This is a genomic window from Sulfurospirillum diekertiae, from assembly GCF_002162315.1.
Classification (GTDB): domain Bacteria; phylum Campylobacterota; class Campylobacteria; order Campylobacterales; family Sulfurospirillaceae; genus Sulfurospirillum.
Window position 1 is genome coordinate 1 of record NZ_CP021416.1, and the last position, 56889, is coordinate 56889.

Genomic DNA, 56889 nt, shown 5'->3' on the forward strand with positions numbered 1-56889 from the left:
TTTTGTCCTTTATTCACAGCTTTGTTCACAGGGTGAATAACTTTTTTCACATTATACCCATACCCGCTTTAACATATAACTAATAATAGTTTAGATAAAATAAATCAAACTTATTCACATGATATTCACAGGGTGAAGACTTTTTTAAGGAGCGTTTTTGTTAGCAGATACTGTCATAGAACTTTTAAAAGGAGAAATCGCTTCTTTAGAATATGATCGCTATATTAAACAGCTAAAATTCCATGAAAAGGCCTCTAATTCAGATCAAATGGTCTTTCTTGCTCCTAATATTTTGATTGCTAATTGGGTGAGAACTAAATACGCCGATAAAATTGCCCATCTCTTTGAACTCAAAACAGGTAAAAAACCTGAAATCAAAATTGTCCTTAAAGAACATCTTAAAACGACAAAAGTGAAAACAACCCCTATTGAAATCATCGATGCTATTAAAAACACTAAAAACACTATTTTAAATCCGTCTTATACCTTTGATAGTTTTGTGGTAGGAAGCTCAAACCAATATGCCTACACAGCTGCTAAATCCATTGCTGAAAAACCAGGTGTTATGTACAATCCTGTTTTTATTTATGGACCTACGGGGCTTGGTAAAACACACCTTATTCATGCCGTTGGTAATTATGCCCAAGCAAAAGGTAAAATTGTCATTTACGCAACCATTGAGCAATTTATGAATGACTTTACTTACAATCTTCGAAACCAATCCATGGACAGATTTCGCGAAAAATACCGTAATTGCGATGTTTTACTGATTGATGATACACAATTTTTATCCAATAAAATTCAAACGCAAGAAGAGTTTTTTCATACGTTCAATGAACTTCACTCTGCAGGTAAACAGATTGTTTTAACATCCGATAAACCACCTAAAATGATTAATGGACTTGAAGATCGTTTAAAAAGCCGTTTTGAATGGGGTTTGATTGCCGATATTGGTTTACCAGAATTAGAGACCAAAATTGCCATTATCAAAAAGAAATGTGAACTCGATGGCATTAATCTTAACAGTGATATTGTCAATTACATTGCTGCCAATATGGGCGATAACATCCGTGAAATTGAAAGCGCTATTATTAACCTCAATGCCTATGCATCGCTTATGCGTCAAGAAATTACCCTTGATTTTGCAAAAAATGTAATGAGAGAACAAATCAAAGAGCGTCGTGAAAATATTAGCCTTGAAGATATTATTCAAATTATTGCTAAAGATCTCAATATTAAACCTAGTGAAATTAAATCAACAAAACGCAGCAAAAATATAGTAGAAGCTAGACGTATCGGAATTTACTTGGCACGAACACTCACACCAAATTCTATGCCGTCCTTAGCAACCTATTTTGGAATGAAAGATCATACTGCGGTTTCACACAATATTAAAAAAATTAATGAACTAATTGAAACGAATGAGTCCTTCAAACTCAAAGTTGAAGATCTTAAAAATAAAATTTTAACAAAGCAGATATAAAAAGTTTTGATGGTAGACGTGACGAGATGTGAAAAACTCACACCAAATCTTTCACGTGAATAATCCCTATTTTGAGGTATAATGTGGATGTTTTCACAAATTCATCCCAATCTACTACTTCAGCTATTTTAAATTAAATAATAAAAGGAGAGTCTATGAAAGTTTCGATCAAAAAAAGTATTTTAGAAAACATGTTGCTTAACATACAACCCTATTTAGAAAAAAAAGATTTAAGTCAAATCACATCACATGTTTTACTTATGACTGAAGAAACTCAATTTACACTAAAAGCAACTGATTACGAAATCGGTCTTAGTTACCATACTCCTGAAATAAAAATTAGTGTTGCCGGTAATGCAACAGCTAATGGCAAAAAACTTCTGGATATTATAAAAGGTTTAAAAGATGATGAAGTTGTTTTAGAAACAATCAATGATTACCTCTATATCAAACAGAATAGCTCCAAATTTAAACTTCCAATGCTAAGCCCTAGTGATTTTCCTCCTTTTCCTGAAATCGATTCTAAGCCTAAATTCGACATCGATAGCAATATCCTTGTTCGATCTATTAAAAAAATAGCACCTGCCATTGACAGCAATAATCCAAAGTTTGAACTCAATGGTTCTCTCATTGATATTAAAGACAATAGCATCAGTTTAGTTGCAACCGATACAAAGCGTTTAGCCATTATGAAAATTGAACAACCAACTGAACATGATTTTTCACTGATTATTCCTAAAAAAGCCATTAGTGAAATTCAAAAACTCTTTTTTGATAATATTGAAATTTTTTATGATGAAAATACACTGATTGCTTTATCGTCTCATTTTACATTTTTTACAAAACTTATCAATGGAAAATTTCCTGATTATCAACGTATTATCCCAAAAAATAAAAACTATAGAATTTTACTTAACCGTGAATCCATGGTGGAATCCATTAAACAAATTTCTATTATTTCTCCTGAAATCAAAATCACTTTTAAACCTGATAAAATAGTTTTTGAAAGTTTAAACGATGACAATATTGAAGCAAAAACAGAAATTGAATTTAAAACGGGATTAGACAATGATATTTACCTTGCAGTGAACAGTCGTTATATTTTAGATTTTTTATCTAACATCGAAAATAATAACTTTACGTTAGGTTTTAATGACAGTGGACTTCCTTTCACTTTAGAAAATGATAATTTTATGACCATTGTTATGCCAATTATGATTTAAAAAATTAAGCACATAGTACGTAGTTTTACGTCTATGTGAGCGTAGCTTTTAGAGTTTTGCTTTAAAAGTATATAAAAGAATTACAATAAGAAGTGGAGAAAATATGAGTACTTACGGTGCAGACAATATTAAAGTTTTAAAAGGCCTTGAAGCAGTAAGAAAGCGTCCAGGTATGTATATCGGTGATACCAACATTAATGGTCTTCATCATCTTATTTATGAAGTCGTTGATAACTCTATTGATGAAGCAATGGCAGGCTATTGTGATCTAATTAAAGTAGAACTTACACGTGAAGGTTCATGTATCGTTATTGATAATGGTCGTGGTATTCCCGTTGGTTGGCATGAGGGTGAAAATATGTCAGCAGCAACCGTTGTTTTAACGGTACTTCATGCAGGTGGAAAGTTTGATAAAGATACCTATAAAGTCAGTGGAGGTTTACACGGTGTTGGTGTTTCCGTTGTTAATGCACTTTCATCTAAACTGATTGCTACGATTAAACGTGAAGGAAATGAACATCGTCAAGAGTTTGCGTGTGGTATTCCTCAAACACCATTAGGCGTGGTTAAAACGACTAATCGTACGGGTACAATGATTGAGTTTTGGCCAGATAATACTATTTTTGAAACAACAGAATTTCAATTTGAAATTTTGGCAACACGTTTCCGAGAGCTTGCTTATCTTAACCCAAAAATTCGAATTGAACTTAAAGATCAAAGAGATGGACGTGCTGAAGTGTACCACTTTGAAGGCGGTATTAAACAGTTTGTTTTAGATCTCAATAAAAAAGAAAAAGTAGCAGAAGCTGTTCATTATACTGCTAGTATTGATGATGTAGAAGTTGATGTTGCGATGATGTATAACTCAACCTACAGTGAAATTTTCTACTCTTTTGTTAATAATATTAAAACCATTGATGGTGGAACCCATGAAAGTGGTTTTAGGGCTGGACTTACACGTGCTATTACTAACTATATTTCTTTAAATGCAGGAGCACGTGAAAAAGATGCCAAAATAACAGGTGATGATGTTCGCGAGGGTTTGATTGCTATAGTCAGTGTTAAAGTACCTGAACCTCAATTTGAGGGTCAAACCAAAGGAAAATTGGGAAGCTCTTACGTTAAACCGATTGTCCAAAAATTAGTCTATGAACAACTTGTTAAATATTTTGAAGAAAACCCTATTGAAGCTAAAGCCATAATGAACAAAGCTTTGGCTGCAGCACGTGGTAGAGAAGCGGCTAAAAATGCACGTGATCTAACGCGTCGTAAAGATGCCATGAGCATTGGAACACTCCCTGGAAAATTGGCAGATTGTCAAAGTAAAGATCCTTCTATTTGTGAACTTTACCTTGTAGAGGGTGATAGTGCGGGTGGTTCTGCAAAACAAGGACGCGATCGTGTTTTTCAAGCTATTTTGCCACTCAAAGGTAAAATTCTTAACGTTGAAAAAAGCCGTTTAGATAAGATTTTAAAATCTGATGAGATCAAAAATATGATTACTGCACTTGGTTGTGGTATTGGCGATGAATTTAACGAAGAAAAACTTCGTTATCACAAACTGATTATTATGACCGATGCGGACGTTGATGGTAGCCATATTCAAACTCTACTTTTAACCTTTTTATTCCGCTTTTTACGCCCTATTGTAGATAATGGTTATGTTTATTTAGCTCAGCCGCCACTCTACCGTTATAAAAAAGGTAAAAAAGAGATCTATCTCAAAGATGATCATGAAATGAATGCCTTTTTAATTGAATCAGGTATGGACAGCATTGCGATTGAAGGTGTTGGAACTCCTGATTTAGTAGATTATTTTAAAATCATTTCTGCTTACAGAGGAATTTTAAAAGAGCTTGAAAAACGTTTTGCTATGATCGAAGTGATTCGTTATTTGATTGAAAATCCAGATTTGATTGTCCTTCCTACTGAAGGATTATTTGTTGAAATTCAAAAATTCATTACAAACCTTGGTTACAATATTTTAAATCATTACATCAATGATGAAGGAATTCATCTTTTTATTCAAACCAAAGATGGTTTGGAAGAGCTTCTTTTAGATGAAACATTCTATACCAATCCACTCTATGAAGAAGCACGTTACATTTACACTAAAATACAAGAACGTGACTTTGATGTGTTTGACGGACGTGATCCTGTCGAAGTGTTAGATGAAATTGAAAAAAGTGCTAAAAAAGGTGCTTATATCCAACGCTACAAAGGTCTTGGTGAAATGAATCCTGAACAACTTTGGGAAACAACTATGAATCCTGAAAACAGACGTCTTTTACAAGTTAAGGTTGAAGATGTAGAAGCAGCCAGTGACACCTTTACCCTCTTTATGGGTGATGAAGTTGAACCTCGCCGACAGTACATTCAAGATCATGCCAAAGATGTAAAACACTTGGACGTTTAATGCTCTATTCTGAGATTAAGGAGAGAGAAAATCGATTTATTACAGCTCTTAAAATCGCTTTTCCTTTTCTTCTTCTCATAGGTATTTTTTTTCACGCATTTCAACTTTTTCCCTATACTTCAGTCAATTTTATTCTTCTTATTTTGCTGATTCCCATTTATGTTTATTACACGGTCTATTTGATTTATCACGGATTTCAAACAACGTTGATTGATCCTACGACTAAAACATTTACTAGAATGGAAATAATGACTAAAATCGAAAATATAAAAGATCGAGAAAACACTACCATTATCTTTTTACATGTAAATAATTTTAGTGATATCAATGAGCGTTATGGTATTCATAATGGAGATATTCTGCTCTTTCATTTTATACAAAAATTAGAGTTTTTTTTTACGAGAGCATCATTTTTAAAAAATGTTTCAATTGGACGTTATAGCAATGATAGTTTTTTGTTTTACATTAAAAATCCAAGTAAAGAACTTCGTCATCTTTTAACTATTTTTACGAAGAGTGTTCAAAATGTAGGAATTTCAAATATTGAAATAAAAGTTGATTTTTCACTTTTAAGCGCTGCTTATGACAGTGATACAAAAAATATTATAGAACATCTTTTAATGCTCATAGAAGAACAAAAAAAGAGTGAAGAAATAATGCCAAATATCAAACTAAACCAATTTCAAATGATTATAGATGAAGCAATTAAATACCATCAACTCTTTTTTAAATATCAACCCGCGTTAAGCCTTAAAACTGAAAAAATCGAGATTGTGGAAGTTTTAACCCGTATGGAATCTCAAACCTATGGATTGCTTTCCAAACAACAGATTCAGCGTATTGTTAACCACACAGGGTATGAAAAAATATTTGATGAAAAAGTTTTTGAACTTCTCGTGGAAGAAATTTTGCCTTTAATGGAAAAAGAAATTTTCTTTAGTATTGAAATTTCCCCTGTAACTCTACGAAATCTTAGTTTTAAGCACTATCTTACAACACTTTTTGAAAAAAAGAATCTTGCTCCAAATCGTTTTATTCTTGAAATTACAGAAAAAAAAAGTTATGAAAATATGCACCGCTTTAAAGAAATTATAGAAAGTTATCAAGAGGTTGGATTCAAAATTGCCTTAGGAAATTTTGGTGGTAATAATTGTAGTTTTGAATACTTAAAATATTTACCCATTGATTTAGTAAAGTTTGACATTGAATTCACTAAAAAAATGGATGATTCCAAATACCAACAGCTTCTTTTACATTATGTAGAACTCATCCAAACACTTCATATACAAAGTATGGTAAAATTTGTCGATAAAGAGGCTCTTTTGGAGAAGATGAAAGAGATTAAACCTGATTATATACAAGGGTTTTGTATCTCAAAACCTAAAAATTTAGAACAAATAATAGGAGATATTTTATGAAATACGGCGAACAAATTATTAAAGAATTTGATGTTGAAAAAGATTTAGAAATTTGGCCCAATCAACATAAAAAAAATTATGTGATTAAACTTACATTGCCAGAGTTTTGTTGTTTGTGCCCACGCAGTGGTTATCCTGATTTTGCAACAATTTATATTGATTATACACCTGATGAACTTGTTGTTGAGCTCAAAGCCATCAAACTTTACATTAACAGTTTTATGAACCGCAACATCAGCCACGAAAACAGTGCGAATGAAATTTATGATCTACTGGATCGTAAACTCAAACCAAAATGGCTTAAAGTGGTAGCGGACTTTAATCCTAGAGGCAATGTTCATACGGTCATTGAAATCGATTCAAAACAAGTACGCAACGAGAGTTTATGTTAAGTCCAAAACTCATTGAACAATTTTTTGGAGCAGCTTCCATTCAGCGTTGGAATGATTATCCGCGCATGGTTGAACTCGTTGAGCTTGATAAACAGGCTCATAAGTTCATCATAGCTTATTTGATTGCAAAAATGGAACCCAAAGAAAGTATTAATATGCGCTCTTTAATTGAAGCAGGTATTTTCGAATTTTTACGTCGAGTGGTTGTCACCGACATTCGTCCTGATGTTTTTCGTAAAGCACTCCAAAAAAAAGAGAAAGAGATCAATACATGGGTTTTAGAACAACTCTATGATTCACTCAGCGACATTGAAGATGGGGCTTTTTATGGACGTTTTAAAACCTACCTAAACGATAGTTCCATGTATAAAAAAGAACGTTTTGTCCTTAAAGCAGCTTCGTACATGGCAACACGTTGGGAATTTTCGATTGTCTATCAAACCAGTCAATTTTTGAACAATATTGACCGTGTTAAAGAAGCTGTTGAAGAGGAAATCGAAGACTATTACGAGCTTATCAGTGTTCGTAAAATGGCGATGAATAAAAAAATTTCTAAAATTGTTGATTTAAGTGGACGACTTCGTTTTCAAAAGCGTTGGGCACAAACGCCTCGCATCCCTGAAACTTCTGTATTGGGTCATATGCTTATTGTCGCCATATTAGGTTATTTTTACTCTCTTTCCGCCAAAGCGTGTGATGGACGGTTAGTCAATAACTTCTTTTGCGCTCTTTTCCATGATTTTCCTGAAGCACTTACACGTGATATCATCTCTCCCGTCAAATATTCTGTCAGTGGATTGGATGATATTATCAGTGAGTTTGAGATTAAAATGATTGAAGAAGAGATACTGCCTTACCTTCCAGAGGGACTCATTAAAGAGTTTAAATATCTTCTTGGACTCTACGGCGACAATCAAAAAGATGAGTTTATGAATCACATCAATGAGCATGAGATCAAAATGGTTGAGGATGTTGCAGTTTATAATGAGGAAAAATACAATGCCATTGATGGAAAAGCACTCAAAAATTGCGATAATCTAGCCGCATTTATTGAAGCGACACTTTCTATTTCGCATGGTGTTAGGTCTAAAGAGCTTATACAAGGTAAAGAGCATATTCGCGGTAAATTGAAAGAAAAAGGGAAAATTGGCAATGTCGATTTTTATGAATTAGCGTTGGAGATTGAAACCTATTTGGGAGTGTAAAAAAAGGGTATAAAAAAACCCTCTCCCAGATGACTGCGGCACACACCTCAAAAAAGCGCTCTGCTGTGTTCCCACCCTGAAGCGTTACTCTTAAAAGACATTGCACAGGTCTAGAAGAAGGCGAAGCGTATTTTACCCAAAAATTCTTAAAAAAGACAGGGGATAGTTATGGTCGATCCAAAAATTGAAGAGAGTTGGAAAAAAGTTTTACATGTAGAGTTTCAAAAGCCCTATTTTGAGAGCTTAAAAAGCTTTTTGGTGGAAGAGAAAAAAAACTACACCATTTATCCCAGTGGTGCGAATATCTTTGCGGCGTTTGATAACACGCCTTTTGAGAGCGTTGAAGTGGTCATTTTAGGGCAAGATCCTTATCATGGAGCGGGACAAGCGCATGGACTCTCTTTTTCGGTTCAAGATGGCATCCAGCATCCGCCTTCTCTTCAAAATATCTTTAAAGAATTACGTGACGACATCGGCTGTGCAATTCCCAAAAATGGCAATTTAAGCGCATGGGCCAAACAAGGGGTTTTTTTGCTTAACACGGTTTTAACGGTACGCGCCAGTGAAGCCAATTCACACCGTGGACAAGGGTGGGAAAATTTTACAGACGCTGTGATTAAGACATTGAGCGCTCAAAAAGAGCATTTGGTTTTCATTCTTTGGGGAAGTCCTGCGGGAGCGAAAGCTTCTTTGATAGACAGCAAAAAGCACCTCGTTTTGCGCGCTCCTCACCCTTCACCGCTCTCTTCATATCGAGGATTTTTTGGCTCAAAACCGTTTTCTAAAAGCAATGAATACCTTACATGTAACGGTAAAAAACCGATTGATTGGTGTTTGGCTTGAATGTAAAAGAGGCGATTTACGCGTGGTATCAAAAAAACGGGCGTCATGATCTTCCGTGGCGACAAACGAATGATGCCTACAAAATCTACCTCAGTGAAATCATGCTGCAACAAACCCAAGTCAAAACGGTTCTTGAGCGGTTTTATTTTCCCTTTTTAGAGCGCTTTCCAACCCTTCAAAGTGTAGCAGAAGCACCACTGGATGATGTTTTAAAAATGTGGGAAGGGCTTGGCTACTACACCAGAGCTCGCAATCTTCATCATACGGCCATTACATGTAAAGGGGTTTTACCCAAAAGACCCGAAGAATTAGGCGGGCTTAAAGGCATTGGAAAAAGTACGGCACATGCCATTTGTGCGTTTGCATACCACCAAGCCCTTCCCATTTTAGATGCTAATGTTAAACGTGTTTTGTGTCGCTACTTTGCATTAAGCGTCAAAGATGAAAAAGTGCTTTGGGAAAAAGCGTGGAAGTTTTTAGCCGTAAAGCATCCGTACGAGCACAATCAAGCCATGATGGACATCGGAGCATTCGTGTGTACGTCCAAAAACCCGAACTGTTTGGAGTGTCCGTTAAGCTTTACATGTAAAGGCAAAAATACGCCCGAAAATTATCCATTAGCCATTAAAAAAGCGAAAGTTCCAACAAAAAAACGCTTTGCTTTGGTAATTAAAAAAGAGGGAAAATTGGGACTTATTCAACGAAAAGAGCGTTTGCTTCATGGACTGTGGGGTTTTGTTCAAGTGGATGAAAAACCAAAAAATGCACACAGCCTTGGCAAAGTGACTCATACGTACAGCCATTTTAAACTTGAACTGGAAATGATTTACGATGAGTCTTTACATGTAAAAGTGGATGGCTATTTTACAGAGGAAGAAATTGAAAGTTTAGCCCTCTCAACCGTCGATAAAAAGATTATTCAAACACTTTTCAGCTCAAAATAGTTCTATTTCGTTACAAATATACTCAAAAAATTCATTCTTATGCTTTTATCCTTAAACCTTTCTAAAGTACTACACCATAGCACTACCTCTCTATTCCAAGCGTCAAAAGCTTAAAAATATTTTAAAACTTAATGTTTGTTTAATCTGTTTAGGACTATGGTGAAAGGAGAGAGTCATCTCGATTGACTTAATTTTACCTTAGGAGTTAGAATGAAAGAGGTTAAAATTGAGCTAAAAAATGTCTATAAAATTTTCGGAGATTCACCCAAAAAAGCACTTAATCTTTTAAAAAAAGGTATGGATAAAGCGGAAATTTTTAGACGTACTGCTCAAACAATCGGCGTTAATAACGCCAGTCTTCAAATATACAAAGGTGAAATCTTTGTCATCATGGGTTTATCAGGTTCAGGCAAGTCGACATTGGTTCGGCTCTTTAACCGCCTCATTGAGCCCTCAAGCGGTTCGATTTTAATCGATGGCGAAGATATTGCCATTATGAATCACGCAGAACTCAGAGCGGTGCGCAGAGCTAAGATGAGCATGGTGTTTCAATCCTTCGCCCTTTTGCCCCATCTTAACGTGTTGGATAACGCTTCTTTTGGATTGGAACTTTGTGGTATGCCTAAAGATGAGCGTTACATCAAAGCCAAAGAAGCGTTGGAGCGAGTCGGTCTTTTGGATTATATTCATGCGTATCCAGATTCCCTCAGTGGTGGTATGCAACAGCGCGTGGGTTTGGCAAGAGCGCTTGCTAATAATCCCGATGTGCTTTTAATGGACGAAGCCTTTTCGGCACTTGATCCACTTATTCGGTCTGAGATGCAAGATGAACTGCTCAAACTTCAAAGTGAACAAGAGCGCACCATCGTTTTTATTTCGCATGATTTAGATGAGGCGATGAAACTAGGTGATCGCATCGCCATTATGCAAGGCGGATCGGTGATACAAATCGGTACGCCCGATGAGATTTTAAAAAATCCCGCCAACGAATACGTACACTCCTTCTTTAAGGGCGTGAATGTGGGCGGGGTGATTACGGCAAAAGATATCGCGAGTACCAAACAAGTCACGATCATCCAAAAAGATGGTCAAGGAACGTTGATGGCGCTTCAGACGTTGAGGGATAATGATCGTGAGTTTGCCTATATCGTTGATCGTAGAAAACACTTTTTGGGCGTGGTATCGGTCGATAGTCTGCGTTCTAAATCCAAACGTGAAAGCATTGATGTGGCGTTTTTAAAAGAGATTCCTATCATCGATGGAGCGACTTATCTTAATGACATTGTCGGCATTGTTGCGAGTACGCCCTGCTCTGTACCCGTTGTTGATAAAAACCAAAAATATATCGGCGCCATTTCAAAAGCGACCCTTTTAAAAGCATTGGACTACCAAGGGGAGGATGACAATGAGTGAGAAAATAGAAAATCCGTGGGAAATAGCTCCTTCCACACAAACAGATTGGTTAAATGATTCATCTTCAGCACCGCTTGATGTTTCGTTTGACTGGTTGCATCCGTTTAAAGAGACCTTTATTCCTCTAGATCGTTATGTGGAATCGGGTTTAACATGGACCGTTGCGCATTTTCGTGATGTTTTTCAATCCATTCGTATTCCGATTGATTTGGTGTTACGTACGATTGGAGATTTTTTTAGCTCCATTCCTGCCACCGTTTTTATTGTCGTTGTAACGCTTTTAGCGTGGCAGTTTGCTGGACGTAAAATTGCGATTGGTACGTTTATCTCTCTCATCATCATTGGATTGATTGGCGCGTGGAGTGAAGCGATGATAACGCTCTCTTTGGTCTTTACCTCCGTCTTTTTCTGTTTAGTGATTGGTATTCCCATCGGCATTTTGGTTGCGAACAATGATCGGTTTTCACTGATGATGCGACCGATTTTGGATGCGATGCAAACGACACCTGCTTTTGTCTATTTGGTTCCGGTGGTGATGCTTTTTGGCATCGGAAATGTTCCAGGTGTGGTTGTAACGATCATTTTTGCCCTTCCGCCTTTGATTCGCTTTACCAACCTTGGGATCAGGCAAGTGCCTAAAGATCTGGTCGAAGTTTCGCGCAGTTTTGGAGCGACGCCTTTACAGATGCTCTTTAAAGTGCAACTTCCCGTTGCGATGCCAACCATTATGGCAGGCATCAATCAAACGTTGATGTTAGCGCTTTCGATGGTGGTGTTTGCCTCCATGATTGCCGTAGGCGGACTAGGTCAGATGGTACTTCGTGGCATTGGTAGGCTTGATATGGGATTGGCGTCTATTGGTGGCGTGGGCATTGTGCTTTTAGCCATTGTGTTGGATCGCATCACGCAAGCATTGGGTGAGAAAGATTTGGTAAACGCGCATATTGGATGGTATCAAAAAGGACCTTTGGGCTTTTTATACGACCTTCTTGCCAAACAGAGGAAAAAACATGAAAAAACTACTTAAAAGAAGCCTAATAGGCATAGCATGTTCTCTATTTCTAAGCGTCGCAAGTGTTGCAGCAGATTTACCGGGAAAGGGCATTAAAGTACATCCAATGCATAGCTCCATTGCTGAGGAAAAGTTTCAAACGATTATTATCAATGAAGCACTCAAAGCGTTAGGGTACGATGTTTTACCGATTGATGAAGTGGCGTATGCCGTGATTTATCAGACGATTGCTCAAAATAAGGAGTCGAATGAAATTTACTATACGACTGTCAATTGGATACCTCTGCATGATGAAATGTTTGAAAAAGTAGGTGGTGAAAAAGTCATGTTTCGTAAAGGAACGTTTATTTTAGGAAATGCACAAGGCTATTTAATCGATAAAAAGACAGCGGAAAAGTACCATATCACCTACCTCAATGACCTTAAAGATCCCAAAATTGCGAAGTTGTTTGATAGCAATAATGATGGCAAAGCAGATTTAGCAGGATGTAACCCAGGTTGGGGATGTGAAAGATCGATTGAATATCAACTGGATGCCTTTGGCCTTCGTGATACGATTAAACACAATCAAGGCGAATATTCAGCGATTATTGCTGAAACGATCGCGCGATACAAACAAGGTAAACCGATTTTATACTATACGTGGACTCCGTATTGGGTTAGCGGTGTTTTAGTGCCTGGCAAAGATACCGTATGGCTTCAAGTCACCAAGAGTGCTGACCCTGATCAGATAGATACGGCATTACCAGATGGTAAAAATTATGGTTTTAGCGCCAATACAACGCATATTGTAGCCAATGGCAATCTTGCAGCACAAAATCCTGCTGCTGCTAAATTATTTGAAATTGCGAAATTAGATATTCATGATATAAGTGCAGAAAATATGATGATTAGCCAAGGTGAAAAGAGTGAAAAAGAGATTGAGCATCATGCATCATTGTGGATCAAAGCACACGACACACTCTTTCAAGGCTGGATCAGTGAAGCAAAAAAAGCGGCACAATAGTGTGACGTAAAGAGAAGAATTTTCTTCTCTTTACCCACCATGATGGGGAATGTAACCCTTGCTACCCCAAAGTAAAAGTGTTGCTCCGCACAAACTGACCACCATCATCACGCCCATAATAGGTAAGAGTGTACCATCGTGTAAAGAGCTTGCGATAAAGCCCATGAGTGCTCCCACACTGTACTGTAAAACGCCAATAATGGCATTGGCTGATGCACTAATAGTTGGGAAAAACTCTAACGTTAAGGAGACAGAATTTCCAAACACAAATCCTAGAATACCGACATAGAGTCCTACTAAAGGGAAAATAACAAATAAATCCGCATCATGCAATACGAATAATATAATACCAACAATGGCTTGTATGATAACTCCAAAACGCAAGAGCTGCAAAGGATCTTTTCGTTTCACGACCCAAACATTAAGCCTTCCACAGATCATCATCATCAAAACATTAATACCAAAAAAAAGTGAAAATCGGCTTGCACTGACATGAAAATGTTCCATGTAAACGAATGAAGAAGAAGTGATGAACGTATACATACCAGAAGTGCAAAGAATTTGTGAAACAATGAAAACCATCGCAAGTTTATGACTTAAAACGGCTTTATAGTTTTGAATGGGAGTAATTTTAGTACGTATTTGTTTGATGGCAGGAAAACGAAATAGATAAAAAATTAGAGCAAAAAGTGTATAAAATCCAAGGATTAAAAAGATCGTTTCCCACTCAAAGAATTTAAGAATCAATGCGCCAAGTGTCGGTGCTAACAGTGGTGCCATGAGCATTACCATCGCAATTAATGAAAAAATACGTGCGCTCTCTTTCCCATTAAACATGTCTCGAACGGTGGCAGAGACATTGACGGTAGCAACACCACCTCCAAAAGATTGAAGAGCTCGAAGAATCCAAAAAATTTCGATTTGATTGGTAATGGAGAGTAATAAACTACTCATTCCAAAAACAATCAATCCTATCATAACCATAGGGCGTCTACCGTAAGCATCAGAAATAGGTCCACCTAAAAGCTGTCCCATTGCCATACCAAAAAAGTAGAGGCTAAGGCTAAATTCAACATTAGGAATGCTTGTATGAAGATCTGTCGCAATGGCTGGAAATGAAGGTAAATACATATCAATCGCCAGAGGTGTAATTGCCGATAAAGACGCAAGGACTAAGACGATTTGGCGCTCTGTAAGGGCTTTAGACATGCGTTTGTTTCTTTCTTGTAGATAGTATTGAAGTAATTATAGGGCAAAAGTTTAAATTTTATGTTAATAGAAAGAGAATATTTTGAAACGGTTAATATTGAAATCCTTTTGATCACCATACATTAATAGTTTTTTAAGCGGACTCTATCTACAATCTTGTAATAAATGATATGTGATAAAATATCACATATGCGGAACAAACTTTTTTTGAACGTAATGGTAAGTGCTAAGTATTGAACGATTAAGGTTGCTTATAATGATTTATTTCCTAATTTTTAGATAACAAAGTCTTTGATCACTATCGAAAATTTATCATACGGAGGTTTTTCAATGTCGAAGCGGATCATTTCGATACTCGTTCCTGTCTTGGTTTTACTGATTGTCTGGTTTTCTCCTATTCCCACAGGTCTTACTATTCAAGCATGGCATTACATGGCAATCTTTTTAGCTGTGATTGTTGGTCTTGTTATTGAGCCTGTTCCTGCTGCGTTGGTAGGACTTATAGGTGTTTCACTCATGGCTTTGATAGGACTTGCAGGTAAAACACCAGCCGACAATGTTAAATGGGCACTTTCAGGGTTTTCCAATTCCACGATTTGGTTGATATTCGCTGCATTTATGTTTGCAATGGGCTATCAAAAGACAGGGTTGGGAAAGAGAATTTCTCTTATCATGATTCGCTATATGGGTAAAAGCTCGCTAGGTCTTGGTTATGCAGTAGCGTTTGCCGATCTTGTATTAGCACCCTTTATGCCTTCAAATACGGCACGTGGTGGCGGAACGATTTTCCCTATTGCGATTAACATTCCCATCATTTTCAATTCGACACCTGAGCATGAACCTCGTAAAATGGGTGCGTACATCACATGGATTGCTATGACGGCTACTTGTGTGACAAGCTCCATGTTTCTCACAGCACTTGCTCCCAATCTTCTTGCCATTGATCTCATTGCAAAAGGCGCCAATATCTCTATAACATGGGGAGCATGGGCAAAAATAATGGTACCCCTCATGTTACCACTTTTTCTTGTCACACCGCTTTTGGTTTATTGGATTTATCCACCCACTCAAAAACAGTCTCCTGAAGCACCTGCATGGGCAAAAGATGAGTTAAAAAAGATGGGCAGTATTTCGTTAAAAGAAATTTTAATGGGCTCATTCGCATTTCTTGCGCTCATTCTTTGGATCTTTGGTAAAGAACTCAATGTTGATGCAACAATCGCCGCGATTTCTATCACCGTACTGATGGTCTTAACCAATGTCGTCTCTTGGGATGATGTCATTGGGAATAAATCTGCATGGAATATTTTAGTCTGGTTTGCGACACTTGTGGCATTAGCCTCAGGACTTAAAAATGTAGGTATTTTAGCATGGATGGGCAAAGGGACTGAAGTTTATCTTTCAGGACTCAGCCCCACAATGTTGATGGTCTCAATGATCGTGCTTTTCTTCCTTTTACATTACTTTTTTGCCAGCTTAACGGCGCATACGACAGCATTATTGCCTATTTTCATTGTGATTGCGGCAAAACTGATTCCACCTGATCAGTTGATGACCTTTATGATTTTACTCACTAGCACGATTGGTTTGATGGGAATTATCACTCCTTATGGTACTGGACCTTCCCCTATTTGGTATGGGGCCGGTTATATTTCACAAGGAAAATGGTGGGCGCTAGGTGCTATTTTTGCAGCAATTTTTTATGGCGGTACTTTTAGTCGGTGTTTTGATTTTTCTCTAAATATGATTTACATGTAAAGGATAAAATGATGTTTGTACTTGATAAAAAAGAGATGATGATCCAAACGTTAGGGAAGTTTGTGGATATGGTTTCCAAAGAGCTCCCTGATGATGTAATGGCAAAACTCAAGGAGCTTAGAGTTCAAGAAGAACAGCCTTTGGCAAAAGCCATTTACGATGTGATGTTTGAAAATATGGATAAAGCAAAGAAACTGAGCCGTCCCACCTGCCAAGATACGGGTGTCATTCAATATTTTGTCAGAACAGGCGCTAAATTTCCGTATTTGGGACAACTAAGGGAGATTTTAAAAGAGGCTACGATTCTTGCGACTAAAAGTGCACCGCTTAGGCTCAACGCTGTCGAGGTTTTTGATGAAGTTAATACAGGTACGAATGTCGGTACGGATATTCCCTATATCACATGGGAAATCGTTGATGATAGTACCACCGTGGAGATAGAAGTCTATCAAGCAGGCGGTGGATGTTCGCTTCCTGGACGAAGCATCGTTTTACCTCCGCTTGCGGGTTATGAAGGGGCGATGCAATTTGTTTTCGATACGGTTGTTAATTGGGGTATCAATGCATGCCCTCCTTTGATTGTTGGTATTGGCATTGGAACCTGTTCCAATTCATCGGCACTGCTCTCTAAAAAAGCGATGCTCCGCCCTGTTGGTACATCCCATCCTCATCCTAAAGCGGCAGAAATGGAAAGAACGATTGAAAAAGGGCTTAATGATATAGGACTCGGACCTCAAGGAATTTCTGGAAAAAATAGCGTCATGGCAGTTCACATTGAAGGTATGGCACATCATCCTTCCGTCCTTGGTGTCGGTGTGACCATAGGCTGTTGGGCAAATCGCCATGGCGTGATTCGTTTTGATGAACATATGAACTATGAAATTGTTTCGCATAAAGGAGTGAGCCTATGAAAAAGATTTTAACAACCCCCATTTCAGATGAAGCCATCAAATCGCTTAAAGTCGGTGACATTGTTTATTTAAGTGGAACGCTTGTTACCTGTAGAGATGAAGGGCATAGGCGTGTTGTTGCCGAAGGGATCATGCCAAAATTACCGATGGATCGCATTGCTATTTTTCATGCAGGACCTATTGTGAAAGATGTTGAGGGTGGCTGGGAGATGGTTTCCATTGGACCAACCACCAGTATGCGAATGGAGCGTTATGAAAAAGAGTTTTTAGCTAAGACGGGTGTGAAACTTGTCATTGGTAAAGGTGGTATGGGGGCAAAAACGGCTGTGGGTTGTAAAGAGAGCACGGCGGTTCATGCGGTTTTCCCTGGAGGGTGTGGAGTAGTCGCTGCTGAACAAGTGGAAAAAATAGAAGCAAAAGAGTGGCCAGAATTTGGAATGCCTGAGGCTTTTTGGATCCTCAAAGTCAAAGAGTTTGGGCCGCTTATTATCTCAATTGATACGGAGGGAAATAACCTTTTTGAAGCCAATAAAGTAACGTTTCATGAACGAAAAGAGGAAGCACTTGCAAAGACTTCCAAGCATATTGTTTCGATGATTGCAAAAAGCTAGAAAAAATAAGGCGCGTATTAAGCGCCTTTTTGTTATTTAAAATTAGAAAGAGTGCTGTTCATGCTGTAGATGATGTGTTGACGCATCGTTTCACAAGCTCCAGCATAATCTTTTTGAGTGAGTTGTTCAACAATTTTGTTATGATCAGCAAGTGAAATACCTGCGTACTCTTGCGCCGTTACAAGACGGTTCATGGAGAGGCCATTCCAAAGAAGAGAGAGAAACGATTTGAGTTTTTCACTATCAGCGGCTTCCCAAATGGTCATGTGAAATGCTTGGTTAGCAAGGTTGTACGCTTCGGTGTCGCCAGCATCTTTTGCACGTTGACCTTGTTTGTTGACACTTTGGATTGCTTTAAGTGTTTCGTCATTCATGTGTTCACATGCTCTACGAAGTGCTTCTGTTTCAAGCAAGATGCGCATCTCGTAGTGGTCTTTAATGGCTTCTTCAGAGATACCTTTAACGATGGCGCAGCGGTTTTGGCGCAGCTCTAAGAGTCCTTCATTTGCAAGGATTTGAAACGCTTCGCGCACAGGTGTGCGAGACATGCCAACTTGTTCACCAACGCTATCAAGCGTGATAGATTGACCTTTGCTGATACCACCAGAAAGGATTGAAGAGCGTAGTATGGAGGCTACCTGTTCACGCGCGGGTAACATTTGTATTTTTTTAAGATTGATCATAGGATGCTCTTTAATAGACTGTTTTATTTAGTATAGCATGACAAGGCTATCTTTTCAAGAAAGTGGTTGGTTTTACTGGTATCAAAGTATTTAAAGATGTTACAAGTTTTCTTTACATGTAAAGGTTTGAAGAGCAATTGAAGTAAAGCGTTGATTTTGTTTTTACGGGACAGTAAAATTTGAGAAAACAGAGACGTTTTACCTTTACATGTAAAGAAAAAAAGAAAGGATAAGTGATGCATGCGATTGAAAAGTTATTAGCTAAAAAAGCAGGTAAAGAGAGTGTTAAGACCGGTGAGATTATCAACTGTGAAATCGATATGGCAGGTATTAACGATCTCTACCTGCAAACCTTGCGCTCGTTTTTTGAAATGGGCGGTACAAAAGTACATGATCCAAGCCGTGTTATCATGTTTTTAGACCATTATGCTCCCGCTTCCACGATCACACAAGCTGCAAATCAAAAGCAGTTTCGAGAGTTTTGTTGGGATCAAGGCATTGATCTTTTGATGGACATTGACCAAGGGGTGTGCCATCAAGTCTTAGCCGACAAAGGCTTAGCATATCCGGGCGAAATCGTCGTCATCACCGACTCGCATACCACAACACACGGCGCGTTTGGTGCGTTTGGAACGGGTGTGGGTGCGACGGATTTGGCAATCATTTTAGCGACAGGGAAGCTGTGGTTTCGAGTCCCAGAAATCATCAAGATCAACTTTGAGGGCAAACTTCCCAAAGGCGTGTATGCTAAAGATGCTATCTTGCATGCCATTGGCGCGCTTGGAGCAGATTATGCCGTGTATAAAGCGGTTGAATTTGGCGGTTCGATGTTGGAACATCTTAGCATCTCAGAGCGTATGGCGCTGTGCAATATGAGCACCGAAATGGGTGCCAAAGCCAGTTATATTCAGCCTGATGCGATCACGATGGCATTTTTAAACGAAAAAGTGACACGCCCTTATGAGATTTACCACACCGATGAAGATTTTAAATACGCGGATGAAGTGAGCTTTGATGTGAGTCACCTCAAACCGCAACTTGCCGCTCCTTCAAGCGTGGATAATGTCTTTGATCTAACTCAGTTTATCGGCCGTCACATCGACCAAGCGTATTTGGGCTCGTGTACGGGTGGCAGAGCTGATGACATCGGTATTGCTGCGCACATTCTTCACGGCAAAAAAGTGGCTTCTCGCACACGTTTTGTCATCGTTCCTGCTTCCAAAGGCGTTTTACTTGAAGCGATGGAAAAGGGGTATGTGAAAACGTTGATCGAAGCGGGAGCAACGTTTGTAACACCAGGGTGTGCGGCGTGTTTGGGAACGCATGAGGGGATGATTGCCTCAGGTGAGACCTGCATCACCACGACCAATCGTAACTTTCCGGGGCGTATGGGTGACACCAAAGCGCAGATTTTTCTAGGTTCTCCCGCAGCGGTTGCAGCAGCCGCGTTGATGGGCGAGATCGTCGATCCTACTCTTTACATGTAAAGGATAAAAAATGCAAAAATTACTCAGTGGCAACGCCTTTGTCTTTGGAAAAAATGTCGATACCGATCAGATTTATCCGGGGCGTTTTGTGGAGTTTACCGATGTGGAAGATGTCGCCAAATACGCGATGTTTGGAGCTGATCCTGACTTTACTAAAAAAGTTAAAAAAGGTGATTTTATCGTTGCAGGAACGAACTTTGGTTGCGGCAGTAGTCGTGAACATGCCGCCATTACTCTTAAAGCGGTTGGCGTGGGTGCGATCATTGCAGAGTCCTTTGCACGCATCTTTTACCGCAACGCCATTAACCTCGGTGTTCCTCTTTTGATCTGTCCGAATATCTCAAAACTCATACACATGAATGATGCTTTGAGTATCGATTTTCAAAGTGGTGCAATTAGCGGTGAACAAGGTCTGATTGCAACGGCTGAACCTCTCTCAGAGTATGTACTAAATATCTTAGAAAGTGGTGGAATTAAGTCATTGATTAAACACCAATTAGAGGTTGTAAATAACGCTTAGAACGGCTTAGCAGAGCTTTTCTCTCTCTTTACATGTAAAGACTTTATCGCTTAATTTTTTTGGCATCTATTGCTTTAAGTTAAGCCGTTATACAATGAAGTAAAGTTGAATTTAAAGGAGTCAGGTGATGCTAAGATATGTCATAACATGTTTAATTGTTTTATGCTTCCTTGGCGGATGCGGTAGCAAAGATGAAAAGAATAATAATCAAGTCATAGGCGAAAATAGTGTTGATAAAATCTATCAAGACGTGATCAAAGAAGATATTTTAAAGAACACTAAAGATCCAAAAGCCTACCAAGCCTTTTCGTGGAAATTGTTGAAAAGCAGTGAAGTTGTGACCAAACGCCTTGGCAAACGAGCGGTTTTTGTTGATCATGCCTATCAAGAAAAAAATATTTACGGTGGTTTGATTCAGCGGGACAATATCTATTTTATCGGTGATTCTAAGCCGAGCCTGATTATTGACTTTGACATGAAAAAAGTTTTTGAAGAGTTTCTTTTCAGTCAAAGCATGCGCGATATTTTCTCTCAAACCATTTGGAATTTTGAAATCCTGCAAGCGCAGTACCCCAAACGCTTTACGGACGCTGTCGCTAAAGAGAATATCAAAGACTTTATTTACTCTATTCACCATTACAGCAAAGCCGATCAAGAATCCCTCATTCAAGCCATTACCAATGCCAATAACCCAATGTTTATTGCAAAAAATATGGCCATTTTTTTAACAATGCGTTCTTTCCCAGAGCTGATGGAAGAGTTATTGTTTGATGAAATAACCTATCAAGGAAAATACAAATAAGGAGCTACCATGAAAAAATTTTTACAACTTTTATCTTTTTTAGCGCTTTTAGCACCGCTTTCGTATGCCGATGATCTAACGAATGGATTAAATGCATATGAGAAGAGTGACTACGGCACTGCCGCTACGTTTTTTCAAAATGCTTGCGAGGCTGATAACGCCGAAGCGTGTTATAACCTTGCCAATATGTACGACTCAGGGCTTGGCGTCTACAAGGATGATGCAAAAGCCGTTTCACTTTTTACAAAGTCATGCGATGGCGGTTTTTCAGATGGCTGTTACAATCTTGGCATCATGTATGACACAGGCGAAGGTGTTGCCAAAGATGCCGTAAAAGCATTTACTCTTTTTTATAAATCGTGTGAAAGTGCTCACACAAGAGGCTGTTACAGCACTGCTCTCATGTACTACAAAGGGGAAGGTGTTCAAAAAGACTATACGAAGGCGTTTGAATTGTTCCAAAAAACCTGCAATGAAGGGTATGAAAAGAGCTGTTATAACTTAGGTGTTATGTATCGTAATGGACAAGGAGTGGCTAAAAACCTCGATAAAGCTTTAGAACTTTACAAAAGTGCCTGCGAGCAAAATCTCTCAATTGCATGCGATAAATATGGAAAACTCAGAAATGAGATGCAGTAAAAGGGAAAACTGGCAGAGAGGAAGGGATTCGAAATTTTCTTCTTTTTTTGTCATCCTTAAAGTGTCTAAAATCCCCATTACTGCGTTATTTACGAGTTTTTTAAGTTCGTTTTCATCTAATGTAAACATCATAATTTCACCTCTCTGCTTGTCATATATTATTTTGATTATATCATGTCCTAAAGAGAGAATTATTATATATCCCAAAGTCAGATTTTAAATTTTAGTTAGAAACTTAGTCTATTGTAATAGTTAATAAAATAATAATATATTTTATTTATTATGTAGTCTATATATGAGTATTTACTAGTATATAGACTACATTCGAGAGAGGTAAACTAACACTATAATTATAATTTATTACATTCACTACGTTCATGTAATAAATATATTTATACTCATTAGTTGTACGAAATTTTTTGGTGATTTAATCCGATTTTTGTATGTTTTATAGAAAATAAATTTTTTCTCTTATTTTTTCGTTTTCAAATTTATTTCCGTAAAAATTTAATCAGAAAATAAATTAATGAAAAAATAGTTAATTAATATCATCGAGTTGATTTTTAATTGTACATTACAAAACTCACATGAGAATAAAATAAAGAGATTTCTATAACAATTTTTTTAATTCTAGTCTTTTGTATTATTTAGTATTTTTCTTGGTGTTTTTTCGATGTTTTTGTGTGTTTTATGATAGTTTATAAAATTATTCATGAAAAATAAAGATAGGAACTTTAATTAATGTATAATTTCATATTGATTAAAAAACGAAATCCAATAAAATGTGAAGGTAATGTTATGGAAACAAAAATTAGACAACTTGGTGAACGTATTCAATCTATGAAAGATAAAATCTTAACAGAAGAAGCAACTAAACATTCTTTTGTTATGCCATTTCTGTCAGCTCTTGGATATGATGTTTTTGATCCGACCGTAATTGTTCCTGAATTTACATCTGATATAGGTACCAAAAAAGGTGAGAAAGTGGATTATGCCGTTTTACGTGATGGTAAACCCATCATGATAATCGAGGTAAAAAATCATACTGAAAAGTTAGATAATCATAATAATCAGTTAATTAGATATTTTCATGTGACAGATTGTAAATTTTCCATTTTAACAAATGGAGTAGAATACAGATTTTTTTCAGATATTGAAGAAAAAAACAAAATGGATAAATCACCATTTTTAGTAATTAACCTTGAAAATATCAGAGATAGAGATGTTAAGGAATTGACCAAGTTTGCAAAAGATGTACTTGATACAGATACAATTTTACAAATGGCAAATGCTAAAAAATATCATAGAGAAATTCAATCAGTTTTCCAATCAGAAATTGAACAACCATCTGATGAATTTGTGAAATTTTTCGCAAGAAAAATCACCGATAAAACAATGACAGCAGCGGTTATTGATGAATTTAGAACATATATTAAAAAATCTTTTTCAGAAATTTTAAGCGATATTGCAAACGATAAGATACAAGCAATTCAATCAAATCTTTCGACTTCTAAACATGATATAGATTTTGAAACGACAGAACAAGAAGAAAAACAATTACCAGAAACAACCGAAGAAGAATTAGATGGTTTCTATATTGTTCGTTCAATTATTGGAGAAACTGTAGGTTTTCAAAATATATCTTTTAAAGACACAATTAATTATTTTAATATCTTGTATCAAGGTAAAGTTACAAAATGGATATGTAGACTATACTTTAATGGAAAACAAAAAATAATTGCATTTCCTGACGACAAAGGAACAGAAAACAAAATACCAATTGAATCAATAGATAGTATTTATAATTACAGACAAGAATTAATTGAGTCTGTATTAAAAAGAAGAGATTCAAAATAATCATTTATCCCTCCCCCCCCTTTAGGGGGTTGGGGGGATAAATTTTAAATTATTTTTTCGATTTGTTCAATATCTACAATACTTTTTTTATTTTTAAAACGTGAACTTTCTAGTCTTTCTTTTTCAAGTTTTCTAAAATTTTCTTCGTCAAGTTTTCTAATTTTTTCTAATTTTTCAAAAACGTTTTTTTCTAAATTTTTATCAATTTCTTCATTGGTTATTTCTTCATGTATTATTTTTTCAAGAACATTTTTTTAAAATTTTATTTGTTTCATGTTCATTTGTTAATTTGTTTTTATCTTCAGTTGTATCATTTTTTTAGTTCTTCAAATTTTGATAATAATTCATTTTCTTTCTTATTAAAAAAGTAATAATCGTCCGTTAATTTTTGATTTAAAGAAAAAATTTTTATATCTTTTTCTTTGTTTCTTTGTTCTAAATCTTCAATAAAAAATTTTAAATTTGAATAGTTTTTAACAGACTTTATAATGTTTTTTATATCTTCATTTGTTTCTGTTTCAATTTCAATTTTTTGGGTTGTTTTATTACTTAAAAAAGAAGAGTTTTCATGTGTTTTTATATTTAAAATCTTAATTTGACTTTGACTTTCTTGTATTCTTTCTTTTAGTTTTTCATTTATTAATTTTGTATGTTTTTGATCTATTGTTAAATTATCTTCGTTGTGAATTTTTAAACGTTTTTTTTTTATGTCTTCAGTCGTCAAATAATCGTTAAATTTTTATACGTTCTTTTTTTGTTTAATTCTTTCAGTTGTCTATTAAAAAAAGTATAAAAATCTTCTTGATATTGTTTCATGAATTTTTCATGATCTTCTTTTTTGTTAAAATCTAAATTCAAACTATATTTATTATTAATATAGTTAAAAGTATTTTTATTAATATCAAAATCATTTTTTTCGTTGTTATATGAACTTAAAAATAAATGAACATGACTTTTATTCTCTGTTCCTTCGTCTACGTGAATACAAGAACAATAAAGATCATAATTTTTAAAGTATTCATCTTTAAAATTCTTAATTATTATGTTCCATTCTTCTTTTTTTAAATCTAATTCCTGCATTTCTGGAATTTTTAAAAGAACTTCTTTGACTAGAATTTGATTGTTATACTTACGTGTTTTTTGTTTTAATTCAATCATTTTATTTTTTAAAGAAATGAAATTTTCTAATGTTTTTAATGTTCTTTTGTCGTGTGATTTTAAATTTTTAACTTTGTGTTTATATACTAAATTATGTAAAATAGTTCCAGCATTTTTACTTTGTTCCAGCTCCAGTTCCACCATTTCCAGTGGAATTTTTTTTGAAAGTGATGATTTTGAATTTTGAAAGTCTTTTAAAATTTTTTTTCTTTCATTTTCATCATTTATATTTTCAAATTTTTTTATATTGTCTTTTATATCTTGTTCAATTTTTAATAATAATTCTTCATTTTTCAAAATCGAAATCTGAAATATAATCATTTTTCGTGTGTTTTTCGTTTGTTTATATGTATTTTTTTCTTCTTCAAAAACACGTAGTGAATGTTTTAAACTTGTTATCAATTGTGAATAACAGTTTTTTCGTATTTTGAAAGACTTTTTTCCATTTTTTGTAAAATTTATTTCTTTGTATAAGAATGTATTGTTTCCCATTTTTTCTCCTTTTTTAATTTATAAACTTAATTATAGATTAAAAAATTAGTTGGAAGTAATAACACCTTATATCGACAAACTAACTTTTTTAACACTTCACTTCGTTACGTTAAAAAATTAGTTTGTCGAGGTGTTTTTGTTCGATAGAACAAAAAGAGGAAGTTAAATTTTGTAATCAATAGAATCAATAATTTCTTTTTTATTTTCTATGTAAAACTCTTTTGAATAGGTGTCAAGTGTTAGACTTTTAGAACCTTTATCATGTCCAATAATTTCTTGTATTATATTTACTTTTTCAGGAAATTTATTTGTTAGTTTTTGTATAAAAGTCCCCCGAAGTGTATGAAAATTCTTCCCTGATTCCTTTGGTATAATTTTTCTTAATTCTTCTAAAATTTTTTTATCATAGTAATTAACAAATGCTTCATCACTTCTTTCAATTTTTGTCCTTTTGTTGATTCCTCGGTCTTTAAAAATTGGGATTTTAATATTTTTTATTTCGTCATGAAGTGGTATTTTTCTAATCCCACATTCTGTTTTTGCTTGCGTTAAATCATAATATTTTATATTTGTTTTTACGTCGATTTTTACATCTTCTTTTTTTTAATAAAATAATTTCACTTACACGCATTCCCGTATATGAAGCAATTTTAAACATATTTATATATTGTTCTTCTAACTCTTTGTTATTAATTAATTTTAGTATTTCTTCGTCATTATAATTTTCTTTTATCTTCTTTGTCTCTTTCAAACTCGAAATATAAGAGAAAGGATTTTTTTCAATAATTTCACGTTTTACACAAAAGTCTAAAATCATTTTTACATAGGTCATTTGATTATTTATCGTGACGTTATCAAGATCTTGTCTTTTTAAATAGTTCTGAAAATCTTGTATATCTTTACCCTTTAAATCAACAACAGATTTTTTATCGAAGAATTTTTGTAATTTATTAAAAATTGTTCCATAAACTCTGTAACTTGAATTACTAACTTTTTCACTCTCTTTTTTATAGTTTAAAAAATGAGGTTCCAATTCAAAAAAATCGGGATAATATGATGTTCGACAGTCTTTTACTTGTCCCATAAATGGTTTTATTGCTTCAATATACTTTAATAATTCTTCATCTTTGTCATATTCAAACTCTAATTTAATCCCGTCTTTTTCTAGCCTAAACATATCTTCTAACTCCTTGTCCGTTAATAAATCATAAAATTTTTTTCTTTTGATTGATTGTTTTAAGTCTTTCGTTTTGAGAGATATTCTATAAGATTTTTTATTAATGTTACGTCTATAATAATAAGTTCCATTTACTCGATATAAATGTAAACTATCATAATTTTTAGTCTTTTTTTGAGGTAAGTTGTCATAGTCTCTCTGCTGAACACTCTTAAAGTGAAGAGAATGCCTATTTAATGGGAGTTTTGTTGAAGAATGGCAGAGAGGAAGGGATTCGAACCCTCGGTGAGTTGCCCCACACACGCGTTCCAGGCGTGCTCCTTCAACCGCTCGGACACCTCTCTATGATCGGAAGAGTGGAAGTATAACGATTTTGTGCTTATTTGAGGATTAATGGCATCAATTGAGTTGATGCCATTAATAATTGCTTTCAAGCACATATTGCATTTTACTCTTTACGAATACTTTTAAAAGCTTCAATCAATTTTTCAAAGCCAATTTTACTCGCTTTTTCGACAGAACGAAATATCTCAATTCCTTCCCGTGAGTCTGAGTGTGTGGCAAATGCTTCAACTGCTTTTTTCAAACCATCGTGAACGTTAATGTGATGGCTATTGACCTCTTGTACGATGGCATTGTTAAGCTTAGTGCTGATACTTCCAAACCATTTTCCAAAGCGACATGATGTATGCCCTAAAATATCAATTTTTTTCTGTGAAAGGGCTGCATTGTAGCCTTGGAGTTTGAGGAGAATGTGATCAATTTTACCATTGCTGACAGAAATTTCATTCGTGACGTTGTCACATTTGTTGGTAATACTTTGTGAATTTGAAAGCATCGTTGTAATTTCGCCACTAAACGCTTCTAAGATTTTCATAGAGGCGCGTGATTCCGTTTGGAATGTTTCACTGGTATCGGCCATGGAATTCGTGTTTTGTTTGAGAATGCTAATGTTTGATTCTACTTCAAGCGTTGCTTTTTGGGTGCGTTCAGCAAGTTTACGCACCTCATCGGCGACAACAGCAAAACCACGCCCATGTTCTCCTGCCCTTGCAGCTTCAATAGCGGCATTGAGTGCTAAAAGATTGGTTTGGTCTGAAATATCTTTAATAAGATTGATGATGTCACTGATGGCAGAAACACTACTTGAGAGGTTTTCAACATCATGTGTAAATTTTTGCGTGAGTTCTTGCACTTTTTCAAGCGATTGGGCAATATCTTTGGTTTGTATTTCGATATTTTCTCCCCCTTTCAGTGAAGCATTATTGAGTGTGTTGATCTCATTGAGCATCGTCAAGCTTTCTTCAATGGTATTTTGAAGGAAGTTCATACCATCTTCATAACTCCCAAGTAAGATTGTTAAAAGCTCATCTTTGGTTTGATTGATAGGTGTTGCATTCTGAGCTTCTTCTAAAGATTTTTGTTGAGATTGTTCACGTCGTATGACTTCACTTTTTAGTGTTTCAAGCTCTGTTTTAAGTATCTGATTTTCAGTTTCTAATTCTGCTATACGTCGTCCGCCAAACATTGTTTTCTCCTTTGGTTTAAGTACAAAGCATTATAACGAAGAAGCGTGACTTTTGTGTTGTATTACACTAACGTTTTAGGTTAATAATACCCTACGCAGATACCACTAGAAAGCGTGATTTTCTTTTCAAAAGGAGAAGGACCAAAATACTTACATTTTTCAATATAGATATGGTAATTGTAGTCTAATTTCAAATCATCGTAAAATTTTTGGAGATTGACCAGTTTAACATCGCAGACATCGATGATCTCTAAAGTTTTGTAGATGCAGGAGTTGTTGTGCTCTATGAGGTGGGAAGGTGCGAGTCCTGTGTATTTGCAAAAGGCTTGAGACTGTACCATTCCTGTGAGATTCGTGCATTGTTTAACAATCTCTTTGTATTTTGGAATGATGCTCTCTTTTCGCAGGAAGACAACCCTTGCATCATCAAATTTTGCGGCTTCAACATCTTTCCAGTAACGATAAGCATTCGATGAAATCCCTGCAAGGAGGCTAAATTCTTTGTTTAAAACATAGTTATTGAGCCAATGATTGTGTGTCAGGATGTCCATCTGCATGTTACATGATCTTCATACCCAGTTGTGCTAGAACAATAACCAGTACCAAGCCAAGGGGATAAACGGCTGCATAAGCGATGGAAGGATAATCAGTTTTTGTCATGTTGTTTGCCATCGTTAAGGAAGGAGTAGAGGTCATAGCACCGGATAGTAGACCTAAAATATCTAAGAAATTCATCTTGAAAATTTTTCGGCATATAAAAGTTATAAGACCCAAAGAGAGGATGAGTGCCCCAAGGGCTAATATGATGGGTAAGATGCCATTATTTTCTAATGACTCAACGAGGTATTTGCCTGCATTGGTACCAAGTGTTGCGATAAAAATGAGCTGACCAAGCGTTTTTAAAAGTGTCGTTGAATGGGGTGAAAGATTCCATACAATTGGTCCAACACGGCCAAGACGTCCAAGGATTAAAGCGGTAATTAAAATACCGCCAACGAAGCTAAGTTTGATGTCGCCGACACCGGGGATATACAAAGGAATGCTTCCTAATAAAATACCAAACACAACACCCAATGAAATAGGTAAAAAGTCTGCAGCAGGGTATTTTAAAAGGTCATTACCGATGAGTTTTGTCACTTTTTCACCATACGCATTAGGTGCCACAACATAGAGTTTATCGCCAAGTCGTAAGGTGAGACTTGGATATGCAGGAATATCAATACCTGCACGCCTTACTTTTGTAATCACTGCACGAAGAGATTTTAGCTCTTTGATCATACCGATTTTTTTACCTACGATCTCTTTTGAAGTTGTAAGTAAGCGGAGAACGATCATATTGTCTTGGAATTCATGCTCTTCGCCAATCTCTTGACCTAAAACGATGCTCAGATTTGCTAGTTGTTCTTCCGTTCCCGCAACTCTAATGACATCTCCAAAACTCAAAGAAACGTCTTCCGTGGTATGGTCGATTGCACCATCAGAGGTCATACGTTCAATGACTGTAGAGGTCATACTCTCTATTTTAGATTTTTTGATTTCGGTATTTCTAAAGTTTTCATTGGTAATGCGAAAATTTCGAGTATAGATGTCAGGGAAACGTACTTTTTGACTTGACTCGTACTCTTCGACCTCTTTTTGTAAATCAACACGAAAAAGCACTGGAAGTAGACGAATAAAAAGTACCGTTGCCACAATTCCAAAAGGATAAACTAGACCGAAAATGACAGAAGTCGTTGGCGTATGTTTAATCTCAAGAGCCGCAGCGAGTGCTGGAACACTCGTAAGTGCCCCCGTAAAAATACCATCGATAATGGTTTTGGGCATCTCAAAAAAGTAACCAAAGCCAAAAATAATGACAAAGAGCAAGACTAAAAGTGCAGTAGCAATTAGATTGAGTTTGAGTCCTTCATGCTTAATGGTGTCAAAGAAACCAGGGCCTGATTGAAGCCCTACAGCATAGATAAAAATCGCCAATCCAAAATACTGAAATGCATCAGAGATTACCATACCAAAATGCCCTGCGATGAGCGCTACGATAAGCATGGCAGTGACATCAAGAGAAAAGCCTCTGACTTTGATATTACCTAAGATATAGCCGACAGAAATGATGGCAAAGAGGTAAAAAATTTCATTGTTAATCATAAAAAAATGTGCCTTAAAAGAATTAGACGAATTATACCTTAATTAGCCGTTACTTTTAAGGCAAAAGTGGCTAAAAATCTTTCTCGATTTTAAATGCATCGAAGATGATGTCGATGGCAGACATGCGAGCGCCATGGTTGGTCGCATCGAGGATTTCCCCATCAGTATAGCCAAGATCGCGTAAAGCTTGAATATCTTTGGCTTCAACATCGTGTGGTGTACGTACTGCTTTGAGAACAAAGAGAAGCATCGCTTTTTCTTTCTCCTCAAGTTTTGCACTCTTTGGATCAGCACGCATTGCTTCCACTTCTTTAGGAGTCCAGCCCAGCATATTGATGAGGATGGAAGCATTCATATCGACACAATAGCTACAGCTGTTTTTGTCGGAAATGAGCATACGAATAGAGGCAAGTAACGGCATCGAAAGACTTTTTTGTTTAACCATGTAGTATTCGATGAAGCTCATTTGCTGTTTGATCAGTTCTGGGCTTGAGCTAAAGATTTGTGCAGAGTTACTGACACGCCCTCGCATCGCTTCTATTTTTCCATAAAGCTCTGCAAGCTTACCGGTGGCGTCTTTTGGTTTGATAGTATTAATTAATGGCATAATCTCTCCTTAGTAGTTTAGAAATGTTTGAATGTTTTGCGCAACCAACCGCATAAGAGAGGTGCGCGCCTCAATACTTGACCATGCGATATGCGGCGTAACAATCAGGCGTTCCTGATGCTTTACATTTAAAAGTGGATGCCCCTTTTGCATAGGCTCTGCTTCTAGGACGTCGAGTCCTACATAAAGCTCTTTTTCATCGATGACTTTTGCAAGCGCTATCTCATCGATGAGACCTCCACGCCCGACATTGACAAGGATGGAACCCTCTTTCATCTCACGTAAGGCTGTCTCATCAATAAGCCCTTTGGTTTGAGCATTGAGCGGTGCGTGAATGCTGATGATAGAACATGTTTGAAGCATTTCCTCTAGGGAAACACGCTGATAAAGTGCATCGTTATTGGCGCCACTGGTGGAGTAGTAAACCACTTCAGCTCCAAATGCTGTAGCAATCTTTGCAACCTCTTTACCGATGGTTCCCAGCCCGATAATCCCCCAACGCTTGCCTTTTATCTCCCAAAAAGGACGCTCTATATGCGTAAACGTTGGTGCTTCGACCCAGCCGCCTTTTTTGACAAAGTCATCATAATAGCGACAATGACTAATGAGGCTCAGGGCTAGCATGATCGTTGTCTGGGCAACAGATGCGGTTGAGTAGCCTGCAACATTTTTGACCACAATGCCTTTTTCACTCGCATAGACTAAGTCAACATTGTTCGTTCCTGTGGCGGTGACGCAAATGAGTTGTAGATTTGGACATGCGTCCATCACCGCTTTGTCAATCACAACTTTGTTGGTAAGAACGATGTTGGCATCTGCGATATGCAAAGCACACTCTGAGGGTGAAGTGGTTTCATATGTGTGAAACTCTCCAAAGGATTCAAAGAGGCTTAGGTCCATATCTTTTCCCATGGTTTGAGCATCTAAAAAAACGATTTTCATGTATTAATCCTTTTTAAGTAATGGTATCCACTCATTGAGGTTCAAGACGCGACTAAATCCAAAAGCCTGAGCGACCAAAAATGCTCTGTGCAACTCTTCTGCACTCACTTCGCCTGCATTGTTGGAAAAAGCAAGTGTTCCATTGGCGTCGCTTAAAAACTCGACGTTAAACCCAAGCTGTGAAGCGTCACGTGCCGTGGCATCGCAACAGTTTTGTGTCATATACCCCACGATAGCAACCGTATCGATGCCAAGCGCTCTTAGCCTATAGTTCAAATCCGTTCCGACAAAAGAGCTTGCATGATTTTTCTCAATATAGAGGTCAGGTTTTAGCGCCTTAATCTCATCGTGCAATTCCCACATGTAACTGCCTCGAATAAAGGCTCCTGCCTCTTTCTTAAGACTTGTATGTTGCACAAAAACAACCATAACATCTGCTTTTTGTGCTTCGGAAATGGCTGTTATGATATTCTCAAAACTATGAGGTGGGTAGCTGATGGGCAATGAACCACCGTCAAAATACTCATTTTGCACATCGATAACAATAAGAGCACGCTTCATAAAATCTCCTTGACTAATTGGTCAAGTGCTGAGAAACTGTGCTATAATGTGCTCTAGAAATATAAGGACTATACGATGGAAAATACACGCGATAAACTCATTTATGCAGCATTTGACGAAATTTTTTCACACGGTTATCAAGGGGCTTCTCTGGCTGACATCTTGGCCAAGGCAGGCGTACACAAAGGCTCCATGTACCATTTTTTTGCCAATAAAAAAGAAATGGCTTTGGCTGCCATCGAAGAGACGATACTCAATAGAAACATCGAAAAATACCGCTATGTTGAAACCTATGCCAGCGGTTTTTTGGAAGAGTTTTACACACGCCTCCGCGACACGTCGGTACGCGACTTCAAACGCGGATGTCCTATCGCCAATATCGTCCAAGAGATGTCCAACATCGACGAAGATTTTAATACACTGATGAAGTCCATCTACGGAGCGTTTCGTGCGAATATCAAAGCCATTTTAGACAAAGCCATTGAAGTAAAAGAGATGAAACCCTGCGATACGACGAAATTGGCGCTCTTCATTACTTCATCGGTTGAAGGTGCTATTTTAGCGGCTAAAGCGAGTGGTAATGAGCAGGATTATAGTGATGTGATTGAGGAGTTGATTGAGCACATTGAGGGGAAGAGGTAAGTAGATGGAAGGTAATTTGTTATACAAATATCGAAATTTTGGTGAGTATACCAACAATATAATCAAAAATTCATCTTTGTACTTATCTCCTATCAAACAATTTAACGATCCGTTTGATTCTAGTTTATCGTATCATCAGTACTACACACGATCGGCAATGTTGAAATATTGGAAAGACTCTGTAAAGATTCACAAAGAGGAAGCACTATCTTTAGGTTATAGGAAAGACTACATTCATCAAGCAATGAAGCCATATAGTAAAAATGAAGCATTTGTTGAACAACATAATAGGATTAGACAAAATGCTCGAGATAAAATGGGTGTTTTATCTTTATCAAGAACCTCAACCAGTATTTTAATGTGGTCGCATTACGCCAACAATCATAAAGGTTTAGTATTTGGATTTGAACCAAAAGCAAAAGATAGTAAGTCTTGCTTAGCGAAACCAATGAAAGTTGATTATGAAATTACCTATGACTTACTGTCTTATGTAGCAAATAGTGAGATACGACAAAAACAGTATATTAAAGAATTACTTACGAAGTTCAAAGATTGGTCATATGAAAAAGAGTATAGAGTGGTTGAATTAAATTTTCAGGGAGAAAAACCATTTTATAAAGATGAATTAAAAACTATTATATTTGGATTAAAGGCTAATCAAAAAGATATAGATGCAATGATACGACTATGCCAAGAGAATGATTTTTCTCATGTCAAATTTAAAAAAGCTGAAACCATTCATGGCAAATTTGAGTTAGCTATTCGAGATTTATAGATTTCAAAACTTAGCAATATCGGAGTAGTTTTATCTCTCCGATTTTTCTACAATACCCCAAACGCAAAGCAAAAGAGGCAAGATGAAAGAGAGTACCCGTGAAGACTACGTTCGTTTGGTGTATAAAGTTGTTTTTTACATCGAGCAAAATGCAGACAAAGAGCTGAGTCTTGAGGAGCTTTCACGCATTGCTGGGTTTTCAAAGTACCATTTTCATCGTATTTTCAAAGCTGTTACGGGAGAAAACATCGGCGATTTTATCGCTCGGGTGAGGCTTGTTTATTCGGCGTGGAAGCTCAAAACTGAGCCTAAGATCACCGATGTGGCACTCTCGTGTGGGTTTGAGACCCATGCCTCGTTTAGCAAAGCGTTTAAAAACCGTTTTGGTGTGAGTCCGCGCATGTATGCGGCGATGCTTAAAGCGAATAAAGGAGTTGTGATGCTAAAACCTACGATGGTCGAGTTTAAGCCTTTGAGTGTTTTTTACGTGCGAAAAACAGGAGCGTATGAAACCTCTTCGTGCGAGGCGTGGAGTGTCTTGATGACGTTTGCGTATGAGCAAAAGATGAAGTTTCGTAAAAATATTATGGGTAAAGAGACGATGCACTTTGGTGTTGGGCATGATAATCCGAGCCTTGTCGAGCAAAATTTACTGCGTTACGATGCGTGCATTACGTGTGAGGATGAGAGCATTGAGCCTAAAGGTGAAGTCTTTAAAAAAGTGTTGGATGGTGGAAAGTGTGCGGTGTTTTTGCACAAAGGGGCGTATGAAAATCTGGGAGCAACCTACGCTCAGATCATGGATTGGGTGGTGAGCGAGGGGGTTGGGCTTCGTGACGCACCTTTGTTTGAAAAGTACCTCAACCGCGACCCAAGGCGCACGAAACCTGAGAACTTGCGGACTGAGATTTACGTGCCGATTGTTTAGAAAATGGTTTTACATGTAAAGATTTTCGCTTCAATAATCCCTAGCGTTTACGCCCCGTCAATAAAAAGATGGGGTAGTCTCCGTACGGCTTTTTAGCAACACTGACGATTTCGATAGAGACATCTTCAAAGCCTGCTTTTTGCGCCCATGCGGCAAATTCCTCTTGGTCAAATCCAAAGTGAAATACGCCCATATCTTCGGTGTGAAATGTGCCATCTTCTTTGTCTAAATCTGCGAGTGCGATGGTGCCGCCACGATTGAGCAAGCGGTAAAATGTGTGAAAAAGTGCTTGCACATCTTCGACGTGATGAATCGTCATGGACGAGATAATACCATCAAATGTTGCATCCACCTCCGTACTTACCAAGTCGATTTCAAGCATTTCAAGTTCACACGGCAGGTGTCCTTTTTTGGCACGAAGTGCTTCGTTCATCGAAGGTGAGATGTCGATGGTTGTCATTTTACGCACAAAGGGAGCGATCTGTTCGGTCAAAAGCCCTGTGCCTGAACCAAAATCCATCACATGCGTTGTTGTTTTATCGTACGTGAGTCTTTCTAAAATAGCTTCGCCAATGTTTTTAACATTGTTTGTGCGCGCAGCTTCGTTTTCATATATTTTTGATTTTGCATGAAAATAATCTTTTTTGGGTTGCATAAGTAGCCTTTTCAAAGAGATGGAAAAGTATAGCATAGGCCTGTGAGGAAATAAATTAACGATTGTATATAACTTCCTAAAACTGCCGATATGATTTAATATCGTAAATTATTACAGGAAAAACCAATGCAAGTTTCCAGTACGCTACAAAACAACATAGTGTCACCGACCAATTATGAACCTTTAAATCATAACGTTGGAACATCGCAACAAGCATTATCATCAACACTTGCTATAGCGCCCAACATAAAAGCATGGGATTACGTTGATTTGGGTGAAGATATCAGTGCCTATACAACTATTAGTCCAAAGCAAGAACAGACCAATCAAGAGCTTATCAATTATTTATCCACTCTTATGAATGATAAAACAGATGAAGGTAGGCAAAACTTAAAAGCCTATGATCTTAATCAACACAATAGTTTGAAGTCAAGTTTGAAAATATTCAAAGATTTTGGAGAAAAAGTGGTAGCAGGAAAAGTAGAGCAATTACAATCTTTGCCAATTCTTCCATTGACCACGTATCAGATAGAACACCCTTATTATGTGCATGGAACGAATGGTGAAGAAATTAAAAATATGTCATTTGACGAACTCTATGACTTTTTAGGAAAAGATTATTTTGGTAAAAATACGTCAAAAAGCCAATTTAAGGTTTATGCTGAAAGGATTGGCATCTTCACAGTTGCGTTTGATGAAAGGCAAAAACAGTTTGATTATACGTTAACAGGTAGATCTATCAAATCTTTAGAACAAGGCATTAAAGATAAAGACCCTAACCTTACGGTGCACTATTTGTACGAGTTACATGAAACAACCCCAGAAGCGATGGATGCCATGAAGATGGAACGCTTTAAAAATCTTTACTCTTTCACAGATGAATTTGCCAAAACCGATAAATTTCAACAATTGTACGATACTTTCTTGGAGAATAGAGAAAAAAATCAAGAGATTGAAACAGCAACCAAGCAAAGAAAAAACCTTGTAGATGTTGTTGGATCAGAGCGTTTTTTTACATCGGAAGTAGCTGGAAGAGACCTCTCGCGCGCTCAAGTGATTGAACATTACACCACCATTACCGAAGATCTAAAAGCCCTCAAAATACCACCTGAAAATACGACCTACAACGATACTGTCACCAAGAACCTTGACGACTCCATCAAATTGTATGAAAAAATCACCAGTGATTTAAAGCAGATGTGGCATTATGGTGATGTTGACATGCAAGGCTGAGAGGTTTTTAGCGTTACATGTAAACCCATTACCCCAACACAAACGACGCATAGCCAACCACACGGCTTGCGTCTTTACTGCGCGCATAACTGGTGCGGTAGTCTAGAAAATGGGCTTGAAAGTTGTGTGAAAGTGCGCTTTGAACCATCGCTTTGACACCTGTGATGCCGCACGCTTCACAACCATGAGTGAGTGCATGGAGATCTAGATGCGAGATGGCTTCTATGCATGTATGGTCAAGTTTGTTGGCTTCCTCTTCCGTGTAAAAATGGCTGAGATCGGTGCTAATGACCACCAGTGTTTTTTCATCGCTTAGCACTTCGTCAATCAGTGAAGAGAGCTCGCTGTGAGAGATGTCACCGTAGACGATTTCAACGACTTTAGCTTGTTTGAAATACTGTCGAATAAAAGGCATTTGCACTTCTGTAGAGTGCTCTTCGTGTGCCATGGGGTGGAAGTCTAAAAAGGCAAACTTTCGTTTAAGGGTATAACTGAATGCGAGGTCGATTTCTATTTCGCCGCACGGTGTGTGGTATGCCTCCAAAAGAGCAATGGAAGCGCCAGCTACGTAGATACGATGGCTAGGACCAATGACGACTACACGCTCAATATCGGAGCGTTTGGATGCAGTGTAGTGGTAGGCAAGATTGGCCGTGTAACCACTGTAAATGTAGCCTGCATGAGGGACAATAAGCGCACGGGGTATAACATCGAGTGCTATGTTGGGCATCGCTTTATCAAAATGGTCGAACATGTGTTTGATTTCACTGCAGACGTCAGGGTAAAACATCCCAGCAACAGCAGCTTTACGGTGTTTATTCATCAAAAACTCCTGTGAGTTTAGTATTGCATTTTGGGCAGCATCCATCTACGAGATAGTTTTCCGTCACTTCAAAGCGTTTTCGTGTGATCAAAACAGCATTACATGTAACGCATCTCGTAGGGTTTTCAAGCCCGACATTTCCAATATAGATATGTTTAAGTCCTGCATTTTTGCCAAGTGTTTCGGCACGTTTAAGCGTTTCAATGGAAGTTGAAGGAAGCCCTTGCTCATGGTAGTCAGGATGAAAAGCACTGATATGCCATGGCGTTTGTTCACCTAACTCTTTAGCAATAAAGGAAGCAATAGAATTCAATTCCTCATCCGAGTCATTTTTGGTGGGGACGATAAGTGTGGTAACCTCGATCCAGATGCCATTACGCTTGAAATGCTTAAGGTTTTCCAAGATGGTTTCAAGCCCTCCTCCGAGCTCTTTTTTGTAGTAGTCATGGTTAAAGGATTTGAGATCAATATTCGCCGCATCAATGATGCCTACCATATCATCAATCACTTCGCTGGATTCAAAACCATTGGTAACGAAGATATTTTTCATTCCTTTTTCATGAGCCAAAATCGCGATATCTTTAGCATAGGGATAGAAGATGGTGGGTTCGTTATACGTGTAGGCGATGGAGGCACATTCGTATTTGAGTGCCATTTCGATAATCTGTTGAGGGGCAAAATACTCTTTTACATGTAAAGATTTTTCTTGCGAAATACTCCAGTTTTGACAAAAAGGACATTTGAAATTACAACCAATCGTTCCGATCGAAAAGGCTCTGGTGTCGGGCAAAAAGTGGTAGAGCGGTTTTTTCTCAACAGGATCAATGTGCATGGCTACGGGATGACCATAGACAAGGTTTTTGATAGTTCCATCGACATTTTGATTGACACCGCAGATGCCTATTTGTCCCTCTTTTAGATGACAGTAGTGCGCACAGAGTAAGCAAACAAGACGTGAGCCTTCAGTCTTAAAATAGTGCATTATTTCACCTTTTCAACCCTGTAATACCAGATCTCAGGGTGGCTTTCCAAGCAATCAGGTGCTAACCCCGCTTTTTGGCATAGATGTGAAAAAAAGAGTTCAAAGGTTGGAAGTTGCTCCCATACTTGGGGTAAAAAAGTTGCTTTTCGAGATCCTTTTTGAAGAATAATGCCATCCATTCCCACGGTAACTTTGCTTTTGAGGTCGTCGATATTTTCATATAGGATGGGTTGTGGTTCACTCAAAAGAGAGATTTCAATCTTTACATGTAAAAACTCTTCGGGACTGAGCGGATAGAAACGCGGGTCATCAAAAGCAGCTGCTTTGGCGTTATGTATAAGGTCATCTAGAAGGGGTCTATGGGCTATGAGTGAGCCGATACAGCCACGCAGTTGACCATCAAGGGTGAGTGTTACAAAAGTAGCTTTAGGAGTTGAAAATTCAGGATGTGCTTGCACTAAAGCTTTTGGATTCAAAGTGGATGTATGGTTAAAGCTGTCACTGATCGCCTGTTTGGCAATTTCTAAGAGTACGTTTTGCACGGCGCCTCCTTTATGAAAGTGTATTATATGATAAAATGGCTAATAGGTTATACAAAAAGGAATCATCATGGCGCTTGCAATTTTAACGCATACTCCCTTGTGGGTTTATCTGCTCTTTGGTGTGTTACTCATTTTAGGTTGGATGCAAAGTCGTGATCGTAAGGTTTCTTATGTGCGTGCGTTTATGCTGCCTTGTATGATGATAATCTTCTCCATATATGGTATTGCCTCAGCATTTGGCATGAGTATTGGGGTTATATCATGGAGTCTAGGAATGATGGTGATGATGGCACTAGGAATTCGTATAAGAGCTTTTTACAATGTGGTTTTCATGGAAGAATATAACTCGTTTGCGATTAAGGGGAGTTGGCTTTGGTTAGCTTTGATGATGGTCATTTTTTGGCTTAAATTTGCAATAAGTGTAGCGTTTGCTAGAGAATTAGCCATTGTTTTCGAGCCATGGTTTATTTTGAGTGTTAGTTTGTGCTATGGGCTACTCAGTGGTATTTTTTTAGTGCGCATGGTTATTTTGTGGAAGATTAAAAGCTTACATGTAAAAACGATCTAATCTTTTTTTATGGTAAACTTTGTCTAATTTTTAAGGAGTAAACGATGAAACAATGGGTAGCGATGCTAATATGTTTAGGCTTTTTTTCAGGATGTTCTACCATCGGTTTGAACTTCAATTTTTGGAGTCAAAAAGCACCTGAGACACCTGCTCCTGTCGCTTCAGAGATTAAAAGTACCTTACCTACACAAGTGCTTCTTTATGATCTTGACATTACCGATCGACCTTATGCCAGCCTTGGTGAAGTGAGTGTGACGCTGACTAAACTTAATCCATGGGGTGAAGAGCCAACGAAAGAGCAAGTCGAGGCAAAACTGAAAGAAGAAGCTGCCAAAAAAGGGGCTGACGCACTGATTTATGTACGTTACACGAAACTTGGCGCTTCATGGAATCGTGTGAGCGGCATCGAAGGCAAAGCCCAAGCGGTTAAATTTACACGCTACTAATCTTATACCATCAAACGTTACTAAAAGGAGTAAGAATGTCTTTCAGGTTTGTAGTGGGCAGTATGGTTGTGAGTTTTTTAGTATCGGGATGTGCTACGTGGTCTCAAAGCCAAGTGACCAATCCCAATACGGCGATTAAAGAGATCAAACAAGTTTCTCCTGATCAGGTTCAATTAACGGAAGGGGATATGACCAATCGTCCGTATGTTTCACTGGGTGATCTCACCGTTACCGTCAATAAAACAACGATTTTTCATCCAGAACCGACGAAAGAGATGGTTGACGCGAAGCTCAAAGAGGAAGCAGCAAAGCTCGGTGCAGATGCTGTCATTTATGTTCGTTATGGAACGGTTGGCATTTCAGCGCTTAGTTGGGGGAGTTTGGATGGCAAAGGTCGCGCAATTCAATTTACAGGTAATTAGTTTTGTTTGTATAGGGTTGTTTTGTGTTGGGTGCGCTCATTCGGCGAGGGATTTACCGCCTGATATGAGCCATTTGCCGCCCTCTATGAGGTTGTTACCAAGCGATATGGAATCTGCTGAGTATCAACTAGATTGCAAGGATCTGACACTCGCGTTGAAGCATACACGCGAACATCTTAAAGAGCTTGAAAAAGATGTGCTGAGCATGCAAGCCGATAATCAATCCAAAGGATTAACGGGCATTACTGTTTTCTCACCAGCCATGTTTTTGATTAGCGATAATCCAGCTTTGAGCAAAGATTATCAAGAAAGTGATCAGGCGAGAGAGCGTTTACTACGCATCGCGCAAGCGCGCCAATGTGAGTTGCCCTCCGAATAAAAAAATATACGCAATTTTGTTCTATTATGAAGTACAAAATTGCGTTATACTTTTGCCATGGAACCTTCTTTCTTGAACGACACAGCATTTGAAAATATCGCTGATTCGACCAGTATTTTCTCCTACCATTTTCACGACACATATACGATTGGGCTCACGCACCATGGCATGTTTACGTCACATTATGAGCATAAAATTATCCGAGCCTATGAGCGTACGGCTCGCATTATCAACCCAGGTGAAATTCATGGTGGAGATTCTTGCGCGTGGCAATATACCAACTTTTATCCTAGTGCTGAGATTTTAAGTAACTTATACGAGCAGATGTACGGTGAAAAAAAGATGCCGATTTTTGAGAAACATATCGTGGAAGATGACGAACTTTTTAGACGGTTGGCTACCTTTTTTCAAGCAGTCTATTCCAATGCGGAGCCACTCTTCTTAGAGTCAAAACTGATTGATGCGCTCTCTTATCTTATTGCGCATTACACGCATAAAGCAGCGCTATATCCTTTTACATGTAAAGATCCCAAAGGGATGTCTATAGCGGTGGAGTACATTCATGACAACATCGCTTCAGACATCAGTTTAGATGCGCTTGCGGGGACTGCGAACGTGAGTAAGTACCATTTTCTCAGGCTTTTTAAAAACCATACAGGGCTGACCCCGCACCAATACATCATCGCTGAGCGTATCTGCAAAGCTAAGAACCTTGTGCTTGAGGGTGAATCATTAAGCCTTGCCGCATTGCAAGCAGGGTTTAGCGATCAGTCGCATTTTATCCGCTCGTTTCGCAAAATTTACGGCTATTCGCCTAAAACGTTGTTTCAAAAAAGCAATTTTATTCTATATAAATAACCTGAAATTGTGTAAACTTCGCAACAAGGAGTTTCCATGACACAGAAAAATATTTTCTTTTTTTTACTTTTCTTCGCAATGGTCGCATGGGGTGGCTCGTGGGTCAATGTGAAAATTTTAGGACACTATGTCAGCGCTTTTGAGATGATCTTTTTGCGTTTTGGCATTACGGCGATTACGATGGTTCCCATCATTGTGTGGTTGAAGCACTCGTTCAAAATCGACCTTAAAAGCTTTGGTTTGGTTGTATTGGCAGCATTAGCGTTGATTTTTTACAACAAGTATTATTACCTTGGAACAAAATTTGGTACCGCTTCTTTGGGTGGCGCGATGGTGACAACGATGATCCCGATTTTAACGTTTATTTTTTTGGCGTTGATGGGCGTTAAAAAAGTCAGTTCCAAAGACCTGTTTGCACTGGGGTTAGGTGCGGTGGGTGTGTTAACGATGCTTCATATTTGGACGTTTGATCTGGCCCATATTTTGGTGATTCACAATTTGTATTTTTTATTGGCGGCTATTTTGTGGGCGGTTTTGACGATTGTCAGTTCCAAATCGACTAAGATTTCACCGATTGTTTTTACCTTTTACATGTACATCGTCACCGTTGTGCTGGACTTAATTTTCTTTGTGGATGTTAGCGCGATACCGTATGCCTCGTTTGATGGTATTTTTTGGCTCAACACGCTGTTGATTTCCCTCGCAGCCTCCACCTTTGCCAATACGATCTTTTTCTTAGGCATTGAAAAATTAGGCGCTGCCGAGGTGAGTTCGTTCGTCTTTTTGGTACCGTTCTCAGCGATCATTTTAAGTGCTGTTTTCTTAGGTGAGAAGGTCGATCTCTTCATCATCATTGGAACGGTTTTAACGCTTTATGCGGTCAAGCTACTCAATAACATTACAATTTTAAAGCGACGCCGAAAAAACGTTTAATGCTCTCTAAGTGGCGCTCAAGTCCCTCAAAGCTGTGAGTGCCACCCTCTTCCACAACCATCTTCGCGCCCTCTAAAAAATCAAATGCCTCTTCATAGTCTAAAACCTCATCGCCTTTTTGAAGTAAGACAAGCAGGTTTTCAAGGTTAGGCTCTTCAATCTCATAGCTCTCTAACATTTCAAGGTGCGACGCATTCCATTCATATGTTGAGTTGTCGTAATAATTCACTCCATGTCCGATGGCGCGCTCCAACGTCTCAGGCGCATTGACCGCAGGATTAATGAGCACGGCTTTAAGATTGTATTTATCGCTCAGATACAGTGCATAATACCCACCCAGTGATGAACCCATAAGGTATACAGGCTCATTGTCCTGATAAGATTCGATAAGTTCGCTGAGTGTTTTAATGGCAAGATCAGGAATCGTAGGCAAGGATGGTGCAATGAAATGAATCTTGTTTTCTTGACAATAAGCACGAAGCAGTTTCGCTTTACTTGCCTCTCCGCTCGAGCCAAATCCGTGAATGTAGATAATCATAGTCAACCTTTATGTAACAAATAAAGGTGAGTATAGCAAAAGTTTCGTTAGGCTATAATACGCGCAATAACTTGAAGAGGGCAACATGAAATTAAACGAATTGGAAGCTAGAAAAATCATTTTAATGGTCATGGGCGACAAGCGTCCGCTCACCAAAAGCGATGAAGAGTTGGCACTACTTCTCAAAAAGAGATTGACTAAAAAAGAGTCTGAAGTGCTCAATGCGGAAGTTTCTGGCAAAGATAAAAACGCAACAATGAGTGAGCAAAAAATAGATGTTGCACGTTATGAAGCACTTAAAGCAAGCGCCATTAAAAAAATCAAAAATGAATCCGTTCACGGAGACTTTTTTTATACCAAAGGTGAATAAACCATGGAGCAGATGGAAATCATAGACAGTGTTTGTACCTATTGTGGTGTGGGCTGTGACATTGCCGCCAATGTTAAAGACAACACGATTCAAAGCATTTTTGCTCACCCTGATGGTGTGGTGTCTGAGGGAAAATTGTGTATCAAAGGCAAATACGGTTTTGAGTTTGTCAATGCACCCGATCGTCTTAGAATCCCTCGCATTCGTAAAAGTTTTCTAGCTAAAAATCCCAAAATTCACGAAGCAATCGCTTTACATGTAAACGAGTTGGATGAAACATGGTGTGAAACCACACTGGACGCTGCAACCACAGCGGCAGCGATGAAACTGACTGAAATTCAAGCACAATATGGGCAAAAAAGTGTCTGCTCCATTGGCGGCGCACGCACCTCATGTGAAAGCTCTTACCTGCTTCAAAAGTTCACCCGTCACACCCTAAACTCGCCACATGTCGATAACTGCGCGCGCATTTGCCACTCGCCAAGCCTTAAAGGCATGCGTACAACCATCGGAGAAGGTGCGGCGACCAATCCGTACAACGATATCTATCAGACAGAATTTATGATCGTGATTGGCTCCAATACCACTGAAGCCCATCCCATTATCTCCAATCGTATCGTCGACATGGCAACGAAGCATGACAATTTAGCCGTGTTTGATGTGCGCGAAATTACCTTGCACCGTTTTGCTAAGTACAAGGGCATTATTCCCCATGAAGCGAATTTACTCATTTTAAATATGATGGCGTATGTGATTATCGCAGAAGAGCTTTATGATGAGGATTTTTTGAAAGATCGTACGCTTGGATTTGACGCTTTTAAAGAGAAAATATTGAGCGATCCTTTTGCCAATCCAAAGTATTTTGAAAATATCGTAGGTTATGAACACTTAAGTAAATTGATCCCAAAAGTGGCACGTGAATATGCCTTGAAAAAGTCGATGATTTTCTGGGGTCTTGGCATTACAGAGCACATTGATGGCTCATACGCGGTCATGGCAATCACCCATCTTTCACTGATGACCGGCAATATAGGCAAAGTTGGAGCAGGTTTGATGCCACTTCGTGGACAAAATAATGTCCAAGGGGCGTGTGATATGGGGATGCTTCCTTACTATGCCCCCGACTATCAAGAACCTAAAGAGATCGGTTTGATGACACCGCAACTCGTGGAAGCAATGTTTGAGGGGCGCATTAAAGCCGTGATTAATATGGGTGAAGACCTGACGCATGTGCATCCCAATACGAATAAAGTCAACGCGGCACTGAATACACTGGATTTTATTTTCGTCCAAGAGCTTTTTATGACAGAAATCGCCAAACGTGCAGACATTGTGATTGGTGTAAAATCAGCGTATGAAAAAACAGGTGTGTATGTCAATGCGATGCGCCGTCTTCACCTCTCTCAACCGCTTGTGAAGTCTGATCTACCCGATGACTGGGAAGTCATCCAGATGATTGAGAATAAACTGAGCGGAGATTACGCTTATGAAGATTCCAAACAGATTTGGGATGAAGTGCGAGAAGTGGCACATAGACGTTTTTCAGGGGCAAGTTACAACAGGCTTGAGCGTCACCGCGTTCGTGGTCTCCAATGGCCTGTGCATACCGAGGATACCCCAGTGCTACATCAACTAGACTTTCGAACGGACGATGGCTACGGTAGATTTCATTACCACCAATACGAACTCAGAGGCATGGTTCAAGAACTGAGTGAAAAGCGACTTTCTGGTTATCATCTGACCACAGGCAGAACACTCGCGCAGTACAATAATGCTTCCCAAACCAGTCGTTGTGAAAAACTCAATAAACGGTATGATGAGACAGTTTTATTAGTCAATGAAAATGATGCGGCTGATTTTAGCAGTGAGAAGGTTATTTTAAAAACCCAGTATGGGCAAAGCGCGCCATTGGTGGTGAAATTGACAGACAAAGTGCAACCCAAAACGCTTTTTTGTACGTTTCATCATGCTAAATCAAAGATCAATAACCTTTTTGGCGACAGATGTGATGAGCTTATCTTAACGGCAGCATTTAAGTCGATAAAAGTGGAAGTGGTAAATGTTTAAAGAACGAAGCTTTTGTTTAAAATAGTGTGTTAAAATAGTGTCATTTTAATATAAAGGCACCATTTGATGAAAAAGATACTCTTTGGGGTACTGGGAATATTGATCGCTATTCAGTTTATAAGACCGAATTTTAACAATCCAAAAGTGGATGAAAAGATTGCACTTCAAGCGGATGAAAATGTGATGGTAGTTCTCAAAAATGCATGCTTTGACTGTCACTCCAATGAAGTACAGTACCCATGGTACCACAACGTCGCACCTGTTTCTTGGGTTATGGCAGCGCATATTGACAGCGGACGAAGAGCTATCAATTTTTCCACATGGGCGGATACGAATGCTGATCAAAGAATAACGAGACTCAAACGTGCAAAACAGCTGATTTCTAATGGATTAATGCCAAAGGGAAGCTATGCACTCATGCACCCCAAAGCACATTTAGATACCAAAGACAAAAAAACACTCGAACAATTTTTTGATCAGCAACTAGAACAACTCAAAAAATCATAAAAGGTAGCAATCTTTCTCATCGATCCAACCTGATAAAGTTGGGCACAATATGTCACAGCAAAAAAGTTAAGCTTTGAAAATCTCTTATTTTAGGGGGGGGGGTGAAGTAGTGGCCGGGAGAGAGGGATTTAAAAGGCATCAATTTTCTATATTATACATTTTGTAAAATAATCATCAAAATAGCGTATTTTAGGCATTAAGAAAACTTTCTCAATTTCCAATAATATGTTATTATTCCAATAAAAATTAAAATCTTGTGGGGAATGAGTGGGGAAGATTTTAATAAATACGGATTATTGAAAAATGGCAAAAAGAGAAAAAACACAGTTTAGCGGCGTATATTATATAACAACTATCACCAATGACAAAGAAGACAAAATCTATTATATCCGGTATCGAGATGGCAATAATCAAGCTCGAGAATTAAAGGTCGGAAAGCATAGTGAAGGTGTACGTGCAAATTACTGTAATCAAAAGCGCAATGAAATTCTCACAAAACAACGCTTAGGTGAAGATCTTCCGGCAATCGCCATTAAAAAGAAAAAGCACATCATCACTTTAGATATGGCAGCAGAAAAGTTCTTCAAAGAACGTGAGATGCAAAATAAAGATAATGCGCATACCCAATCAAAGTACAATAACTGGATCGCTCCAGAGCTTGGTAAAATGGATATTGATTTGATCGGGCTTGAGGAAGTCAGAGGGTTGCAAGAGAGCCTGGTGAAAAAAGAGTATGCAGCAGCCACGATTAACTTTACGATTAATCTTTTGCATGCAATCGTCAACTACGCGATTGAAAATAAACTATCGACGACTATTCAAAATCCCACAAAAAAGCTCAAGCAATTGAAAGTCGATAATGCTCGAGATCGATATTTGACAAAAGAAGAGTGCCAGAGGCTCTTAGAGGCCGTTGAAGATGAAGCCGTACTCAGATTATTCGTGCGCTTGAGTTTGAGTACTGGAGGGCGATTAGAGACGATCTTGAGTATATGCAAAAAAGATATTGACTTCACCAATAAAATAATTGCGCTAAAGGATCATAAAAACGCCTCTTCGTATCGTGGATTTATCAATAATGATCTCACAAGTTATGTAAATGAATACTGTAAGGATCTAAAACCAAACGATAAATTGATCACAATGCCGGTACGTACACTTAGAAGACAACTCTCAAATATTTTCGCAGATCTTTTTAACGCAGATTTAGATAAAAACGATAGAAAAAATCGAGTCGTCATTCATACCTTGAGACATACGTTTGCAAGCTTATTAGCGATTCAAGGAACGCCAAATTTTTACGATTCAAAAGCTAATGAATCACCAAGATATCAAGACTACTCTCCGCTACGCGAAATTAAGCCCAGAGAGTGGTAGAGGAGCTGTAGAAGGATTGGAATTTTAGGATAATAAGATTTTCAATAATTTATTGACTGTAAAACAAAAAGTACTATATAAGTATAGAAAATATTTTTTAATCTTAGAGTACGTTGAAATAGTGTTATAATTCATGATCCTTTCAAATAATGAAGATCTAATCTATAAAAAATGGATAAATATATAGTTTTTAAATAATAAAGATTTATTTTGAATCGCTTTTGAGGAAATAATATGAGCTTTTTTTCGACATCGCCCCTTAGATATCCAGGTGGAAAAGGAAAACTTGGTCCGTGGTTAGGCGAGCTAATGAGACATAATAATATTAGTGGTGGTAGTTATATTGAGCCCTATGCAGGTGGTGCAGGTGCAGCACTTTATTTACTCTTTTCGGGGTATGTTAATCATATTATTATCAATGACGCAGATAAAGCAATTTATGCAATGTGGCATTCAATTATTCATAAAACAGAATATTTTTTACAGAAAATGAATGAAACACCAGTTACTATGGATAGTTGGTATAAACAAAAAGACATTATAAATAATCCAGAGTCTCACTCTTTATTAGATTATGGTTTTGCAGCTTTTTTTCTTAACAGAACTAATATTTCAGGAGTTGTCAAAGGGGGAGCTATTGGAGGGAAACAACAGCTTGGAAACTATAAAATAGATGCAAGATTTAATAAGGTAGATTTAGCAAAGCGCATTCAAAGAATAGCTGGATATAAAAATAGTATAGAAGTTCATAATTTGGATGCCTTAGATTTAATAGATATGATATCAGATGGAAAGATGTTAAAAAAGTCAATGTTTTACTTTGATCCACCGTATTATGTAAAAGGTAGCCAGCTTTATAGAAACCATTATAAGCATGATGATCATGTTTTAATAGCAGAAAAAATACAAGCGCTAAAGACTCCTTGGCTTGTTACATATGATAATTGTGAACCAATAAAAAAAAATATATCAGAATTCTAATAATGGTGAATTTTCTCTTAGATACTCTGCAAGCCAAAAGGTTAAAGAACTCGCTACGGAACTCATTTTTTATGGCAATATGACACTACATAAGCTGCCATCTCTAACGCAAATCATTTAAGTATTCCAACATTCTGTAACATAAAACTCAATTTCATCCCAAAATGCATTTAAAGTTTGATAGTCTGGATGAAAATTAGGTGAATGAACATATGCATGTAACGTATTAACATTCATCATATCTCCTTCATTTGACATTCTTTTTTCCAAAACGAGCTTTTTATTTGTAGTAATTTTATTGTTTTGCAACATATGCTCAGCACACTTTCTAACTTTTGGTGCAAATCTCGTATCACTGCAGATGATGCTATTATTGCGCAGATAATACTCTGTTGCATATTCAATCAATGAGCGTAATAACATGGCTGCAGCAATAGGTAAAGATTTTATTTCTATACTTTTTAACTCTGCAAGTATTTTTGCTGCTTTGCGCTCTTCTATTGGTATTGAAAATGGCACTCTATTTCTAATAAAAAGTTTTTTACGATCTTGCTGATTTTCAGGAATAGGTCTTTGGCTTGGCTTAGGAGGTGGCACATTGTCTTCATCTAATGAATCTTCTTTTGGTTCTTGAACTTGATTGGTATTATCACGCATTGGTTTATTGCTTTCAAGAGTGCTAATCTCTTCTTTTATTGTGCCGTCACCATATATTTCGCATAACTTATCAATATATTCTTTTTGTGCTTCTGCTGCGTTTAAACCACGAGAGTCTAAATTACCACTTTGTATGTCTACAATGATGTGTTTTACTTTGTTTATTGTTGAAGTTGGCTCTTTTATCAATTTAATCTGGTTGCCTTGAAGCTCAAAGCCAATTTGATATAAACGCTCCTTCGACATAAGTCTATCTGCTAATGTGCTGATAGGAAAATTATCATCAAATGTATGGATAATTTTATTCTCTACTGCCCATCTTAGTAAATTTAAAGCTTTTATATTTTGGTTGCGTTCACCAGTTTTTTCACTATATAGGGCTTTTGATATAGCACCCCATTCAACTTGTCCTACGCCATCATTTTTACCGGTATGTTTAAGGTGTAAAAAGCGCAATAAATCACTTTCACTTTTAAATACTGTGATATTGACTTTAGAAGGAAAATTGTGGAGCTTTTTTGATATTTCTTCAAATTTACTAGCAATAGCAGGTGGAGCTTTTCGTGGTTCATGTAGTAGTTTAATAGCTGCTATTCTTCTATTGCCATCTCTAACAATCCATTTGTTCGGTAATGATGGATGTTGAGATGCAATAATTCTTTCTGGATATAAATCATTATCAGCTATATCTTTAGCGAGATTTATAATATCTTGTTCTTTACCATTTAAAATAGCATGTATACATGCATTTTCATCCGGCTGTTCATTTAATCTTGGATTTTGTGTATCTAATATTAAATCGTTAATAGATACTTTTTGTATCTCGTTGAAATCTATTTTTGCCATTAATATTCCTTATATTCAATTTAGCGAGATTATGTGCAGTATTTAATAAAAAATATTATACATAAAATTGTGAAAATTTATTTTGATACGATTAGCTATTACTTCGTTGATATATTTATTAGCTAAGTTATATTAATCAATCTAATCAAATTATGACACAAAACAAGTTATAGTTATAAAATATATATTGTAAAGAAAATTAATGGTGGCATAACATGAATGAAGAAGAGCTAAGAATTAAAATTTATGAATATTTAGGCTTAGAAATCGGGAGCTTACCTTCAGAAAGCGGTAATGATTGGCAACGTGCAGAGAAAGAGGTGCTAGAAGATTATAAGCAAAAAGAGCTTGAGAAAGTAAAAAATATCAAGACAACAGATTACTTAACCATCGATAAGCAATCTGATGAATTTAAAGCTGTTTTAAAATCAACATTTGTTGGTATGCAGAATCTTAAAAGCTTAGCTACAAGTAGAAACGATTTAGAAATTCATGAGATTAATCAATTAATTCTTACTGGAGATAAAGACGTTTTGATCGGTTTGGCTAAGAATCAAAAATTAACTTCAGAACAGATTGATTTAATGATTCCAAGAAGTGTTTATCTTGTCAAAAAACACCTTATTACAAATCAAAATTTAACCGATGATCAAAAGAGTCAATTGCTTATATTAATGAATAATAGTAGTCTAGATTATGGTGATTTGATCAAATTAGTGAGTTAACTGATGCTTGATTGCCCAATATGCTCATGGCCGTTAAAAGCCGGTAAAAAAATGGTTTATTGTTACGATGATAGTTGTGGATTTCATATCACTTATGCTCAAGAAGATCTTTTAAGAGATATTTCCAAAAAAGAGGTAGAAGATCTGCTCATGGGTAAAACGATTGAGGGATTGATTCACCTAGATCTTGATGCGTCCAATTTCATTGCTTCAAAGGTCACTAAGCTTGAATCCTACATGTAAAGATGATTGTATCAAACTCCTCAATAAATACCAGGGCAAATTAACACCAGTTCAGTATCAAAATATAGAATGGAATGACCCCACAATACTAGACAATCTTGATACTGTTGAGAAACTAGTGATCCCTACATAAGGAGATAAAAATGTTACTACCAGAACAAGAACTTTCGTGGTTACAAGATCGAGCGATAGATCTCATGGAAGAATATAAAGATCTTGATGAATTCTATATAGATGACGAACGTGCATATATGGAGCGTAAAGCATATTTAGATGAGAAAAAAGAAAATCTAAAAGGCTTGTTTGATAGCTATTATAAGCGAATAGAACGTGCTAAAGCGTACAAAGAAGAATATGCCGCTCGAAACTCATCTCCAAACTAACCATCACACCTCTTAAACCCACCGATGAAAAAACCGTATCGGTATTTTTCACAGTGTGTGTAACCCAGTGCTATCTCCGAATCAGATCGATGATCATTTAAAAATCTTTTTATCATTTGATTTGTAGTGAAAAGTCTACTAAATGATAATCATAGATTTGTTAAAAAACATAGCTGTTCTAATCGAAAACTATTTTATTCTTATTTTGATTATTTCAGCCAACAACTCTTCATATATTTGCTCAAGGTTTACATCTTCGTTTTTAATTCTTTCATTCAATGCTTCTTCTGTGAAGTATTCACTTAGACCATATGCTTCAATTTTAGATATATCAAATTCATTTTCAGGGATAGGAATAGTTCTTTTTTCTTGATGAAAAATCAAAAAGTCTTTACAATAGAAATCTTCTAAAATTTCTATTAATCCCTTATCATAAGTGAAGATAAATGGAATAAAAAAATCTGTATCGGGGTTCGGTTTTGATGAAAAAAAATGTTTCAAGTTGTCTAGCAAGAGTAAAGTCCCAGGCCATATTGTCTATATAGTGTATTAAATCCTCTTTGTTTTGAGAATCTAGCTTATTAAAAAATCTGTATTTCTTTTCTTTTTTATCGCTTTTACTATCATATTCTAAATAGTTTAAAGCAACAACTAATTCTCTTAAGAAAATAGTTTTGAGTCTTTCACTCATAAATTTAATAATATATTTAAATTGTGCTTTGAGCTTTTCTTCTTTTGTTCCTTTAATTTTAAATTTTGCAGTCATAATCATTAAAAGGATTATTCGCATTATCAGATGTTGTTTTTGGGCTACCTCAAATACGGATTGAAATTCATTTTTAAAATAGACAATTTCTTCTTTGACTATTTTTTCAATTTCTTCATCTTGATAAATTGATTTAATTTCTTTAGTTCTATGATAATGGTTCATATCGCATGTCATTAATTTTTTTATACTGATAATATTGAGGTAGAACTCTTTTGTATCATTTCCCTTTGCAAAATTTTCAAGCATATAAAACATGGGATCTAAATTATAGTTATTCTCCAATATCGTGTGAAGAGTAGAAATAAAACTTTGTTCAGTGACTTTGTTGCCATTTATATAATCATGTAAATATCTTGCAGAATTGGATTCAAAGCTAATAGAATAATCAATTTTTAAAGGTACTCTAGTATTCTTTTGCATACCATAAACAATGGATGGATTAAAAAATGCTAGATTAGGATATTTAAATATCGATTTAACATTGGGTATATCCATAATATCTTTGAAAATAGGTACATTAAGTGACATATGTTTATCGCTAGAGATAATGTCTAAATTTTCTTTAACACATTCACTATAAAAATTTACATATGTATAAAATGTTTCTTTAGCATTGTTTGCAATACTAAATTGATATACTAATTCATAAAATTTCATTTTAGTGTCTCCCCCTTTTTCTAAAAGACTATTATACGTTAAAATAATAACTTGTTATTCAAATATAATTTTGGATACGTCAATTCGTGTTAATTTGTACGAAAAAAGATTATATTGACCAATAATTCATATATGATATTAGCTTTAAAATAAGTATAAAAAACATCAAAATAACGCTTGTAAATTATTGATAAAACGTCGATAATATAGGCATTTTGATGCACTAAATTGAAATATTTTTGCTATAATTTATTCCGTTATATATAGCTATATTTCATAGCACGGGCGTTATTTCAATTTTTACCCGTACTATGTGAGACATGATGCCTTTAGGTTGTCTTTTGTGGCTCTGCCCTTGCAACGAACATTCGGCTAAATGTTCTACCACGTTAAGACTTCCGCAACACCCTTTCTCTAAGTTTTGGTTAGGCGTTCAAAGAGTAAATCGATGATCGCCTTAACCGCCTCAAACAAAACCACTTTTAAAATCTTAAATAACAGCTCAATCATAATTGTGCCTCTTTATATAAAAATTGAGATATTTTATATAGGAGGAAGCACATTAAGAAAAAAAATAAGCATTTGAGTATTTTGAGGAATTATTGCGTTCTTGAAGTGGTCAATCATCGCACCTCTTAAACCCACCGATGAAAAAACCGTGCCGGTATTTTTCACAGCGTGTGTAACCCGGTGCTATCTCCGGATCAGATCGATGGATGATCATTTAAAAAATCTTTTTTTTTGAGAGAAATAGACTTATACAATTTTGTATAGTAGCAAGTTTGTATAAGTCAAATAAGCTATTTTGAGAAAATTCAATAGCGTAATACTATATCAATTTGTCTAATATTTTATAGGCTATCTTGCTTTATTGCTTTTATTTCATTTTTAAATGCTTCGTAATTGAACTGGTTAAAAACGATTTGTAATGCGGAGGTAAAATTTATATTATTGTCAAAAGGCATTTGGAATTTTTGATATAAGTCTTCATAATGACAGGTGCTTTTATATTTGTAAAGATTAAATCGAATACAAAATTGTATTGCCAAATTGATATATTGAGGTTTATTCATAATACATGCTTTGACAAAAGGAAGAAAATCCCTATCAATGAAATATGCTATAACATCTGCATATCCATTATGTGCAGGGAAATGTAGATCTATTTGCTTTATAGCCATTCCTAAATCATCAATTGTGAAATATCCCTTATAGCTATCATAAGCATATATAAAAATTGCCAAAAACTCTTGTCTAGTTTCTAAAGATTGTACATAACCGCTATCATAACTCAGTGCATAAGCTAAGTAATCAATATAATCATCAATATTACTATGAAAAACATGCCCTAAGTTAGCCAATGCGGATAAGATTGAGACGAATGCGGCTTCTTTATAAGTGTAATCTATAAATTCCAAAAAACCAAATTTTTCTATTGAACCGAATTCAAGAAACTCCTCAATATCTTCTTTTGAAAAATATTGATCTAATAAAGTGATAATAGGTCTATTTTGCTTTTTCCAAGCATAATATGTTGTAGCATTAAAATCAAACAGTTTTGCCATTACTTCTTTATGCGTCATTTATTCCCTCCATATCTTTCAAAGTATAACAAAATATATATAAAACAACTATTTTATACAAAATATATAATAAAGTTGTTATTCACAACATATTTTAATATTTTATTAAGTTGCAATAAACTACTATTTTGATGTTATATCTTAATAAATATCATTATATACAACTAAAAGGAGTGTGGATAAAAATTTTTAGTGCAACTAGAATTTGTAAATTAACGTAATTAACTCCCTTCTCTAAGAGTTTGCTGACAGGAAGAGAAAGGAGTAACTAAAGTTTCTAATAGAGTCTTTAATCAAGCTGCATTATATCTCACCGCCCCTTGATTATTCAAAATTTGAAAAATACACAAAGGGATATCTATGGCCAAAAAATACTACTGGTTAAAGCTACCGAGTAACTTCTTCGTTGATCCTAAGATCAAAAAATTGAGGCGTATTGCCGGCGGCGATACATACGTTATTATCTTTCTAAAAATGATGTTGTTGGTGATTAATACGAATGGCATTCTTGAATTTGAAGGCATCGAAAAAACGTTGGAAGATGAGCTATCTTTAAAACTTGATGAGGATGAGAATAACGTAAAAGTTGTCTTGGCTTTTTTAAGTTCTAATGGTGAACTAGAGGAAGTTTCTGATGAAGCTTTTTTATTGCAACGTGTGCCTGATCTCGTTGGTAAAGAAGGTGATAGTGCCGAGAGAATGCGCAAATTGAGAGAACGCAAAAATATAGGTGAAATACCTTCAACGTCACATTGTGACGGCTATGTGACAAGAAGTGACACAGAGAAAGAGAAAGATATAGATAAAGAGATAAAACCCTCTCTCTTACTCTCTCCCACTTCGCACAAACCAACCTATGATTTAAAAGATATCAAGAGCTTTAGAGAGCAACTTTCTAACATGTACCCCAATTTCTACTTTTCTCTCAGCGGAGAAATGGGCTATTCAAGAGAGCACAGAGGCTTTTGTTTAAAGAGCGGCTATATCTTTAGTTTGCACACAAATAAGTTAGTCGATCGCAGCGAGAGCTTCGAGCTCTGGCAGTATCTTTTCTATCGTAAAGATAGAGTCTTCGAACTCGCAAATACACAAATCCAAAACCAACATAAGGAAGAAAATTATGCAAACAACAATTAGTGAAAACGCGGCGAAAATCTTGGAAGAAATCAATAATAATCCAATGTTTAAAAAGCTCATTTGTTTAAATCAGAGGCAAACGGCAGAAACGATTGGTGTGAGTTCTACGACTTTGATTTTATGGCGCAAAGATGGATTTGGCCCGGAGTATATCAAGGTTGAGAGAGGTGGTAAGCGAGGGCGAATACTTTATCCAAAAACGTCAATCGCAGAATGGCTGAGCCGCACCATTAAAACCATGTAAGGAGCATGTGATGAAGCAAGATGAAAATATCAATATTTTGAGACGGTTGAAAACACTTGAGAGAAAGATTGAGAAGCTTACCAAATCAGAGATGTCAGCAAACCTATTTTTGGAATTTCGTTTTCTTTTAAAAGGAACATATATCATGACGGGGATTGCTGATCTAACAAAGAACGATGGGATTCTCAAAAAAAAGTTTAGCATCTTAAAGAATCAATATGCTTTATTGCCAAGAGATCGTGCTGAATTTGCCATTTGTCTTGTAAATAAGATTGATCAATCAATCGTTGGTGAATTTTATATTTCGTCTAAAAGTTTTACCGAAATAACGGGATTTGTACCCGACGAAAAAGAGTACCTTGCATTTAATAAAGCGTTTAAGGAATACGAAGTATCAGAGGTACAAAACAATGAAAGGAGTTCACAATGCGTATCTTAACGTTCATTTTTCTTTTCTCTTTCTCTTTCTCTTTCTCTCTTTTTGGTGCAAATATTTCTAGTGAAAAAGATACGTTAGCGGACTCGCTCTTTACGGCTGATGATGCTATTGTCACACCTGGTACATGTTCATTTTCATGCCGTGCCGTTGTTGATGGTTATGTAACGCAGATCATCGATATTGATGCGAAAAGTGGTACAACACATTGTGAAGTGTATAGTCGCAATGATACAAGCAAGGCTTTAGGTGTAAATGCTAATCAACAAAACCTTACATGTAAAGTACAAGCGAATAAAAATCCTGGTGATTACTCAGGTCAACTCAAATCTAGCTCCAATACAAATTATCAATTGACTGGTGCAAAATACGAAACCGATTCAATGACGTTCTCACGTTTTCTTACGGGCATGGCAACGTTAGATCCGTCCATCATTGATTTTAGTGCGACAAACTCAACCGGCATGCTTCAAGTCAAAAACTCAAACGTGCTTTACGGTACAAATATCTCAACCACAAGGCAAGAGACATTTCTATCGTTTTTTGGCGTGGAAGATGCGACGACAAGCTCAGAGATTGTCTCGAGTGTTGATAGCCTCAATAAAGCGAATTTAGGTTACTTCTCGAACTTATTTTCCAATATGTCGAGTATTTACGCTTACTTGCAAAATCTTCTTTTTGCCTTTGTATCAGCATTCTTTATTGTGATCCTTGGATCTAAAAAGCTACAAGCCTACTTAGCTA

At 36.8% G+C, this 56889-nt stretch carries 61 protein-coding genes, 1 tRNA gene and 1 other RNA gene (1 of these 63 only partly in view); 41 read left to right on the top strand and 22 right to left on the bottom strand.

Translation table 11 applies throughout. The annotated features are described in order from the left end of the window. Window positions 1–157: 157 nt before the first annotated feature. The 6 genes from dnaA (at window position 158) to Sdiek1_RS00030 (ending at window position 8137) form a co-directional block, all read left to right on the top strand. On the top strand, window positions 158–1483 hold the full coding sequence (gene dnaA / locus Sdiek1_RS00005) for a chromosomal replication initiator protein DnaA (RefSeq protein WP_087437319.1): 1326 nt from the start codon (window positions 158–160) through the stop codon (window positions 1481–1483). Window positions 1484–1638: 155 nt separating this feature from the next. After that, the gene (gene dnaN, locus Sdiek1_RS00010) at window positions 1639–2706 is read left to right on the top strand and encodes a DNA polymerase III subunit beta (protein ID WP_087437320.1); all 1068 of its coding nucleotides are present in this window, start codon (window positions 1639–1641) and stop codon (window positions 2704–2706) included. 103 nt (window positions 2707–2809) lie between these two features. Beyond that, window positions 2810–5122 carry a DNA topoisomerase (ATP-hydrolyzing) subunit B gene (gyrB, locus tag Sdiek1_RS00015; RefSeq protein WP_087437321.1) on the top strand — a complete coding sequence of 771 codons (2313 nt, stop codon included), beginning with the start codon at window positions 2810–2812 and terminating at the stop codon, window positions 5120–5122. Next, window positions 5122–6540: an EAL domain-containing protein gene (locus tag Sdiek1_RS00020; RefSeq protein ID WP_087437322.1), complete on the top strand. Its 1419-nt coding sequence runs from the start codon at window positions 5122–5124 to the stop codon at window positions 6538–6540. The genes gyrB and Sdiek1_RS00020 overlap by 1 nt, the downstream gene beginning before the upstream one ends. After that, the gene (gene queF, locus Sdiek1_RS00025; protein ID WP_087437323.1) at window positions 6537–6932 is read left to right on the top strand and encodes a preQ(1) synthase; all 396 of its coding nucleotides are present in this window, start codon (window positions 6537–6539) and stop codon (window positions 6930–6932) included. The genes Sdiek1_RS00020 and queF overlap by 4 nt, the downstream gene beginning before the upstream one ends. Then, window positions 6926–8137, top strand: coding sequence for an HD domain-containing protein (locus tag Sdiek1_RS00030; RefSeq protein ID WP_087437324.1), 1212 nt, complete (start codon window positions 6926–6928; stop codon window positions 8135–8137). Before queF ends, Sdiek1_RS00030 begins: the two co-directional genes overlap by 7 nt. Before the next feature lie 19 nt (window positions 8138–8156). On the opposite strand, the gene ffs is transcribed toward Sdiek1_RS00030, so the two are convergent. After that, an RNA gene (gene ffs, locus Sdiek1_RS00035) (signal recognition particle sRNA small type) lies at window positions 8157–8254 on the bottom strand. 51 nt (window positions 8255–8305) lie between these two features. Here ffs and Sdiek1_RS00040 point away from each other — a divergent pair. From Sdiek1_RS00040 to proX, 5 genes are all read left to right on the top strand, one after another. Next, window positions 8306–8980: a uracil-DNA glycosylase gene (locus Sdiek1_RS00040; protein WP_087437325.1), complete on the top strand. Its 675-nt coding sequence runs from the start codon at window positions 8306–8308 to the stop codon at window positions 8978–8980. Further along, complete coding sequence (mutY, locus tag Sdiek1_RS00045) at window positions 8968–9924, top strand: A/G-specific adenine glycosylase (RefSeq protein ID WP_238099057.1); 957 nt, start codon at window positions 8968–8970, stop codon at window positions 9922–9924. The genes Sdiek1_RS00040 and mutY overlap by 13 nt, the downstream gene beginning before the upstream one ends. Before the next feature lie 210 nt (window positions 9925–10134). Beyond that, the gene (gene proV / locus Sdiek1_RS00050; protein ID WP_087437327.1) at window positions 10135–11337 is read left to right on the top strand and encodes a glycine betaine/L-proline ABC transporter ATP-binding protein ProV; all 1203 of its coding nucleotides are present in this window, start codon (window positions 10135–10137) and stop codon (window positions 11335–11337) included. Beyond that, a complete protein-coding gene (gene proW, locus Sdiek1_RS00055) occupies window positions 11330–12364 on the top strand; it encodes a glycine betaine/L-proline ABC transporter permease ProW (RefSeq protein ID WP_202819570.1) in 1035 nt (344 codons plus the stop codon). Before proV ends, proW begins: the two co-directional genes overlap by 8 nt. Beyond that, complete coding sequence (proX, locus tag Sdiek1_RS00060) at window positions 12348–13355, top strand: glycine betaine/L-proline ABC transporter substrate-binding protein ProX (RefSeq protein ID WP_087437329.1); 1008 nt, start codon at window positions 12348–12350, stop codon at window positions 13353–13355. The genes proW and proX overlap by 17 nt, the downstream gene beginning before the upstream one ends. A 30-nt stretch (window positions 13356–13385) precedes the next feature. Here proX and Sdiek1_RS00065 read toward each other — a convergent pair whose 3' ends face one another. Next, window positions 13386–14564: a multidrug effflux MFS transporter gene (locus Sdiek1_RS00065; protein ID WP_087437330.1), complete on the bottom strand. Its 1179-nt coding sequence runs from the start codon at window positions 14562–14564 to the stop codon at window positions 13386–13388. A 330-nt stretch (window positions 14565–14894) separates the two neighbouring features. Between Sdiek1_RS00065 and Sdiek1_RS00070 the strand changes: the two genes are divergently transcribed. The 3 genes from Sdiek1_RS00070 to ttdB are packed head-to-tail and all read left to right on the top strand — an operon-like array spanning window position 14895 to window position 17844. Then, window positions 14895–16322 (top strand): anion permease, encoded by a 1428-nt coding sequence (locus Sdiek1_RS00070; protein ID WP_121495796.1) that lies wholly within the window; start codon window positions 14895–14897, stop codon window positions 16320–16322. An 11-nt stretch (window positions 16323–16333) separates the two neighbouring features. Continuing rightward, window positions 16334–17233, top strand: a complete 900-nt coding sequence (ttdA, locus tag Sdiek1_RS00075) for a L(+)-tartrate dehydratase subunit alpha (protein WP_087437331.1) — start codon at window positions 16334–16336, stop codon at window positions 17231–17233. Then, entirely contained in the window at window positions 17230–17844 is a 615-nt protein-coding gene (gene ttdB / locus Sdiek1_RS00080) for a L(+)-tartrate dehydratase subunit beta (protein ID WP_087437332.1), read from the top strand. Before ttdA ends, ttdB begins: the two co-directional genes overlap by 4 nt. A gap of 32 nt (window positions 17845–17876) precedes the next feature. Here ttdB and Sdiek1_RS00085 read toward each other — a convergent pair whose 3' ends face one another. Next, window positions 17877–18527 carry a GntR family transcriptional regulator gene (locus Sdiek1_RS00085; protein WP_087437333.1) on the bottom strand — a complete coding sequence of 217 codons (651 nt, stop codon included), beginning with the start codon at window positions 18525–18527 and terminating at the stop codon, window positions 17877–17879. A gap of 236 nt (window positions 18528–18763) precedes the next feature. Here Sdiek1_RS00085 and Sdiek1_RS00090 point away from each other — a divergent pair, with 236 nt between their 5' ends. The 5 genes from Sdiek1_RS00090 (at window position 18764) to Sdiek1_RS00110 (ending at window position 23832) form a co-directional block, all read left to right on the top strand. Beyond that, window positions 18764–20014 (top strand): 3-isopropylmalate dehydratase large subunit, encoded by a 1251-nt coding sequence (locus Sdiek1_RS00090; RefSeq protein WP_087437334.1) that lies wholly within the window; start codon window positions 18764–18766, stop codon window positions 20012–20014. A gap of 10 nt (window positions 20015–20024) precedes the next feature. Further along, on the top strand, window positions 20025–20534 hold the full coding sequence (locus Sdiek1_RS00095; RefSeq protein ID WP_087437335.1) for a LeuD/DmdB family oxidoreductase small subunit: 510 nt from the start codon (window positions 20025–20027) through the stop codon (window positions 20532–20534). 127 nt (window positions 20535–20661) lie between these two features. After that, window positions 20662–21336, top strand: a complete 675-nt coding sequence (locus Sdiek1_RS00100) for a hypothetical protein (RefSeq protein ID WP_087437336.1) — start codon at window positions 20662–20664, stop codon at window positions 21334–21336. Between the two features lie 9 nt (window positions 21337–21345). Beyond that, window positions 21346–21975 carry a tetratricopeptide repeat protein gene (locus tag Sdiek1_RS00105; protein WP_087437337.1) on the top strand — a complete coding sequence of 210 codons (630 nt, stop codon included), beginning with the start codon at window positions 21346–21348 and terminating at the stop codon, window positions 21973–21975. Between the two features lie 798 nt (window positions 21976–22773). Then, window positions 22774–23832 (top strand): type I restriction endonuclease, encoded by a 1059-nt coding sequence (locus Sdiek1_RS00110; RefSeq protein ID WP_087437338.1) that lies wholly within the window; start codon window positions 22774–22776, stop codon window positions 23830–23832. Between the two features lie 310 nt (window positions 23833–24142). On the opposite strand, the gene Sdiek1_RS00115 is transcribed toward Sdiek1_RS00110, so the two are convergent. From Sdiek1_RS00115 to Sdiek1_RS00160, 10 genes are all read right to left on the bottom strand, one after another. Continuing rightward, window positions 24143–24556 carry a hypothetical protein gene (locus tag Sdiek1_RS00115; protein WP_087437339.1) on the bottom strand — a complete coding sequence of 138 codons (414 nt, stop codon included), beginning with the start codon at window positions 24554–24556 and terminating at the stop codon, window positions 24143–24145. Then, on the bottom strand, window positions 24553–25482 hold the full coding sequence (locus Sdiek1_RS00120) for a hypothetical protein (protein ID WP_087437340.1): 930 nt from the start codon (window positions 25480–25482) through the stop codon (window positions 24553–24555). The genes Sdiek1_RS00115 and Sdiek1_RS00120 overlap by 4 nt, the downstream gene beginning before the upstream one ends. A gap of 553 nt (window positions 25483–26035) precedes the next feature. Continuing rightward, window positions 26036–26659, bottom strand: a complete 624-nt coding sequence (locus tag Sdiek1_RS00125) for a tyrosine-type recombinase/integrase (RefSeq protein ID WP_087437341.1) — start codon at window positions 26657–26659, stop codon at window positions 26036–26038. A gap of 256 nt (window positions 26660–26915) precedes the next feature. Next, a tRNA-Ser gene (locus tag Sdiek1_RS00130) sits at window positions 26916–27003 on the bottom strand. Window positions 27004–27107: 104 nt separating this feature from the next. Next, window positions 27108–28187, bottom strand: a complete 1080-nt coding sequence (locus tag Sdiek1_RS00135) for a methyl-accepting chemotaxis protein (protein WP_087437342.1) — start codon at window positions 28185–28187, stop codon at window positions 27108–27110. An 80-nt stretch (window positions 28188–28267) separates the two neighbouring features. Then, entirely contained in the window at window positions 28268–28744 is a 477-nt protein-coding gene (gene cheQ, locus Sdiek1_RS00140) for a cheVAW transcriptional regulator CheQ (protein WP_087437343.1), read from the bottom strand. 1 nt (window position 28745) lies between these two features. After that, window positions 28746–30329 carry an aspartate:alanine exchanger family transporter gene (locus tag Sdiek1_RS00145; RefSeq protein ID WP_087437344.1) on the bottom strand — a complete coding sequence of 528 codons (1584 nt, stop codon included), beginning with the start codon at window positions 30327–30329 and terminating at the stop codon, window positions 28746–28748. Window positions 30330–30399: 70 nt separating this feature from the next. Next, entirely contained in the window at window positions 30400–30936 is a 537-nt protein-coding gene (locus tag Sdiek1_RS00150) for a carboxymuconolactone decarboxylase family protein (RefSeq protein WP_087437345.1), read from the bottom strand. A 9-nt stretch (window positions 30937–30945) separates the two neighbouring features. Next, a complete protein-coding gene (locus Sdiek1_RS00155; protein WP_087437346.1) occupies window positions 30946–31878 on the bottom strand; it encodes a D-2-hydroxyacid dehydrogenase in 933 nt (310 codons plus the stop codon). Between the two features lie 3 nt (window positions 31879–31881). Continuing rightward, entirely contained in the window at window positions 31882–32439 is a 558-nt protein-coding gene (locus Sdiek1_RS00160) for a cysteine hydrolase family protein (RefSeq protein WP_087437347.1), read from the bottom strand. Between the two features lie 75 nt (window positions 32440–32514). Here Sdiek1_RS00160 and Sdiek1_RS00165 point away from each other — a divergent pair, with 75 nt between their 5' ends. The 3 genes from Sdiek1_RS00165 to Sdiek1_RS00175 all read left to right on the top strand — a co-directional run bounded on the left by Sdiek1_RS00165 (window position 32515) and on the right by Sdiek1_RS00175 (window position 34784). Then, window positions 32515–33081, top strand: coding sequence for a TetR/AcrR family transcriptional regulator (locus Sdiek1_RS00165; protein ID WP_087437348.1), 567 nt, complete (start codon window positions 32515–32517; stop codon window positions 33079–33081). Window positions 33082–33085: 4 nt separating this feature from the next. Further along, a complete protein-coding gene (locus Sdiek1_RS00170) occupies window positions 33086–33856 on the top strand; it encodes a DUF2971 domain-containing protein (RefSeq protein ID WP_087437349.1) in 771 nt (256 codons plus the stop codon). Window positions 33857–33938: 82 nt separating this feature from the next. Continuing rightward, entirely contained in the window at window positions 33939–34784 is an 846-nt protein-coding gene (locus tag Sdiek1_RS00175; protein WP_087437350.1) for an AraC family transcriptional regulator, read from the top strand. Window positions 34785–34824: 40 nt separating this feature from the next. On the opposite strand, the gene Sdiek1_RS00180 is transcribed toward Sdiek1_RS00175, so the two are convergent. After that, window positions 34825–35439, bottom strand: coding sequence for a class I SAM-dependent DNA methyltransferase (locus Sdiek1_RS00180; protein ID WP_087437351.1), 615 nt, complete (start codon window positions 35437–35439; stop codon window positions 34825–34827). A 126-nt stretch (window positions 35440–35565) separates the two neighbouring features. On the opposite strand from Sdiek1_RS00180, the gene Sdiek1_RS00185 reads away from it, so the two are divergent. After that, window positions 35566–36672, top strand: a complete 1107-nt coding sequence (locus tag Sdiek1_RS00185) for a hypothetical protein (RefSeq protein WP_087437352.1) — start codon at window positions 35566–35568, stop codon at window positions 36670–36672. Between the two features lie 28 nt (window positions 36673–36700). Here the strand turns inward: Sdiek1_RS00185 and amrB are convergent, their stop codons facing one another. Genes amrB through amrA form a run of 3 tightly spaced genes read right to left on the bottom strand, consistent with a single transcriptional unit; the run spans window position 36701 to window position 39019 of the window. Then, window positions 36701–37495, bottom strand: coding sequence for an AmmeMemoRadiSam system protein B (amrB, locus tag Sdiek1_RS00190; protein WP_087437353.1), 795 nt, complete (start codon window positions 37493–37495; stop codon window positions 36701–36703). After that, entirely contained in the window at window positions 37488–38477 is a 990-nt protein-coding gene (gene amrS, locus Sdiek1_RS00195) for an AmmeMemoRadiSam system radical SAM enzyme (RefSeq protein WP_087437354.1), read from the bottom strand. Before amrS ends, amrB begins: the two co-directional genes overlap by 8 nt. Further along, window positions 38477–39019, bottom strand: a complete 543-nt coding sequence (gene amrA, locus Sdiek1_RS00200; RefSeq protein WP_087437355.1) for an AmmeMemoRadiSam system protein A — start codon at window positions 39017–39019, stop codon at window positions 38477–38479. Before amrA ends, amrS begins: the two co-directional genes overlap by 1 nt. 67 nt (window positions 39020–39086) lie before the next feature. On the opposite strand from amrA, the gene Sdiek1_RS00205 reads away from it, so the two are divergent. The 6 genes from Sdiek1_RS00205 (at window position 39087) to Sdiek1_RS00230 (ending at window position 42625) form a co-directional block, all read left to right on the top strand. After that, the gene (locus Sdiek1_RS00205) at window positions 39087–39587 is read left to right on the top strand and encodes a DUF6622 family protein (protein WP_087437356.1); all 501 of its coding nucleotides are present in this window, start codon (window positions 39087–39089) and stop codon (window positions 39585–39587) included. Between the two features lie 44 nt (window positions 39588–39631). Continuing rightward, window positions 39632–40033 carry a YbjQ family protein gene (locus Sdiek1_RS00210; protein ID WP_087437357.1) on the top strand — a complete coding sequence of 134 codons (402 nt, stop codon included), beginning with the start codon at window positions 39632–39634 and terminating at the stop codon, window positions 40031–40033. A gap of 35 nt (window positions 40034–40068) precedes the next feature. Continuing rightward, window positions 40069–40455 carry a YbjQ family protein gene (locus Sdiek1_RS00215; RefSeq protein ID WP_087437358.1) on the top strand — a complete coding sequence of 129 codons (387 nt, stop codon included), beginning with the start codon at window positions 40069–40071 and terminating at the stop codon, window positions 40453–40455. A gap of 154 nt (window positions 40456–40609) precedes the next feature. Continuing rightward, window positions 40610–40834: a hypothetical protein gene (locus Sdiek1_RS00220; protein ID WP_087437359.1), complete on the top strand. Its 225-nt coding sequence runs from the start codon at window positions 40610–40612 to the stop codon at window positions 40832–40834. A 72-nt stretch (window positions 40835–40906) separates the two neighbouring features. After that, window positions 40907–41692, top strand: coding sequence for an AraC family transcriptional regulator (locus tag Sdiek1_RS00225; protein WP_238099059.1), 786 nt, complete (start codon window positions 40907–40909; stop codon window positions 41690–41692). 36 nt (window positions 41693–41728) lie between these two features. Continuing rightward, on the top strand, window positions 41729–42625 hold the full coding sequence (locus Sdiek1_RS00230) for a DMT family transporter (protein WP_087437360.1): 897 nt from the start codon (window positions 41729–41731) through the stop codon (window positions 42623–42625). On the opposite strand, the gene Sdiek1_RS00235 is transcribed toward Sdiek1_RS00230, so the two are convergent. Continuing rightward, window positions 42591–43163 carry a YqiA/YcfP family alpha/beta fold hydrolase gene (locus Sdiek1_RS00235; protein WP_087437361.1) on the bottom strand — a complete coding sequence of 191 codons (573 nt, stop codon included), beginning with the start codon at window positions 43161–43163 and terminating at the stop codon, window positions 42591–42593. The genes Sdiek1_RS00230 and Sdiek1_RS00235 overlap by 35 nt on opposite strands. An 85-nt stretch (window positions 43164–43248) precedes the next feature. On the opposite strand from Sdiek1_RS00235, the gene Sdiek1_RS00240 reads away from it, so the two are divergent. The 5 genes from Sdiek1_RS00240 to Sdiek1_RS00260 all read left to right on the top strand — a co-directional run bounded on the left by Sdiek1_RS00240 (window position 43249) and on the right by Sdiek1_RS00260 (window position 48465). Further along, the gene (locus tag Sdiek1_RS00240; RefSeq protein ID WP_087437362.1) at window positions 43249–43533 is read left to right on the top strand and encodes a hypothetical protein; all 285 of its coding nucleotides are present in this window, start codon (window positions 43249–43251) and stop codon (window positions 43531–43533) included. A gap of 3 nt (window positions 43534–43536) precedes the next feature. Then, on the top strand, window positions 43537–45600 hold the full coding sequence (locus Sdiek1_RS00245) for a molybdopterin oxidoreductase family protein (RefSeq protein ID WP_087437363.1): 2064 nt from the start codon (window positions 43537–43539) through the stop codon (window positions 45598–45600). Window positions 45601–45666: 66 nt separating this feature from the next. Then, window positions 45667–46107, top strand: coding sequence for a heme-binding domain-containing protein (locus Sdiek1_RS00250; RefSeq protein WP_087437364.1), 441 nt, complete (start codon window positions 45667–45669; stop codon window positions 46105–46107). A gap of 303 nt (window positions 46108–46410) precedes the next feature. After that, window positions 46411–47484 (top strand): tyrosine-type recombinase/integrase, encoded by a 1074-nt coding sequence (locus Sdiek1_RS00255; protein WP_192866754.1) that lies wholly within the window; start codon window positions 46411–46413, stop codon window positions 47482–47484. Between the two features lie 234 nt (window positions 47485–47718). Then, a complete protein-coding gene (locus Sdiek1_RS00260; RefSeq protein ID WP_202819571.1) occupies window positions 47719–48465 on the top strand; it encodes a DNA adenine methylase in 747 nt (248 codons plus the stop codon). Between the two features lie 117 nt (window positions 48466–48582). Here Sdiek1_RS00260 and Sdiek1_RS00265 read toward each other — a convergent pair whose 3' ends face one another. Next, entirely contained in the window at window positions 48583–49968 is a 1386-nt protein-coding gene (locus tag Sdiek1_RS00265; protein ID WP_087437365.1) for a hypothetical protein, read from the bottom strand. 215 nt (window positions 49969–50183) lie between these two features. Here Sdiek1_RS00265 and Sdiek1_RS00270 point away from each other — a divergent pair, with 215 nt between their 5' ends. The 3 genes from Sdiek1_RS00270 (at window position 50184) to Sdiek1_RS00280 (ending at window position 51319) form a co-directional block, all read left to right on the top strand. Beyond that, on the top strand, window positions 50184–50693 hold the full coding sequence (locus tag Sdiek1_RS00270; protein WP_087437366.1) for a hypothetical protein: 510 nt from the start codon (window positions 50184–50186) through the stop codon (window positions 50691–50693). A 51-nt stretch (window positions 50694–50744) separates the two neighbouring features. Beyond that, window positions 50745–50936 carry a hypothetical protein gene (locus Sdiek1_RS00275; protein ID WP_151897970.1) on the top strand — a complete coding sequence of 64 codons (192 nt, stop codon included), beginning with the start codon at window positions 50745–50747 and terminating at the stop codon, window positions 50934–50936. A gap of 143 nt (window positions 50937–51079) precedes the next feature. Next, the gene (locus Sdiek1_RS00280) at window positions 51080–51319 is read left to right on the top strand and encodes a membrane protein insertase YidC (protein ID WP_087437368.1); all 240 of its coding nucleotides are present in this window, start codon (window positions 51080–51082) and stop codon (window positions 51317–51319) included. A gap of 189 nt (window positions 51320–51508) precedes the next feature. On the opposite strand, the gene Sdiek1_RS00285 is transcribed toward Sdiek1_RS00280, so the two are convergent. The 3 genes from Sdiek1_RS00285 to Sdiek1_RS00295 form a co-directional block, all read right to left on the bottom strand. Continuing rightward, the gene (locus tag Sdiek1_RS00285; RefSeq protein ID WP_087437369.1) at window positions 51509–51703 is read right to left on the bottom strand and encodes a hypothetical protein; all 195 of its coding nucleotides are present in this window, start codon (window positions 51701–51703) and stop codon (window positions 51509–51511) included. Window positions 51704–51749: 46 nt separating this feature from the next. Beyond that, entirely contained in the window at window positions 51750–52745 is a 996-nt protein-coding gene (locus Sdiek1_RS00290) for a hypothetical protein (RefSeq protein WP_087437370.1), read from the bottom strand. Window positions 52746–53596: 851 nt separating this feature from the next. Continuing rightward, window positions 53597–54328, bottom strand: coding sequence for a hypothetical protein (locus Sdiek1_RS00295; RefSeq protein WP_087437371.1), 732 nt, complete (start codon window positions 54326–54328; stop codon window positions 53597–53599). A gap of 360 nt (window positions 54329–54688) precedes the next feature. On the opposite strand from Sdiek1_RS00295, the gene Sdiek1_RS00300 reads away from it, so the two are divergent. The 4 genes in view from Sdiek1_RS00300 to Sdiek1_RS00315 are tightly spaced (at most 10 nt apart) and all read left to right on the top strand, a layout consistent with a single transcriptional unit that may run on beyond the window. Then, on the top strand, window positions 54689–55465 hold the full coding sequence (locus Sdiek1_RS00300) for a phage replisome organizer N-terminal domain-containing protein (protein ID WP_087437372.1): 777 nt from the start codon (window positions 54689–54691) through the stop codon (window positions 55463–55465). Further along, window positions 55449–55709 carry a helix-turn-helix transcriptional regulator gene (locus Sdiek1_RS00305; protein WP_238099062.1) on the top strand — a complete coding sequence of 87 codons (261 nt, stop codon included), beginning with the start codon at window positions 55449–55451 and terminating at the stop codon, window positions 55707–55709. Before Sdiek1_RS00300 ends, Sdiek1_RS00305 begins: the two co-directional genes overlap by 17 nt. Before the next feature lie 10 nt (window positions 55710–55719). Next, complete coding sequence (locus Sdiek1_RS00310) at window positions 55720–56148, top strand: hypothetical protein (protein WP_087437373.1); 429 nt, start codon at window positions 55720–55722, stop codon at window positions 56146–56148. Then, window positions 56136–56889, top strand: the 5' portion of a protein-coding gene (locus tag Sdiek1_RS00315) for a hypothetical protein (protein ID WP_087437374.1). The gene runs 1481 nt beyond the window's last position; only the first 754 of its 2235 coding nucleotides appear in the window; its start codon is at window positions 56136–56138; its stop codon lies off the right edge, out of view. Before Sdiek1_RS00310 ends, Sdiek1_RS00315 begins: the two co-directional genes overlap by 13 nt.

What these genes read in the sequence shown, in the direction of transcription:
- Sdiek1_RS00020 (WP_087437322.1), top strand. Translation starts at nt 5,122, where the DNA reads ATGCTCTATTCTGAGATTAAGGAGAGAGAAAATCGATTTATTACAGCT.
- Sdiek1_RS00155 (WP_087437346.1), bottom strand. Translation starts at nt 31,878, where the DNA reads ATGAAAATCGTTTTTTTAGATGCTCAAACCATGGGAAAAGATATGGAC.
- Sdiek1_RS00235 (WP_087437361.1), bottom strand. Translation starts at nt 43,163, where the DNA reads ATGATTATCTACATTCACGGATTTGGCTCGAGCGGAGAGGCAAGTAAA.
- gyrB (WP_087437321.1), top strand. Translation starts at nt 2,810, where the DNA reads ATGAGTACTTACGGTGCAGACAATATTAAAGTTTTAAAAGGCCTTGAA.
- Sdiek1_RS00305 (WP_238099062.1), top strand. Translation starts at nt 55,449, where the DNA reads ATGCAAACAACAATTAGTGAAAACGCGGCGAAAATCTTGGAAGAAATC.
- Sdiek1_RS00085 (WP_087437333.1), bottom strand. Translation starts at nt 18,527, where the DNA reads ATGATCAATCTTAAAAAAATACAAATGTTACCCGCGCGTGAACAGGTA.
- Sdiek1_RS00090 (WP_087437334.1), top strand. Translation starts at nt 18,764, where the DNA reads ATGCATGCGATTGAAAAGTTATTAGCTAAAAAAGCAGGTAAAGAGAGT.
- Sdiek1_RS00290 (WP_087437370.1), bottom strand. Translation starts at nt 52,745, where the DNA reads ATGAAATTTTATGAATTAGTATATCAATTTAGTATTGCAAACAATGCT.
- Sdiek1_RS00210 (WP_087437357.1), top strand. Translation starts at nt 39,632, where the DNA reads ATGAAACAATGGGTAGCGATGCTAATATGTTTAGGCTTTTTTTCAGGA.
- Sdiek1_RS00280 (WP_087437368.1), top strand. Translation starts at nt 51,080, where the DNA reads ATGTTACTACCAGAACAAGAACTTTCGTGGTTACAAGATCGAGCGATA.
- ttdB (WP_087437332.1), top strand. Translation starts at nt 17,230, where the DNA reads ATGAAAAAGATTTTAACAACCCCCATTTCAGATGAAGCCATCAAATCG.
- Sdiek1_RS00120 (WP_087437340.1), bottom strand. Translation starts at nt 25,482, where the DNA reads ATGGGAAACAATACATTCTTATACAAAGAAATAAATTTTACAAAAAAT.
- Sdiek1_RS00310 (WP_087437373.1), top strand. Translation starts at nt 55,720, where the DNA reads ATGAAGCAAGATGAAAATATCAATATTTTGAGACGGTTGAAAACACTT.
- Sdiek1_RS00110 (WP_087437338.1), top strand. Translation starts at nt 22,774, where the DNA reads ATGGAAACAAAAATTAGACAACTTGGTGAACGTATTCAATCTATGAAA.
- Sdiek1_RS00175 (WP_087437350.1), top strand. Translation starts at nt 33,939, where the DNA reads ATGAAAGAGAGTACCCGTGAAGACTACGTTCGTTTGGTGTATAAAGTT.
- Sdiek1_RS00030 (WP_087437324.1), top strand. Translation starts at nt 6,926, where the DNA reads ATGTTAAGTCCAAAACTCATTGAACAATTTTTTGGAGCAGCTTCCATT.
- queF (WP_087437323.1), top strand. Translation starts at nt 6,537, where the DNA reads ATGAAATACGGCGAACAAATTATTAAAGAATTTGATGTTGAAAAAGAT.
- proV (WP_087437327.1), top strand. Translation starts at nt 10,135, where the DNA reads ATGAAAGAGGTTAAAATTGAGCTAAAAAATGTCTATAAAATTTTCGGA.
- Sdiek1_RS00100 (WP_087437336.1), top strand. Translation starts at nt 20,662, where the DNA reads ATGCTAAGATATGTCATAACATGTTTAATTGTTTTATGCTTCCTTGGC.
- Sdiek1_RS00230 (WP_087437360.1), top strand. Translation starts at nt 41,729, where the DNA reads ATGACACAGAAAAATATTTTCTTTTTTTTACTTTTCTTCGCAATGGTC.
- Sdiek1_RS00300 (WP_087437372.1), top strand. Translation starts at nt 54,689, where the DNA reads ATGGCCAAAAAATACTACTGGTTAAAGCTACCGAGTAACTTCTTCGTT.
- Sdiek1_RS00145 (WP_087437344.1), bottom strand. Translation starts at nt 30,329, where the DNA reads ATGATTAACAATGAAATTTTTTACCTCTTTGCCATCATTTCTGTCGGC.
- Sdiek1_RS00160 (WP_087437347.1), bottom strand. Translation starts at nt 32,439, where the DNA reads ATGAAGCGTGCTCTTATTGTTATCGATGTGCAAAATGAGTATTTTGAC.
- proW (WP_202819570.1), top strand. Translation starts at nt 11,330, where the DNA reads ATGAGTGAGAAAATAGAAAATCCGTGGGAAATAGCTCCTTCCACACAA.
- Sdiek1_RS00105 (WP_087437337.1), top strand. Translation starts at nt 21,346, where the DNA reads ATGAAAAAATTTTTACAACTTTTATCTTTTTTAGCGCTTTTAGCACCG.
- Sdiek1_RS00125 (WP_087437341.1), bottom strand. Translation starts at nt 26,659, where the DNA reads ATGTTTAGGCTAGAAAAAGACGGGATTAAATTAGAGTTTGAATATGAC.
- Sdiek1_RS00250 (WP_087437364.1), top strand. Translation starts at nt 45,667, where the DNA reads ATGAAAAAGATACTCTTTGGGGTACTGGGAATATTGATCGCTATTCAG.
- Sdiek1_RS00270 (WP_087437366.1), top strand. Translation starts at nt 50,184, where the DNA reads ATGAATGAAGAAGAGCTAAGAATTAAAATTTATGAATATTTAGGCTTA.
- Sdiek1_RS00275 (WP_151897970.1), top strand. Translation starts at nt 50,745, where the DNA reads ATGGTTTATTGTTACGATGATAGTTGTGGATTTCATATCACTTATGCT.
- Sdiek1_RS00240 (WP_087437362.1), top strand. Translation starts at nt 43,249, where the DNA reads ATGAAATTAAACGAATTGGAAGCTAGAAAAATCATTTTAATGGTCATG.
- cheQ (WP_087437343.1), bottom strand. Translation starts at nt 28,744, where the DNA reads ATGCAGATGGACATCCTGACACACAATCATTGGCTCAATAACTATGTT.
- Sdiek1_RS00165 (WP_087437348.1), top strand. Translation starts at nt 32,515, where the DNA reads ATGGAAAATACACGCGATAAACTCATTTATGCAGCATTTGACGAAATT.
- Sdiek1_RS00255 (WP_192866754.1), top strand. Translation starts at nt 46,411, where the DNA reads ATGGCAAAAAGAGAAAAAACACAGTTTAGCGGCGTATATTATATAACA.
- Sdiek1_RS00295 (WP_087437371.1), bottom strand. Translation starts at nt 54,328, where the DNA reads ATGACGCATAAAGAAGTAATGGCAAAACTGTTTGATTTTAATGCTACA.
- dnaN (WP_087437320.1), top strand. Translation starts at nt 1,639, where the DNA reads ATGAAAGTTTCGATCAAAAAAAGTATTTTAGAAAACATGTTGCTTAAC.
- amrB (WP_087437353.1), bottom strand. Translation starts at nt 37,495, where the DNA reads ATGAATAAACACCGTAAAGCTGCTGTTGCTGGGATGTTTTACCCTGAC.
- Sdiek1_RS00070 (WP_121495796.1), top strand. Translation starts at nt 14,895, where the DNA reads ATGTCGAAGCGGATCATTTCGATACTCGTTCCTGTCTTGGTTTTACTG.
- Sdiek1_RS00150 (WP_087437345.1), bottom strand. Translation starts at nt 30,936, where the DNA reads ATGCCATTAATTAATACTATCAAACCAAAAGACGCCACCGGTAAGCTT.
- Sdiek1_RS00180 (WP_087437351.1), bottom strand. Translation starts at nt 35,439, where the DNA reads ATGCAACCCAAAAAAGATTATTTTCATGCAAAATCAAAAATATATGAA.
- Sdiek1_RS00260 (WP_202819571.1), top strand. Translation starts at nt 47,719, where the DNA reads ATGAGCTTTTTTTCGACATCGCCCCTTAGATATCCAGGTGGAAAAGGA.
- Sdiek1_RS00065 (WP_087437330.1), bottom strand. Translation starts at nt 14,564, where the DNA reads ATGTCTAAAGCCCTTACAGAGCGCCAAATCGTCTTAGTCCTTGCGTCT.
- ttdA (WP_087437331.1), top strand. Translation starts at nt 16,334, where the DNA reads ATGTTTGTACTTGATAAAAAAGAGATGATGATCCAAACGTTAGGGAAG.
- Sdiek1_RS00040 (WP_087437325.1), top strand. Translation starts at nt 8,306, where the DNA reads ATGGTCGATCCAAAAATTGAAGAGAGTTGGAAAAAAGTTTTACATGTA.
- Sdiek1_RS00135 (WP_087437342.1), bottom strand. Translation starts at nt 28,187, where the DNA reads ATGTTTGGCGGACGACGTATAGCAGAATTAGAAACTGAAAATCAGATA.
- Sdiek1_RS00095 (WP_087437335.1), top strand. Translation starts at nt 20,025, where the DNA reads ATGCAAAAATTACTCAGTGGCAACGCCTTTGTCTTTGGAAAAAATGTC.
- Sdiek1_RS00265 (WP_087437365.1), bottom strand. Translation starts at nt 49,968, where the DNA reads ATGGCAAAAATAGATTTCAACGAGATACAAAAAGTATCTATTAACGAT.
- Sdiek1_RS00245 (WP_087437363.1), top strand. Translation starts at nt 43,537, where the DNA reads ATGGAGCAGATGGAAATCATAGACAGTGTTTGTACCTATTGTGGTGTG.
- Sdiek1_RS00205 (WP_087437356.1), top strand. Translation starts at nt 39,087, where the DNA reads ATGGCGCTTGCAATTTTAACGCATACTCCCTTGTGGGTTTATCTGCTC.
- Sdiek1_RS00170 (WP_087437349.1), top strand. Translation starts at nt 33,086, where the DNA reads ATGGAAGGTAATTTGTTATACAAATATCGAAATTTTGGTGAGTATACC.
- Sdiek1_RS00215 (WP_087437358.1), top strand. Translation starts at nt 40,069, where the DNA reads ATGTCTTTCAGGTTTGTAGTGGGCAGTATGGTTGTGAGTTTTTTAGTA.
- proX (WP_087437329.1), top strand. Translation starts at nt 12,348, where the DNA reads ATGAAAAAACTACTTAAAAGAAGCCTAATAGGCATAGCATGTTCTCTA.
- Sdiek1_RS00185 (WP_087437352.1), top strand. Translation starts at nt 35,566, where the DNA reads ATGCAAGTTTCCAGTACGCTACAAAACAACATAGTGTCACCGACCAAT.
- amrS (WP_087437354.1), bottom strand. Translation starts at nt 38,477, where the DNA reads ATGCACTATTTTAAGACTGAAGGCTCACGTCTTGTTTGCTTACTCTGT.